The 57,671-nt window shown below is 50.5% G+C and carries 53 protein-coding genes, 1 pseudogene and 1 riboswitch (1 of these 55 cut by a window edge); of the genes and pseudogenes, 29 read left to right on the forward strand and 25 right to left on the reverse strand.

The window, feature by feature from the left end; translation table 11 throughout:
• Positions 1-232 precede the first annotated feature (232 nt).
• The gene (locus tag RGU75_RS06640) at positions 233-1,315 is read right to left on the reverse strand and encodes an ionic transporter y4hA (RefSeq protein ID WP_322234174.1); all 1,083 of its coding nucleotides are present in this window, start codon (positions 1,313-1,315) and stop codon (positions 233-235) included.
• A gap of 404 nt (positions 1,316-1,719) precedes the next feature.
• Between RGU75_RS06640 and RGU75_RS06645 the strand changes: the two genes are divergently transcribed.
• Both RGU75_RS06645 and RGU75_RS06650 read left to right on the forward strand, forming a co-directional pair.
• Positions 1,720-2,967, forward strand: coding sequence for an aminotransferase class I/II-fold pyridoxal phosphate-dependent enzyme (locus tag RGU75_RS06645; RefSeq protein ID WP_322234177.1), 1,248 nt, complete (start codon positions 1,720-1,722; stop codon positions 2,965-2,967).
• A 133-nt stretch (positions 2,968-3,100) separates the two neighbouring features.
• Entirely contained in the window at positions 3,101-4,552 is a 1,452-nt protein-coding gene (locus RGU75_RS06650) for a DHA2 family efflux MFS transporter permease subunit (RefSeq protein WP_322234180.1), read from the forward strand.
• Positions 4,553-4,620: 68 nt separating this feature from the next.
• Here RGU75_RS06650 and RGU75_RS06655 read toward each other — a convergent pair whose 3' ends face one another.
• Positions 4,621-6,183: an EAL domain-containing protein gene (locus RGU75_RS06655; RefSeq protein ID WP_322234182.1), complete on the reverse strand. Its 1,563-nt coding sequence runs from the start codon at positions 6,181-6,183 to the stop codon at positions 4,621-4,623.
• A 340-nt stretch (positions 6,184-6,523) separates the two neighbouring features.
• Between RGU75_RS06655 and RGU75_RS06660 the strand changes: the two genes are divergently transcribed.
• The 5 genes from RGU75_RS06660 to RGU75_RS06680 all read left to right on the forward strand — a co-directional run bounded on the left by RGU75_RS06660 (position 6,524) and on the right by RGU75_RS06680 (position 10,850).
• Positions 6,524-7,054, forward strand: a complete 531-nt coding sequence (locus tag RGU75_RS06660; protein ID WP_416186792.1) for a hypothetical protein — start codon at positions 6,524-6,526, stop codon at positions 7,052-7,054.
• A gap of 345 nt (positions 7,055-7,399) precedes the next feature.
• A complete protein-coding gene (locus RGU75_RS06665; RefSeq protein ID WP_322234184.1) occupies positions 7,400-7,678 on the forward strand; it encodes a DnaJ domain-containing protein in 279 nt (92 codons plus the stop codon).
• On the forward strand, positions 7,675-8,214 hold the full coding sequence (locus tag RGU75_RS06670) for a hypothetical protein (RefSeq protein WP_322234187.1): 540 nt from the start codon (positions 7,675-7,677) through the stop codon (positions 8,212-8,214). Before RGU75_RS06665 ends, RGU75_RS06670 begins: the two co-directional genes overlap by 4 nt.
• 387 nt (positions 8,215-8,601) lie before the next feature.
• The gene (locus RGU75_RS06675) at positions 8,602-9,318 is read left to right on the forward strand and encodes a hypothetical protein (RefSeq protein WP_322234189.1); all 717 of its coding nucleotides are present in this window, start codon (positions 8,602-8,604) and stop codon (positions 9,316-9,318) included.
• A gap of 290 nt (positions 9,319-9,608) precedes the next feature.
• On the forward strand, positions 9,609-10,850 hold the full coding sequence (locus RGU75_RS06680) for a hypothetical protein (protein WP_322234191.1): 1,242 nt from the start codon (positions 9,609-9,611) through the stop codon (positions 10,848-10,850).
• Positions 10,851-10,990: 140 nt separating this feature from the next.
• On the opposite strand, the gene RGU75_RS06685 is transcribed toward RGU75_RS06680, so the two are convergent.
• Entirely contained in the window at positions 10,991-11,341 is a 351-nt protein-coding gene (locus RGU75_RS06685) for a 2Fe-2S iron-sulfur cluster-binding protein (protein WP_322234193.1), read from the reverse strand.
• Between the two features lie 396 nt (positions 11,342-11,737).
• Here RGU75_RS06685 and RGU75_RS06690 point away from each other — a divergent pair, with 396 nt between their 5' ends.
• Complete coding sequence (locus tag RGU75_RS06690) at positions 11,738-12,151, forward strand: hypothetical protein (protein WP_322234196.1); 414 nt, start codon at positions 11,738-11,740, stop codon at positions 12,149-12,151.
• A gap of 61 nt (positions 12,152-12,212) precedes the next feature.
• On the opposite strand, the gene RGU75_RS06695 is transcribed toward RGU75_RS06690, so the two are convergent.
• The 3 genes from RGU75_RS06695 to RGU75_RS06705 form a co-directional block, all read right to left on the reverse strand.
• Positions 12,213-12,446 carry a SlyX family protein gene (locus RGU75_RS06695; RefSeq protein WP_322234199.1) on the reverse strand — a complete coding sequence of 78 codons (234 nt, stop codon included), beginning with the start codon at positions 12,444-12,446 and terminating at the stop codon, positions 12,213-12,215.
• A 169-nt stretch (positions 12,447-12,615) separates the two neighbouring features.
• Positions 12,616-13,155 carry an ankyrin repeat domain-containing protein gene (locus RGU75_RS06700; RefSeq protein ID WP_322234201.1) on the reverse strand — a complete coding sequence of 180 codons (540 nt, stop codon included), beginning with the start codon at positions 13,153-13,155 and terminating at the stop codon, positions 12,616-12,618.
• 120 nt (positions 13,156-13,275) lie between these two features.
• Positions 13,276-13,479, reverse strand: a complete 204-nt coding sequence (locus RGU75_RS06705; RefSeq protein ID WP_322234203.1) for a hypothetical protein — start codon at positions 13,477-13,479, stop codon at positions 13,276-13,278.
• A gap of 352 nt (positions 13,480-13,831) precedes the next feature.
• Between RGU75_RS06705 and RGU75_RS06710 the strand changes: the two genes are divergently transcribed.
• The 3 genes from RGU75_RS06710 (at position 13,832) to RGU75_RS06720 (ending at position 15,471) form a co-directional block, all read left to right on the forward strand.
• The gene (locus RGU75_RS06710; protein ID WP_322234205.1) at positions 13,832-14,707 is read left to right on the forward strand and encodes a pirin family protein; all 876 of its coding nucleotides are present in this window, start codon (positions 13,832-13,834) and stop codon (positions 14,705-14,707) included.
• Positions 14,708-14,826: 119 nt separating this feature from the next.
• Entirely contained in the window at positions 14,827-15,063 is a 237-nt protein-coding gene (locus tag RGU75_RS06715) for an oxidoreductase-like domain-containing protein (protein ID WP_322234208.1), read from the forward strand.
• 45 nt (positions 15,064-15,108) lie between these two features.
• Complete coding sequence (locus RGU75_RS06720; protein ID WP_322234210.1) at positions 15,109-15,471, forward strand: aminoacyl-tRNA synthetase; 363 nt, start codon at positions 15,109-15,111, stop codon at positions 15,469-15,471.
• 57 nt (positions 15,472-15,528) lie between these two features.
• Here RGU75_RS06720 and RGU75_RS06725 read toward each other — a convergent pair whose 3' ends face one another.
• Entirely contained in the window at positions 15,529-16,668 is a 1,140-nt protein-coding gene (locus RGU75_RS06725; protein WP_322234213.1) for a metallophosphoesterase, read from the reverse strand.
• Positions 16,669-17,044: 376 nt separating this feature from the next.
• Between RGU75_RS06725 and RGU75_RS06730 the strand changes: the two genes are divergently transcribed.
• From RGU75_RS06730 to RGU75_RS06740, 3 genes are all read left to right on the forward strand, one after another.
• Positions 17,045-17,329 (forward strand): hypothetical protein, encoded by a 285-nt coding sequence (locus RGU75_RS06730; RefSeq protein WP_322234216.1) that lies wholly within the window; start codon positions 17,045-17,047, stop codon positions 17,327-17,329.
• 517 nt (positions 17,330-17,846) lie between these two features.
• Positions 17,847-18,554 carry a GTP cyclohydrolase I gene (gene folE, locus RGU75_RS06735; RefSeq protein ID WP_322234218.1) on the forward strand — a complete coding sequence of 236 codons (708 nt, stop codon included), beginning with the start codon at positions 17,847-17,849 and terminating at the stop codon, positions 18,552-18,554.
• Between the two features lies 1 nt (position 18,555).
• Complete coding sequence (locus RGU75_RS06740) at positions 18,556-18,981, forward strand: BLUF domain-containing protein (protein WP_322234221.1); 426 nt, start codon at positions 18,556-18,558, stop codon at positions 18,979-18,981.
• A 140-nt stretch (positions 18,982-19,121) separates the two neighbouring features.
• Here RGU75_RS06740 and RGU75_RS06745 read toward each other — a convergent pair whose 3' ends face one another.
• From RGU75_RS06745 to RGU75_RS06755, 3 genes are all read right to left on the reverse strand, one after another.
• Positions 19,122-20,018 carry a TIGR01777 family oxidoreductase gene (locus RGU75_RS06745; protein WP_322234223.1) on the reverse strand — a complete coding sequence of 299 codons (897 nt, stop codon included), beginning with the start codon at positions 20,016-20,018 and terminating at the stop codon, positions 19,122-19,124.
• A 73-nt stretch (positions 20,019-20,091) separates the two neighbouring features.
• Positions 20,092-20,745, reverse strand: a complete 654-nt coding sequence (locus RGU75_RS06750; protein WP_322234226.1) for a 2OG-Fe(II) oxygenase — start codon at positions 20,743-20,745, stop codon at positions 20,092-20,094.
• A 180-nt stretch (positions 20,746-20,925) separates the two neighbouring features.
• Positions 20,926-21,777 carry a PA4780 family RIO1-like protein kinase gene (locus RGU75_RS06755; protein WP_322234229.1) on the reverse strand — a complete coding sequence of 284 codons (852 nt, stop codon included), beginning with the start codon at positions 21,775-21,777 and terminating at the stop codon, positions 20,926-20,928.
• A 374-nt stretch (positions 21,778-22,151) separates the two neighbouring features.
• On the opposite strand from RGU75_RS06755, the gene RGU75_RS06760 reads away from it, so the two are divergent.
• Complete coding sequence (locus RGU75_RS06760) at positions 22,152-23,417, forward strand: Hsp70 family protein (protein WP_322234231.1); 1,266 nt, start codon at positions 22,152-22,154, stop codon at positions 23,415-23,417.
• Between the two features lie 146 nt (positions 23,418-23,563).
• Here RGU75_RS06760 and RGU75_RS06765 read toward each other — a convergent pair whose 3' ends face one another.
• The 3 genes from RGU75_RS06765 to RGU75_RS06775 form a co-directional block, all read right to left on the reverse strand.
• Complete coding sequence (locus RGU75_RS06765; RefSeq protein WP_322234233.1) at positions 23,564-24,895, reverse strand: voltage-gated chloride channel family protein; 1,332 nt, start codon at positions 24,893-24,895, stop codon at positions 23,564-23,566.
• A gap of 107 nt (positions 24,896-25,002) precedes the next feature.
• Positions 25,003-25,169: riboswitch (Fluoride riboswitch) on the reverse strand.
• A gap of 196 nt (positions 25,170-25,365) precedes the next feature.
• A complete protein-coding gene (locus RGU75_RS06770) occupies positions 25,366-26,529 on the reverse strand; it encodes a porin (protein WP_322234236.1) in 1,164 nt (387 codons plus the stop codon).
• 354 nt (positions 26,530-26,883) lie between these two features.
• Positions 26,884-27,372: an Lrp/AsnC ligand binding domain-containing protein gene (locus RGU75_RS06775; protein WP_322234238.1), complete on the reverse strand. Its 489-nt coding sequence runs from the start codon at positions 27,370-27,372 to the stop codon at positions 26,884-26,886.
• A 381-nt stretch (positions 27,373-27,753) separates the two neighbouring features.
• Between RGU75_RS06775 and RGU75_RS06780 the strand changes: the two genes are divergently transcribed.
• Positions 27,754-29,040 (forward strand): D-amino acid dehydrogenase, encoded by a 1,287-nt coding sequence (locus RGU75_RS06780; RefSeq protein WP_322234241.1) that lies wholly within the window; start codon positions 27,754-27,756, stop codon positions 29,038-29,040.
• A gap of 131 nt (positions 29,041-29,171) precedes the next feature.
• Here RGU75_RS06780 and RGU75_RS06785 read toward each other — a convergent pair whose 3' ends face one another.
• Positions 29,172-29,315 carry a hypothetical protein gene (locus RGU75_RS06785; protein WP_322234244.1) on the reverse strand — a complete coding sequence of 48 codons (144 nt, stop codon included), beginning with the start codon at positions 29,313-29,315 and terminating at the stop codon, positions 29,172-29,174.
• A 106-nt stretch (positions 29,316-29,421) separates the two neighbouring features.
• On the opposite strand from RGU75_RS06785, the gene RGU75_RS06790 reads away from it, so the two are divergent.
• Entirely contained in the window at positions 29,422-30,660 is a 1,239-nt protein-coding gene (locus tag RGU75_RS06790; protein ID WP_322234246.1) for a M20/M25/M40 family metallo-hydrolase, read from the forward strand.
• Positions 30,661-30,703: 43 nt separating this feature from the next.
• Here the strand turns inward: RGU75_RS06790 and RGU75_RS06795 are convergent, their stop codons facing one another.
• A complete protein-coding gene (locus RGU75_RS06795; protein ID WP_322234249.1) occupies positions 30,704-32,770 on the reverse strand; it encodes a putative bifunctional diguanylate cyclase/phosphodiesterase in 2,067 nt (688 codons plus the stop codon).
• A gap of 484 nt (positions 32,771-33,254) precedes the next feature.
• Between RGU75_RS06795 and RGU75_RS06800 the strand changes: the two genes are divergently transcribed.
• From RGU75_RS06800 to ettA, 3 genes are all read left to right on the forward strand, one after another.
• Complete coding sequence (locus RGU75_RS06800; RefSeq protein ID WP_322234252.1) at positions 33,255-34,493, forward strand: Bcr/CflA family multidrug efflux MFS transporter; 1,239 nt, start codon at positions 33,255-33,257, stop codon at positions 34,491-34,493.
• Between the two features lie 148 nt (positions 34,494-34,641).
• Entirely contained in the window at positions 34,642-35,538 is an 897-nt protein-coding gene (rarD, locus tag RGU75_RS06805; RefSeq protein WP_322234255.1) for an EamA family transporter RarD, read from the forward strand.
• A 294-nt stretch (positions 35,539-35,832) separates the two neighbouring features.
• A complete protein-coding gene (ettA, locus tag RGU75_RS06810) occupies positions 35,833-37,500 on the forward strand; it encodes an energy-dependent translational throttle protein EttA (RefSeq protein ID WP_205322751.1) in 1,668 nt (555 codons plus the stop codon).
• Positions 37,501-37,664: 164 nt separating this feature from the next.
• Here ettA and RGU75_RS06815 read toward each other — a convergent pair whose 3' ends face one another.
• Positions 37,665-38,597 carry a LysR family transcriptional regulator ArgP gene (locus RGU75_RS06815; RefSeq protein ID WP_322234257.1) on the reverse strand — a complete coding sequence of 311 codons (933 nt, stop codon included), beginning with the start codon at positions 38,595-38,597 and terminating at the stop codon, positions 37,665-37,667.
• Positions 38,598-38,697: 100 nt separating this feature from the next.
• Between RGU75_RS06815 and RGU75_RS06820 the strand changes: the two genes are divergently transcribed.
• The gene (locus tag RGU75_RS06820; protein ID WP_322234259.1) at positions 38,698-39,306 is read left to right on the forward strand and encodes a LysE/ArgO family amino acid transporter; all 609 of its coding nucleotides are present in this window, start codon (positions 38,698-38,700) and stop codon (positions 39,304-39,306) included.
• Between the two features lie 354 nt (positions 39,307-39,660).
• The gene (locus tag RGU75_RS06825) at positions 39,661-40,779 is read left to right on the forward strand and encodes a type II asparaginase (RefSeq protein ID WP_322234262.1); all 1,119 of its coding nucleotides are present in this window, start codon (positions 39,661-39,663) and stop codon (positions 40,777-40,779) included.
• Positions 40,780-40,922: 143 nt separating this feature from the next.
• Here RGU75_RS06825 and RGU75_RS06830 read toward each other — a convergent pair whose 3' ends face one another.
• Complete coding sequence (locus RGU75_RS06830) at positions 40,923-41,837, reverse strand: mechanosensitive ion channel family protein (RefSeq protein WP_322234264.1); 915 nt, start codon at positions 41,835-41,837, stop codon at positions 40,923-40,925.
• A gap of 355 nt (positions 41,838-42,192) precedes the next feature.
• Here RGU75_RS06830 and hisC point away from each other — a divergent pair, with 355 nt between their 5' ends.
• The 3 genes from hisC (at position 42,193) to RGU75_RS06845 (ending at position 45,510) form a co-directional block, all read left to right on the forward strand.
• Positions 42,193-43,293: a histidinol-phosphate transaminase gene (gene hisC, locus RGU75_RS06835; protein WP_322234266.1), complete on the forward strand. Its 1,101-nt coding sequence runs from the start codon at positions 42,193-42,195 to the stop codon at positions 43,291-43,293.
• A gap of 182 nt (positions 43,294-43,475) precedes the next feature.
• Positions 43,476-44,627 carry an MFS transporter gene (locus RGU75_RS06840; RefSeq protein WP_322234267.1) on the forward strand — a complete coding sequence of 384 codons (1,152 nt, stop codon included), beginning with the start codon at positions 43,476-43,478 and terminating at the stop codon, positions 44,625-44,627.
• A gap of 133 nt (positions 44,628-44,760) precedes the next feature.
• Positions 44,761-45,510 (forward strand): META and DUF4377 domain-containing protein, encoded by a 750-nt coding sequence (locus RGU75_RS06845; protein ID WP_322234269.1) that lies wholly within the window; start codon positions 44,761-44,763, stop codon positions 45,508-45,510.
• Between the two features lie 121 nt (positions 45,511-45,631).
• On the opposite strand, the gene RGU75_RS06850 is transcribed toward RGU75_RS06845, so the two are convergent.
• The 4 genes and pseudogenes from RGU75_RS06850 to RGU75_RS06865 form a co-directional block, all read right to left on the reverse strand.
• Complete coding sequence (locus RGU75_RS06850) at positions 45,632-46,591, reverse strand: nitronate monooxygenase family protein (RefSeq protein WP_322234270.1); 960 nt, start codon at positions 46,589-46,591, stop codon at positions 45,632-45,634.
• Positions 46,592-46,910: 319 nt separating this feature from the next.
• Positions 46,911-48,323, reverse strand: a pseudogene (locus RGU75_RS06855) (alanine/glycine:cation symporter family protein); the annotation flags it as partial.
• A 356-nt stretch (positions 48,324-48,679) separates the two neighbouring features.
• Positions 48,680-49,606, reverse strand: coding sequence for an MBL fold metallo-hydrolase (locus RGU75_RS06860; protein ID WP_322234272.1), 927 nt, complete (start codon positions 49,604-49,606; stop codon positions 48,680-48,682).
• A 466-nt stretch (positions 49,607-50,072) separates the two neighbouring features.
• Entirely contained in the window at positions 50,073-51,455 is a 1,383-nt protein-coding gene (locus RGU75_RS06865; RefSeq protein WP_322234274.1) for an NAD(P)H-dependent oxidoreductase, read from the reverse strand.
• A gap of 141 nt (positions 51,456-51,596) precedes the next feature.
• Here RGU75_RS06865 and RGU75_RS06870 point away from each other — a divergent pair, with 141 nt between their 5' ends.
• The 4 genes from RGU75_RS06870 (at position 51,597) to RGU75_RS06885 (ending at position 53,423) form a co-directional block, all read left to right on the forward strand.
• Complete coding sequence (locus tag RGU75_RS06870; protein WP_322234277.1) at positions 51,597-52,499, forward strand: LysR family transcriptional regulator; 903 nt, start codon at positions 51,597-51,599, stop codon at positions 52,497-52,499.
• Positions 52,492-52,623, forward strand: coding sequence for a hypothetical protein (locus RGU75_RS06875; RefSeq protein WP_322234278.1), 132 nt, complete (start codon positions 52,492-52,494; stop codon positions 52,621-52,623). The genes RGU75_RS06870 and RGU75_RS06875 overlap by 8 nt, the downstream gene beginning before the upstream one ends.
• A gap of 123 nt (positions 52,624-52,746) precedes the next feature.
• Entirely contained in the window at positions 52,747-53,001 is a 255-nt protein-coding gene (locus RGU75_RS06880; RefSeq protein WP_322234280.1) for a type II toxin-antitoxin system Phd/YefM family antitoxin, read from the forward strand.
• Positions 52,998-53,423, forward strand: a complete 426-nt coding sequence (locus RGU75_RS06885; protein ID WP_322240304.1) for a type II toxin-antitoxin system VapC family toxin — start codon at positions 52,998-53,000, stop codon at positions 53,421-53,423. Before RGU75_RS06880 ends, RGU75_RS06885 begins: the two co-directional genes overlap by 4 nt.
• Before the next feature lie 98 nt (positions 53,424-53,521).
• On the opposite strand, the gene RGU75_RS06890 is transcribed toward RGU75_RS06885, so the two are convergent.
• From RGU75_RS06890 to RGU75_RS06905, 4 genes are all read right to left on the reverse strand, one after another.
• On the reverse strand, positions 53,522-53,791 hold the full coding sequence (locus RGU75_RS06890; RefSeq protein ID WP_322234282.1) for a hypothetical protein: 270 nt from the start codon (positions 53,789-53,791) through the stop codon (positions 53,522-53,524).
• A gap of 205 nt (positions 53,792-53,996) precedes the next feature.
• Positions 53,997-54,908, reverse strand: coding sequence for a hydroxymethylglutaryl-CoA lyase (locus tag RGU75_RS06895; RefSeq protein ID WP_322234283.1), 912 nt, complete (start codon positions 54,906-54,908; stop codon positions 53,997-53,999).
• Positions 54,909-54,950: 42 nt separating this feature from the next.
• A complete protein-coding gene (locus RGU75_RS06900) occupies positions 54,951-55,910 on the reverse strand; it encodes a glyoxylate/hydroxypyruvate reductase A (RefSeq protein ID WP_322234285.1) in 960 nt (319 codons plus the stop codon).
• Positions 55,911-56,041: 131 nt separating this feature from the next.
• On the reverse strand, positions 56,042-57,671 hold the 3' portion of the coding sequence (locus RGU75_RS06905) for an acetyl/propionyl/methylcrotonyl-CoA carboxylase subunit alpha (protein ID WP_322234287.1). It continues 401 nt past the right edge of the window; the window shows 1,630 of its 2,031 coding nt (coding positions 402-2,031); its start codon lies off the right edge, out of view; its stop codon occupies positions 56,042-56,044.

Consider the following 57,671-nt stretch of genomic DNA (forward strand, 5'->3'; position numbering starts at 1 on the left):
AATGCAGGCGTGATCAGTGCCGGGTGAAATCAAGTCAGTAAATTAAGTAATACCGACATTATCCCCCGACAGGATTTATTTCGAGCAGACTACTGAAAAATATTTTTGAAAAATATTTTTTTATCCCCGTATTTGTTGAATATGCGGATATAAAAGTGGCGCTTGCCACAATTTTGCGCTAAGTCTGGCGCGTAATCACTGCGCAACCGTGCGCTGAAATCATGGGCACACGCTACGGGACAATCGTTGTGAACAAATACACCGCAAAAATCACCAGATGAATCGTCCCTTGCATAACGGTTGTGCGACCCGTTCCTAACGATAAGGTAGCAACAATAAAAGACAACAACAGCAACACAGTCGACTTTACATCAAGCCCAAGAGACAGCGACCAACCGGTCGTCAGCGAGACAATTGCCACCGCTGGAATGGTCAATCCGATACTTGCCAGCGCCGATCCAAGCGCCAGGTTGAGACTGGTTTGCAGACGATTGGCACGTGCCGCGCGCACCGCAGCCAAACCTTCCGGCAGCAACACGACTGCTGCAATAATAATACCGACCAATGTTTTTGGCGCACCGACGCTGGCAACAGCCAGTTCCAGCGACGGTGCTAGCGATTTCGCCAACAAAACGACTGCTCCCAGACAAACCAGCAAGAGACCGCCGCTAATCCACGCCACCTTGTCGGATGGCGGCGCGGCGTGTACCTCTTCATCATTCGTCGATTCGTCGGGCAGGAAATAATCCCGATGCCGTACTGTCTGGACCAGCACGAAGGTGCCATAAAGGACTAATGAAATGATAGCGATAAATGCAAGCTGACTGGAACTGTAGAACGGGCCGACGGCGCTTAACGTGTAATTAGGCAATACCAGTGTCAAAACAGCAATGGCCGCCAAGGTAGCTAGCGATGCGCTGACGCCCAACAGCCCAAAAGTTTGCTCTTTGTGCCGACTAGCACCGGCTAATAAACAAATACCGACGATACCGTTGAGGATGATCATGATCGCGGCAAAAACCGTGTCACGCGCCAGTCCCATCGTCTCCTCGCCGCCAGCCAACATCAGCGATACGATCAGCGCCACCTCAATGAGGGTAACCGCGAGCGCCAGGACCAATGTTCCATAAGGTTCGCCGACCCGATGCGCGACGACTTCTGCATGATAAACGGCAGCAAGCACGCCTCCGAGCAGGCCCACCACGAGCAAGAATGTATAGACAAGACCGAGATCAAACCGGGTTCCGATAATTAACATCCACGCGGCAATCGGCGCAACGACAGTCCAGATGGGGAGCGAGGGAAATTTTTTCATGTTTCCGATTGGACACGAATCAAGGATTTTTGGCAAGCGACTGCTTGGCTTTTCCAGCAAGGGATTGCAATGCAGGCAATCAACCGAGCGATACGTAGGCGCAGCGCTTGTCAGCAACATATGTCACTTCACAAACATTAGCCATTTACTTAAATCGCATCGAACGAAGCACGTTTCGACCCAATTCAAGTGTACCGTTACTTATCAAAAAGAAAGCCTCTCAGCGTTCACGCGCTGAAATCCTGCATCGTGTGTTACTGCGTTTTCCGACAAAAAGGACTGACAACCTAACGACATAGTAAGTAAAGCATGCCTATTTTTACGTGCTCCGTAGCGTAATTCTCTCTCAATATTTATCCATTTTTCCCATTAAAAATGTCGTAATAACGAAAGGCACCTCATTCGTGAAACCTGATTTTGAGTCTATCAATGTAATTGGTAAAAACCTGTTCCGCAATAATGCAAAAATGGTGGCCGCTTCGGAGGTCGGCTACAGAATTGCACAAGAACAGAACATGATCGGTATCCGTGTCGACGCCAGCGCTGGGCAAAACAAGTTGCGTGATATCGCAACCGGCAAGGATTTTGTCAATTTATGCTCTTGCTCATATTTGGGGCTGAATAGTCATCCTGCGGTGTTGCAAGGTGGCATTGACGCTTTGCAAAGTCAGGGTATTACTGGCCTTGCGATGGCGGAATACCGCATCCGCTTGAGTGTGATGGAGGAGTTAGAGCAGGAATTGAGGGATCTTTTTAATGGACCGGTGTTACCCGCGATTTCTTGCAGTGCATTGACCGCAGGAATATTGCCGCTGCTGGCATCCGGACATTTAACCGATGGTGAGCCGATGGTGATGGTGTTTGATAAGTGCGCGCATTTTTCAATGGCTTTTATTAAACCGATTATCGCTGATGAGACACTGGTCCTGAACTGTCCTCACAACGACATGATGTATCTGGAGGAAATCTGCAAAAAATATCCCCGGGTGGCTTATATATGCGATGGCGTGTATTCGGTTGGCGGCGTCGCTGATCTTGCCGCTCTATTGTCGCTACAAGAGCGTTATGGCTTGTTTCTTTACTTTGATGACTCGCACTCTCTTTCGGTTGAGGGCAACAACGGTGAAGGTCACATCCGATCCCGGCTTGCCGCGTTAAACGACAGAACCATTATCGTTGCCTCAATCGCCAAGGCATTTGGGAGTACCGGCGGCATCGCCATGCTGGGTTCAGAAAAACATTTCGAATTTTTATACCGGGCTGGACCACTCGGATGGTCACAAAGCCTGCGCATAGCGGCAATCGGTACCACTTTAGGCAGCATCAAAGTACATAAGAGCGCTGAACTGCACACGCTTCAGCAACAGTTAACACACAATATTGCCTTATTTGATCGTCAGATCACCACGCTTCAGCGTGGCAACGGACTCAATATCAAGGTAGTCGAAGTCGGTGATCAGGGTAAAGCGGTCCATTTATCGAAAGCCCTTTATGAGAAAGGGTTTTACTGTTCGCCAGTATTTTTTCCTATCGTAGGTCGGGACAGAGCGGGTGTTCGGCTCATGTTACGCGGTGACTTGCCGGCAGAGATAGTGCAGTCTTTTGTCGATCAACTAAAAGACATACTGCGCAAAATGGATGTGCAACATTAATAGCCGACCATATCATCGCGAATGTCACATCGCACGTTGCTTACGCATGCGTTTTAGCGCGAACAGCGACGCGCTTCCACTTCGACCTCTATTTTTAATCGTCTAAATGGACACGCTTTCAAAAACCGGGGCGATGACATCTGACAAAAAGTCCACTCTGGCATGGATGGGCTTTATCGGTAGCATCATCGCTGTGCTGATGAGCATCATGGACATTCAGATTACGAATGCAGCCATTGGTACGATTCAAACGGCGCTGAAGTTCCCGCTGGAAAAAGGCTCATGGTTATCGTCGTCTTATTTGATGGCTGAGATCGTGACCTTGCCTCTGTCTGGGCTGCTGCTTAAGGCGTTGGGAACAAAACGTTACGCTTTTATTTTTTGCGTCATGTTTATGGTCAGTTCCATTCTGTGCGCCCAAGCGTGGAGTTTTTCAAGTCTGATTATTTTTCGCGCACTTCAGGGGGCGGCGGGCGGTGCGCTGATGGCGTTTGCCTATAATTTGATTATCATCAAATTGCCAGCGCACGAGCACTCCAAAGCGAACACGCTATTTGGTGCTACCGTGGCGTTGGCGCCCACACTTGGCCCCATGATTGCAGGCGTGATGACCGAGGCTTTTGGATGGCAGTCGCTGTTTTATATAAATCTTCCCATCGGCCTGCTTGCACTTTGTCTGATGATGGTCGGATTACGGCACGATATTCATCTGCCTTCCGTAAAGGGTCGGATCGATTTTATGGGGCTAATAACTATCGTGGTCGGGTTAGGTTGTCTTCAATACGTTCTCGAAGAAGGGCGCAGTCATAGCTGGTTTGCATCCACACCCATTTCTATGCTGTTCGTAACGGCAATGTCCGCATTAACCCTTTTCGTGGTGAATGAGTTGCGTACGAAAGATCCGTTGGTGAATCTCTTGCTTTTAAAAAATCGTCAGTTATTCATTAGTTGCATGGCGAATCTGCTGGCGGGAGCGGCGTTATTTGGTTGTTATTTTTTAATTCCTTACTTCCTCATCACGCTGAAATCTTATTCGCCTATCCAGATCAGTCATATTATTATATTCGGAGGAATCGCACAGCTGGCGGCACTGATGTGTATGCCCATTATTTTGAAGAAAATCAATATTTATGTGTTGATAGCTACAGGCAGTTTTCTCTTTGCACTCAGCTCCATCACCTGGAGTGTCGCATCCACCAATTTTCATTATGAGTGGATCATCGGAGCGCAAATATTACGAGGCTTGGGCGGGACACTCATGTTGACGCCTTTAGGAATATTGGCAACAACCTCGATAAAAAAGGCCGATGCTGCATCCGCATCGATTTTATTTAATGTATCGCGGACACTTGGCGGCGCGTTAGGAGTTGCCGTATTAACCACGCTAGTCAGTTATCTGCAAATACACTATTACGCTGTTTTGATCCGTACTTATGCAGACGTCCCGGGGGTTTCACTGTCCTCACTGGCCTATCAAAGTTATCAATCTGCGTTTCAAGATACATTTCAACTGATATGTATCGTACTTCTGATCACTTCTTGCATATTTGTCGCTCTACGCATCAAGGATCTCGTCAATCGATGAAAAAAAGATAATACGGAAACCATCATCCGCTTAGTCAGACTATGAGACCGCTTCATACTCTCTTCTGGTCATGTTTCCGCTCGCGCCGCAATGTTTTTCTGATAAAAATCCAGAAACGCAGGCGCGGGTAATGCCTTTGCAAATAGCCATCCCTGACCGTAATCAACCTCACGCATCACAAGGTAATCCGCCTGCGCTTGCGTTTCGATGCCTTCGGCGACAATTTTCAACTCTAAGGTTTTAGCCAAGTCAATAATATGGGGCGTTACACTGCTGGTCAGTGCATCGGTCCCAATCGTATCAATGAACGCCTTATCAATTTTTAGCGCATCCAGCGGGAGGCCCTGTAAGTACGCCAAACTGGAATAACCGGTACCGAAATCATCAATCGCCACCGTATATCCTAACTGCCGCGCTTTCGTAATCGTCCCTAGTGCAGCGCTGATATCCATAAACCCACGCTCTGTTGCCTCTAACCAGATCTGCTGCGGATGTATGCCGGTGTCATGCAAAGCTTTTCCTAATACCGTCAAAATACGCCCACTTTTGATGTCGCGCGCACTAAGATTAATGGCAATATGCAAGCGGCGGTTCATCACAAGTATATTTTTCATATCGCGAACAACTGCATCGACAACCTGATCGGTGATAGCAAAAATCAGACCACTATCCTCTGCCAACGGAATAAAAAGATCTGGTGCCATCATGTAGCCACTTGGTCGCTGCCATCGGACCAAGGCTTCGGCGCCCACGCACATGCCGGTTTTGAGTTCTATTATCGGCTGATAGTGAACGACAAACTCGCGTCGCTCAATCCCGATTTTCAATTCACCCAAGGGTGACAGCCTTCGGCGCGAAAGAACGACGATGGCTGCGACAATAAGTAATGCACTCAACAAGCCAAGCGGTAACAGCATCATTTGCTCGCGTCTCAATTGAGCGATTATTTTGCTACGCGGCTCAATGGCCACTGCCACTAATCCGGAGTCGCGAAGTACCGAAAAAAGGGTACCTTTCTTTTGGATTCCGGCACCCTTGCGCACAATCGCATTGACCGTTTCCATATCTGGATCGTGCAGGGTTCCAAGTAACTTACCTGCCGAGGTTAACACGGCCAATTGCACGTCGGGTTCGAGAATGACATCAGCAAATCGCCCGGAAGCAATCAGCACCATGTGCGACTTGTAATATAGGCTGGTCATGGTTTGGTCGCCGCCGAACTCAGGAGTCACGCCCACGCTTACCGCGACGCCATCAGGGAGCGTAAAGTCAACCGGATATTGTTTTATATGATTGGGAGCGGGACCACCGGCAGTACACTCCAGCAGACCGTTTGGTATGTATCCAATATCCTCAATGTTTTGCGTGGTGACCGTCACTAGGCGCATGTGCCTGATATGGTCTTCAGAACATGGTTTGACTGACAAATGCTCAAACTTATGCAATGCCTTCGCCGCACTGGTGAAAGTCATCGTTGATCGGTCAAGAGCGAGTTGAGAAAAAAGTTGAAGACGCTCTTCCTCCGCGCTCACCGCAAGATTCCAGGACACAAAAAAAGTCAATGCTAACGCGCCTGCTACACCGGCCAACGCCAGCAGCGTTGCAAAGATCATGACCTGCTTACGATTCAAATCGTGCTCCTACTTACGTTCTGGTGCGCCAGGATCTCGGCTACGCTCACTTCCATCGTACCGGGCCCCGCTGGTTATAATAATTAGAGGATACATGACAACCCATCCCTGCAATGCCGCATTGCAACTAATTATAAATATAGCATCGTACTTTCGAATGGAATCTAAGTCATTAACCTCACGCCTCAACCAGATCTCGCCTTTTGTCACCACCACTCGCCGCCGCTCTCTAGTATCTGTTGCCGTATCGGATGCCCTTTGAGCAGTCAGCCTAATGATGTGGTGTGCGGTGATTTCGACTAAGATACGTTCCCAACCTTTAGCAGCGAGCGATACCGTAATGACTGATTTGCCAATCCCCTCAGAAAGCATGCTTGATGAACCGGACCACGATGCCGAGGACAGCCTGGACACCATCACGCAGGAACCCCGTTTGTGGCGTGACGTCGGCTGGACAGCACGCGTTATAAAAAATGTGGACGACGAGGGCTGGGCGGTTGAGATGATCAAGGATGGCGAGCCCGAACCGGCGCTAGTTGGCCCATGGACCATGGGACGCGACAAAAAAAATCCCAAACCTCTGGACACAAACGCGTTTAATACACTGGTGAAGACCGCTTCAGAAGTTCTGCGTCGGCATGAGCAGCAACTGCACGCGATGCTGCATAAAGAAATTATTGTCACGACGCCATCTGCAACGGTCAACGTGACACTAGACATCGTTCCAGATGATGACTTTCCGTATGCGGTGCTGACAGCGCATAATGAGGATGGTACGCAACTGGCACAAGTCCAGGTCAGATCAAATTTCACGTTGAATAAAAATAGTGCCGCCGCTTGGGTGGAAGCCGACTTCCGCAAGCCAAATTAATAACAATTTAATAACAAATTATTTAGCTTGATAAGGGTAATCCGGCTCAAGACGACTCTTAAATAACCTTTGAATGGCGATTTGCGCGATGGTGAGTGGTCCAGCCAGAACAATCAACTTGTCATCGGGCTATCCATCACCATATAAGCGCTAGAGTTGTCGTCTTGATCATCGACACGATGTATAAGATTGATTTATACTGCTAGACGCTCCAAGGAAAAATAAATGCAATTTATGCAACTTATCCATCCGCAGGCAGCAGCAACACTCATCAAAACACCAACGACACTGGCAGGCTAGTGTGCGGATTCAAAACTAACCGCTCCAATACGGGTCTAAGGATGTATGAAAGACTATTACGCCGTTCTCGGCACCGAAAGTAATGCGTCGATTAGCGCGATAAAAAATGCTTACCGCAAAAAAGCCTCAGAATTCCATCCGGATAGAAACACGTCACCGGACGCACCAGCGCAATTTAGACAAGTACAAGAAGCCTACGATCTGTTGTCGGATGAAACCAAGCGCAGTGAATACGATGAAAATCGACGACGTAGTCTGTTAGAAAGTCCGCTCGAAACGGCGCAACAAATCTGGACCACCTACATAAACAAGGTTTTGCAATGATGCTCTCCTCCTATTTTGAAGACTTGACCAAAGCCTATCAGGCTGAATTGGAAGACTTGCGTAGCGACTCTGAGGGTAACGATATCCTCAAGTCCCGACTTAAAGCCAAGCGCGCCCAATTTGCCCTGATGATGCCAATGATCGACACCGCGCCGGAAATGGTATCGGTCGCCTTTCACGGTGGCGTCAGTTTTCCGAATCCGCATGCGATGGTTCTGCTGTCGACTAATGAGCTGGACGAATTTCCGTCCTGGGATGAGATTGCTGCCACGGTAGAGTTTGCGCCATGGGCGGATGAGTTAGTGGCGATTGCGCTGAAAGAAAGCGGTGGCGAGAGCTTTCTGATTACCACCGTTTGCCTTGAATACCTCTACGAAAAAAGCAACGGCAATTATCACGGTGATTATGCCAATCAATCCAGTATTGATGAGTCAGACGACAGCGTGGATGAAGTCGAACGTGATGAAGATCGCGATCAGGATCTTGAAACCGAAGGCGCCGACTGGCTCGCCGAGCAAGGTTTTGACCGTCACTAAAATGACACCGCATCAAAGCGCTGCATTTAATTCCGCGGCGCTGTGATGCCGGTCAACGACCGTCTCCAAGCAGTAAGCCAGGATGTAAGTCACGATGATGGGTTGCCTGAGTAATACATTTATCGATGCTGTTGTAGCAACGTTGACGTATTAAGGATGCCGTATTAAGGACGACTTATAAACGTGATTTATCAAGGTGGCAGAGGTCATCGCACCGGACCTTCTTAACATTTACTCGCTGATCACCCGCCATTGATCACCCGCTTACACGACATACAAATCGGGCACTTTGAGCGTTCGTATTCTTATGTGATTAGCGTCAGTTACCCGACAATGACACTTGTTTGCCTTTATCCCTATTTTTTGTATCCTTTTACAAAGTAAACCATGACAAACGCGCTCATAGTTAAAGCAGCCAATCTAATCCGTGAAGGCGATATTGCCGGTGCAGAATTTGCACTGGTTAATCTGGCAGAAACGGAAGGCGATTACGCCCTGGTCGCCGTGCTGGAAGAAATGCCACCGAAAGATTTGCTCGCCGTGATCCGCGAGTACGACACTTCCAAAGAATCAGTAGTTAATTTGCTGGTAACGCCGGAACAGTTTGCGCGCGCGGTTGTGATCGAGAAGCTGTACGCCGATCATACGCATGTGCGTCTGCGCGGCATGATGAACTCGGTACTTTTTCGCGACGACACAAAAACCAGTGATTTCATCGAAGCGATCGCCGAGTGCGAGGGCGGTTACGAAGCTTTTATCGACTATCTGTCGGACCGCGACGATGAAGTCACCCATTTTGCGGCGTTTGACACATTTAACGTGAATTTCACCGAAGATCGCGACGCCGTCGAAAAATCTGAAGTGGCGGACCGCGACTGGAAAGAACTCACCTGGTTGCTCAAGCATGAGCACGAAGACATTTTTGAGCAAGTCTGGCCAACGTTAAAAAAACGCAGTATCGAGCGCAAACGGCGCGAAGCTGAACTAGAACGCCTTGAACAACTTGAGGCCGCCCAGGAATACGAGGAAGACGCGCCAGCACCGGTTAAATCCCCAGCCAAACCGTCCATCGCCATTGATCCATCCGAAGAGTCGGCGCTGTAACGGACTGACGCAGAATTGAAATAAGGTCTTGGCTGAACGGATGCTTAAAGCAAGACAGCTGACGCGTGGATGCGCGCAGTACCGTTCACCATCATCGAATCTGCGGTCACCTTGAGACTTTATCCCTGACTAGCTTAGCTAGCTATCACTCTCAGGGATAACGGTGACTTGCTTTTTCGTGTCAGCCTGTTCGCCGGTCAGTTGCGTTTTCCGTACCGCGCTTTTGGGTTCCAAAATCTGGCGCTTCATATTGCCAGCACACCCGTTCCTTACCTCTTAAATGTCTCGCCATGACCGATAACAATCGTAATATTGCCACCGTCGATAAGCGCCCTTTTTTTGAAAAAGCGCTCAGTTACGGCGTACTAAACGACATCATTGACCATGCCAAACGTCAGGCAATCATTGGTGATGGCGCGAAAGGATCAGTGCAGATCGCAGATTTTTTCGGTTCCAGCCATCTCTATACCGACCTTGATAACGCCCGCAAGCGGATGATTAATCTGATCAGCCTGTTCCTTGAAGATGCTTATGCCAGCGACCTCGAAAAAGCGGCGATCTCGCTACGCGACAATACCTTTTTATCGCACTCCCGCGGCGGTAACGACATGTTAAAGGCCTTGCATGCATTACCCGATTGCGCGGTGTTCGGCGATGTAAAAAGCCAGGATTTAAAAAGCTTCCAGGACGAGCGGACGCTCATCAAACCTTATACCTTAAGCGCCTACCGCAAGGAACGCCAAACTCGCGAAGAAGATGCCAACACATTAGCAGCGGCAACCTGGTTTGCCAAAAGTATGGCGCTACCACGCTCCGCACTCGAATTTACCAGCGCAGAAACGGTTATCCGCAGCGCCATATTGGTACGCGCTGCGGGAGCCGACAGCTTCCCTAACCGGCATGCTTTTGCCACTTTGCTGAGTACGATCCGTGCACAGGCAACCGCAGTTGGCAAACTAAAAATAGCAAAAAAATTGCTCGACGATGTGCCGGAAGAATATCTAAAAATCAGCGATAAAATTCGCAAGGAAATTGAAAAGCACGATGCCCCGCTGATCGCCAACAACACCATTGCCCTCGACGAATTGCGCAATACAATCGAATTACGCTACTTCGTGCGCGAAAGTGGCATGGATGATGTCGAGGAATTTGACACATTAATGTCAGAGGAATGGCGACGGGTCACCGGTGGCAAAGAGGATCCGTTCTCACGCCTCACCGCCTTTTTATGTATCGCCGCTGACATCAAACCAAAAACAACGATTTCAGAAGCGGAAGCAAAAGCGATTACGCGGCAGGTGCGCCAACATGGATTCAATACCGACGCCGTAGCGGAATTTATCACCACGGCTGCACCATTTGAGATGAAAGAAAACCTGTTGTCGCTTTGGGAAGATGAGTTTTTGCCGGAAGCAACATCTTACTTACTTGATCAAGACGACATCAAGTACCTCAGCGCGATCAAATTTTTAAAAGAAAATTGCAATATAAAGCTAAAAACAGCGAACGTGGGCAAGAAAAAAGCGGCATAAAATTGTCGGACGAGTTGCTAAGCCCAATGTGAACTCAACAACCAGTTTCACTCGGGATCACGTCAATTTATGGCGTTGAACCCGTTTTCAGCGGTGCACTTTGCAGCCTTTGAATCGTTTAAACCTGATTTCAACTATTTTCAACCCGTTTTCACCCTCATTGCTAACGGAGCCTCAATCACCAGATTCGATTCTGCATGGGCCACACAAGGAAGAATATAGCCGTCGAATTTTTCGTCAGCGCTCAAGCCCGGCCATTCAATATCATATCGAACTCGCCCGCTCAACATACGGCAAAGGCAAGTGCGACACGTCCCGTTTCTGCATGAGCTTGGCAGGATAATCCCATTGTTTCTGGCCGCTGCTAGCAACGCCACATCTCTGGTCGACTCAAACGCAAAGCCTTTTGGCTCTACCTTTACCTGGAATGATTGACTCAACGGTAGTGGCGCGGACTTATTCAAAGGCCGACTCGGTGGCGCATTTATCATCTAAAACATTCATTAGCGTCAGTTAATTCGGACCGACGGAAGGCATCTGGTACCACATATCATTAAGGTTATTTTGTTGATAGTTGTCATACGACAAATAAGTGGAACCCACTATCATGACGGTGGCAATACATCTGATAAACGTGATTTTCACAATGACCACCTTTTCGTTAACAAGGTGTCACTACAATACACCTTTTTGCGCAGTATATTTTGCTGTTCATTCTGATACTTGGTCCATCTCGATCGAGCGATTCTGGAATGACGCCACTTTTGAGAGATCATCCCTGATTTTTTTGCCCTGACGTCGATTTATCCATTAAAGTAACGCTCTTCAATCTAGGTCAATTACTTAAGTATTGGGATTGGGATTTTGATTAACGGTAAGGTGCAAGCATGCAAGACACAGATATTCCAAATGTTGACCCAATTGATCTCCATGCTAAACGGCCCTGGATCGTGTTGAATACGACCTATGACATTGAAGCATGGATCGACAGCTACAATCGCGATCTGCAATACGCGATAAAAAAGTCTAATGCGACCGGTTATGGCATCTGCTTTTTTCTGGAACTGGGCGGTGAGATATTTTTGCACACCACGCAGGATGGTGACGTTGTACTAGACGTCACACCCGATGCCGAATGGGTCTCGCCGGTGATCACTGCGGCGACCAGCGTGCAATCGCCTGGATCGCAAATATGGGCATTACCGAGCGACACATTGACGCAGCTGATACTCGGCCTGAGTAACATGATTGCATCAACCCGCATCGTGCTGGATCACCCATTCAAAGTGCCTAAATATTAACGTCACGGCACACTCTCACATTTTGCCAGCGGCAGGCGTGATCATTGCATCGTCGCCAGCATCAATAGTGCGGCGGCCGTTCATGCGGTGTCTGACCTTGTTCACTGCTTTCCCGCGCATCTTTAATCAAGCGGGCTAACGCTGCGCAGAGGGTTTCCAGCTGATCAATCTTTTGCTGCTGGCGATAGACCAGCTTGTTTAACTCATCCAGCAGATCCTCCTGATGCGCGATCTTAATCTCGATGGCGACAAAGCGCTCTTCTGAATCGATTTCATGATTTGTCTTATGCGGCACGGTGAACTCCCTTAAACATTTTGGCAGCGCAGAGTGTAACGCACCGCACGATTTTATTAAGACTTACGCAAAATCGTCCCTTCGGCGTTGTGTCTTCATGCGGTTGGTTAAGGCGATGGAATGCAACTAAATCAAATTAGCCACCCAAGCTAACGTAAAAATCGCGCAATTACATATCCGAAGATTTTTCGAGTTGGGCCGAAGTATCCGGCGCGCCCATCATTTTTGCCGCAGCCAAAGGCGTAACGCCGTTGGCATCCACTGCATTACGTTTAGCACCGTTCGCCAGCAGAAAGTCGACGATCTCTGTGCGGTTAAACATGGCTGCCATCATCAACGCCGTCTTGCCATCCGGCGAAGCGCCTTCAACATCGGCGCCGTGCGCCAATAAAAGTTGGATCATTGGCAGGTCGCCTTTGAATGCCGCGCCGGCGATCGGCGTCTGACCGTTATTATTTCGCAGTTCCGGGTCAGCTTTGTGCGCAAGCAGCAGGCGGACAGCTTCGATATGACCGTGATAGCTGGCCAGCATCAATAAGCTATCGCCCTTGTGATTACGTAAATTGGGCGGCAAGCCTTGCGTCAATAACGTGCTGAGTTTGGCACTATCGCCGTTGCGGGCGAGTTCAAACATTTCGTGGGCAAAATTCAGCGTGGCGTCATCCAGGTTGGCATCTGCCGATGGTGCACTTGTAAATCGTTCATCCATTTGAATCTCCAGCTATTCCCCGTCATTGCGACGCGGTTCAATTCACGGTTACTTGGTTATTCAGCTATGTGTGCGCGATTGGGTGCAGCGACGATGTGCCGCCGTTACACCCGTTCGAATTTAATCGCTCAACGCTGCCTTGGCAGCTTCTTCCGGAGTTAGCCCATCATAAAATTGGTCGGTAAACCACTCGACGTCCTCTTCGATGTGGTCCTGCGCCTGCGCGATCGTTGCACCGCCCGCCACTAAAAATCCTTCTACTTCAATACACCAGTTAATCAACGCCAGCGTCTCTGGATCCAGTTCGTTCTTTTTTGCCATCATGGCTCCTTTTATTAACATCGCCTGCGATGCATTCAGTAATGTTGAATATGCCACTCAAGCAGCATAAGCCAAGATTCACACCCTTGCGCTGACAAATGCGCAAGACCCCTCAATCTTTTCCGGCATAGTGAATGATACAGGTCAATGCACAAGTCCCAATCTTCGCTGCGGGGTGTGAGTCAGTATTAACGAAATGATCAACATGGCAACTACAAAGAGCTGTTGGACGATGTGTTTTAATCGTTCTCTATATGGAACAGTGAGTATAAATTATCCCATCTACCCACTTCTGTTGAGTCCTTGTATCATCATCAAATAGAAGAACTTGACGGTGTAACGAAAGGAAAATGCAATGAAAACAATTCTCGGTGTCTTGAGCGCTCCACGGCAGCATTGGGTTGGTGACGGCTTCCCTGTCCGGTCACTATTTTCGTTCGACACGCTCGATGGCCACTTAAATCCGTTCCTGCTTCTCGACTACGCTGGTCCTGCAGAGTTTGCACCAACTGAACACCAGCGCGGTGTCGGCCAGCATCCGCATCGTGGATTCGAGACGGTGACAATTGTCTATGAGGGCGAAGTTGCACATCGCGACTCCACCGGCAACGGCGGCGTTATCGGTCCCGGCGACGTGCAATGGATGACGGCGGCTTCGGGGATTCTGCATGAGGAATTCCACGCGCCTGAATTCAGCAAAAAGGGTGGCGCGTTCGAGATGGTGCAACTCTGGATCAACCTGCCCGCCAAGGACAAAATGGCACCGCCGGGATATCAGGGAATCATCAATAAAGATATTCCTGTCGTCAGCTTGGCGGACGATGCCGGCACGATGCGCGTCATTGCGGGAGAATTCAACGGTGCACAAGGTCCGGCGCATACCTTCACACCGATTAACGTGTGGGATGTGCGTCTGCGTCAGAACAGTAGCACGACACTCCCGATCCCGACTGGTCACGTCGCGGCGGTCGTCGTATTGCACGGGACGATACTGGTCAACGGCGCTGAAGTCGCGCGTGAGGCACAAGTGGTATTGCTTGATCGTGACGGTGACTCAGTGCTGCTGGAGGCGAATAGTGATGCGACATTGCTGTTGTTGAGCGGCGCACCGCTGGATGAGCCCGTATTCGCTCACGGCCCCTTCGTTATGAATACGCGCGAAGAAATTGTCACGGCGATGCAAGATTTTAACAGTGGACGGTTTGGCGAAATCGCACCAGCAACTTCATGAGAAGCTAACTTAACTGACTAACGCAAGCGGCTAACTCACAGGACTCTCAATGAGCAATATCGGTTTGGTAATACGGCATCCTTAAACCGTATTACCGAATGCGATAAAATTCATCAGCCATGCCCATCAAACCGATTATTAACGACGCGGCACCAACCCCGCCAGTCCAACCAAATTTGGATGATTGCTGCGCGAGCGGATGCAACCCGTGTATATTTGATCTCTATGAAGAGGAGATGGAACGCTATCGCGCCCGCTTGCAGCTTTGGGAAGCGAAAAATGTGGTGATCGCAATTAAAAAAATCGTTAAAAAATCCAATGTTAAAAAAATCGTAAAATCGTCTAAAGCCCGTTAAGAAATAACTAATCATTACTGCCAACTCCACTGAGAGGAATGTGCCATGCGGATGAGCGACGAGGAGTATTTTCGGAGTTGCGTTGCCAAAGAGCGACGTTTGGCGCAATTGCTGGGTTTCGAGAACATCGAGGAATGCTACGAACGGGCCGGTACTTTGTTGGTCAATACCGACGCGCTACCACAATGGACGCGTGACTGGAAAGCCTGCGGACCATTGATTGCCGCCTATTGTATTCCCATCCAATACGGCAAAGATCCGGCGCACGAGCATGGTGATGCGGTCATCAGCGGTGCCATCAACGTCCCACTTTCCGACCATCCAACCAAAGATCGCGCCATCATGTTTGCTGTAGTGAAAGCAGTCATTGCATTGCTGGAGCATGCGAAATGCCACCAAGCCAAATAGAATTTTTCTTCACCCTATTTACCCGTTTATCTATTCACGACAAGTAGTGAATAAAGCTTATTTAGTCGATACCAATCGCAAAAGCGTAATTTCGGAGGGTGCCCAGATCCGTTTCGGTGGGCCCCAATAGCCGGTTCCGCGACTGGTATATACCCAGAGATTGCGCAACTTGTTCAAGCCGGCGGTGAACGGCTGCTGCAAAGGTACAAACAAATTCCAGGGAAAAAACTGTCCGCCATGCGTATGGCCGGACAACTGCAAATCAAAACCGGCATCAGCGGCGGCTTCTGCCGAGCGTGGCTGATGCGCGAGAAGTAGCCTCATACCCACATTACCCTTAACGCCGCGCATGGCCAGATGCGGATCGCTGCGATGCGATTCGTCAAAATGATGCGCGCCAAAATCGGTCACACCGGCCAAAAGAATCGATTCGCCCTGATGATCAAGCACCACATGCTCATTCATCAACACTGTTAATCCAAGCCGCCGTACTTCTGCGATCCACGCATTCGCGTTTGAGTAATATTCGTGATTTCCTGTCACAAAATAAACGCCATGCTGCGCTTTTAGATCCGCTAATGGCGCTGTATGCGATGCCAGTCGACTGACGCTGCCATCCACCAGATCACCGGTTACCGCAATCACATCTGCGCCCAAAGTATTGACGCGTGTGACAATCGCGTTCAGATAACCGCGCTTGATCGTCGGGCCCACGTGAATATCGCTAATCTGGGCAATCGTAAATCCATGCAAACCACGTGGAAGTTGGCTAATCGGTATATCTACTCGTACCACTTTGGCTAACCTTCTCGCATTAAAAAAGCCCAGCAAGGTACTAACAATAGCCAGTACTGGCACAGCGCAAGCAGTGATTACGGATAAATGGATAGCGGGAACATCAAACCATCCCGACACTATCAGGATGACTGTGCGCAACAACGTCAGCATCAGTAGCGACGAAAACATGCCCATTGCCAACATGCCGATCCAGGCCAGCCGGTCCGATAATGGTTGTCGTTTAATAAACGACGCCAATAACCCGGCAGGAATCAGCAAAAATGATGACAGGAGCCAGCCGCCACCGAGCCATTTCATCGGCGTTGATACGGGCAACGCTGGCAATATCTGCCAGCCGATGAGAATATGCAGCGCCGCAAGTAGGCAAAAAACAATCGCAACGGTCACACGTGATCGCATACACATTCCTATGATTAAGCGTCGTGAAACCCCGGCGCTGGTCGCTAACTGATGGCTGATGGCTGCCTAGATCCAACTGTTAAGCTAATTTTTAGTCCAAATTTTGTCTAAGGTATACAGGCGTTGAGTTTGCCCTTATTGATTATTATATTGGTGCGGGCAAGACAGTTTCAATAGGCTCGATTTTGCAACGACGATGCCATTTATTATCTTTTTAGCAGTAATTATTTTCAATTCCATCAACCTTTGTCGTCGAAAAAAGCTAGTCTGCGCCCCCAACTACAACGAACACCATGATTGCGATAACATTGGCTATTGATAAAAAGCGCCATCAATAGTATGGTCCGCGCCATTACACCTTATTTGGAGCGACATAATGAACGAACAACCGGCAACAAATTTTTTCTGGGATGACTGGAAACAAGAAGCGTTAGCAGCAGGTGTAGCAGCGCCACTAGCAGCGTTAGGCAGCGATGTTTTACGCTTGCACCGTTTGAACCGGTGGGGTGACGAATTTTTGGGTACGTTTGACGATGCACCAAACATGTTAACGATGTGCCTGGAAGAGCCAGCCGAGACAGAATTAATGTTTATCGAAAACCTCAATCCTTACGATACCGACTTGATCGCGGCAACCAAGATTCGTCTTGGCTTGAAATAACATACCGTCCGGGTCGCCCACGCGGCGACGCGGAAGGAGTATCTGCGTCACAATATAGGCGAGCCATCCTGCCACTACGGCCTTTGGAACATCACATTCCGCGCCAGCGCTTAACCGTTTTCGCGACTATCTTTCGTCGAACACTTTGTCTGGCGTTTTAAGCGCAATCATTACATTCGTGTTTGCTGAGTATTTTAAATTTCGCCCTAAGGTTGAAACCGATAGAACGCTCCTCGAAGATATCTAGTCGGTTTTCGCTACTTTCTGTCGAACGCCGGGCGACAAATCGATTTAGCGGCCAGAAACTCCCAACACTCTTTTTTAAGATTCCAGCGCAAACCTTTATTATCAGCACTTTCCTCGTCAACTAGAAATCGACGGCACCAATCTCCCACATTATTCAACAGCGATACTGATGATGCGAAGAGTCACCCAATGGCCGTCAAATCTGATCCTTGGATTTGAGGTAGACTAAGTGCCTGCTTACTACTACGCTAAGAATAACGTCCAAAAAACAATGCCAACTGACCACTCTTCAGAAACAAGCGGCGAGCCGATTTCAGCGCGTATCCGTGCGCGTATCGAGAAAGCCGGCGTCCGCTTTCATGCTAACGATAATATTGCCTCGTTCATCAAGGATGGCGAACTAGAGGCATTACAAGCCGAAGTGCAGAGCAAGCTTTCCGGGGTTCTGCAAAGCTTGGTGATTGACATCGAAAGTGACCACAATACGCAAGATACCGCGCGTCGCGTTGCCAAAATGTACATTCAAGAAGTGTTTAAGGGGCGCTATCAAGCGCCGCCGCCAGTGACTGAGTTTCCCAACGTTGAACAACTCAATGAGCTCATGATCGTTGGCCCGATTACCGTGCGCAGCGCCTGTTCGCATCATTTTTGTCCGATTATGGGCAAAGTCTGGATCGGCGTGATGCCCAATGAGCATTCCAACCTGATTGGCCTGTCCAAATATGCGCGGTTAATCGAATGGGTCATGGGCCGACCACAAATTCAGGAAGAAGCCGTATCGCAAGTTGCGCAACTGCTGATGGAAAAACTGAAACCGGATGGACTCGCCATCGTGATGGAAGCCGATCATTTCTGTATGAGTTGGCGCGGCGTCAAAGATACCGATGCAAAGATGATCAATAGCGTTATGCGTGGCTCGTTCTTGAGCGACGCTAATTTACGGCGCGAATTTCTAGCTCTGATAACCAAGCGAGGATGACATGCTAGTCCGTTTGATTTACGCCAGTACGGCCAGCGAATTGGTCAATCACGAGATGATTGAAAAAATTCTTGAGGTGTCCCGTAAGAACAATCCTGCCAATGGTGTGACAGGCGTGCTTTGCTATGGTGACAATATATTTGTACAGGCGCTGGAAGGCGGTCGCGAGCAAATCAATAACTTATACGCACGTTTGCAACAAGACCCGCGCCATACCAAACTAATCTTGCTCGACTATTCAGAAATTGAAGCGCGTCAGTATTCAGGCTGGACCATGAGCAAAATCCGCCTGGATCGCATCAATCTATCGTTATTGCTAAAATATTCAGCAACGCCAACACTCAATCCTTATGTTGTGTCGGGCTGCACGACAGTTGCATTACTTGAAGAATTGGCCGCTACGGGATGCTTTTCTTCCCGCGACTAGCAATTTTAGTGGCTGGCATTAAAGAAATTTCATGTCAGCCACAACAACCAGCTTATTGACCTGCCCACGAAAACAGCATGCCAATACGGCTACAGATCACAACGCAGCGGAGACGGTTTGCGTAAGTCCGCTAAGTTTTGTTAACCCAGCAGGTCTTGCAAAGCGTCTTCTAGCTTTGCATGTAAAAAGCGATAGCCTAATCCTGTTATCTGCGTCGGTATCACTTTTTGTCCGCCTAATAACAAATAGGCCCGCTCTGCCAGCGCCAGCCGCATGACGAATGCGGGTGCGACAAAAATGGCGGGGCGGTGCAATGCTCTGGCGAGTTTTTCGGTAAAAACGCGGTTGGTGACTGGTTCCGGTGCCGTCATGTTAAATGGGCCGGATGCATGCGTGTGATGCAACAATACGAGCACCATCGCCACATAATCGTCAATATGGACCCAACTCATCCATTGATGTCCATCACCCAAACGCGCACCCAAACCCAACTTGAACGGCAGCAACATTTTCCCCAGAATACCGCCCGAGCGATCCAGCACCAAACCGGTTCGTAACAGACAAACCCGCACGCCCATGGCAGTGGCTTTTTGCGCAGTTTCCTCCCATGATGCGCATAACGTCGCACCAAAGTCGGTAGACGTCGGGCTGGACTCATCGAACGTATTGTCACCACCGTCGCCATAGAAACCGACCGCCGATCCACTCAACATAACAGATGGTTTTTGATGGCTGGCGTCTATCCGCTTGACCAAATCTTCAGTCAGTCGGATACGACTGCGCCAAAGCAATTCTTTGCGCTCCTCGGTCCAGCGCGCATCGACAATCGGCTCGCCTGCCAAGTTGATGATTGCGTCAAAAGTTTCTTCACTTTTCCATTCATCGAGCGATCCAAAGGCGCGAACCGCTGCGCCACATTTGTCCTTTACCGTGTCAGGTTGACGGCTTAGGACGGTAATGTCGTGATCGGCCTGAAGCAATGCCTGGCATAAACGCCTTCCAATCAGACCGGTTCCTCCGGTTATCAAAATCCGCATGCTGAGATGCTCCTATCCTAATGAAGCAATGGATGATAAAAAAAGTCAGGACTACATGCTCGCCAGTTTTCGACTAGCGACGCTTAAACCATCCCGTCAGTGATAAACGTTCACGGGTTGCCGGCAAAACTTCATGCGCCATGTCACCAGACATAAACAATGCCAGACTGCCAGCCAGCGGCAAAATGTCTTGCGGCGGCTCACCCTCCGGATAAAGACGTAAAGCCCCGCCATGTTCCGGCAACCAGTCTTGATTGAGATACAGCACGACCGAAACAGTGCGGCGGTCGTCATCGCGAAAACGGTCTACATGCTTCTGATAAAACGCCCCCGGTGGATACAAGGCAAAGTGCGTTTCATACGCGTCCAACCCAAGATACAGTGCCAGATTCAACTCTTGCCGGAGCGTGTCCATGACGCGCAAGTAATGATCACAATCCACCGATTGACCAGCTTCCAGCCATTGAATATGATCACCACGCACGCCATCGCGTATAGCCTGACCTGCGCCACGCCCAACACCGGCAGCCGTTAGCTTACCGTTATCGGCGCGTGTACGGCATTCGGCCGCAAGCGCCAAAACCACACTCGGAGGCAAAAAATCACATTGCTGTGACCAGCCACGGGCGACCAAATCGTCGACGATCTGACCAATTGAACTGATCGAAGCAATCTGATTGTTAATGGCAGTCGGCAAAGACGTTTGATCGGAGATGGAAGTTAGCATTGGCGAAGGCATCGACGGTGGCACAGGATTCACCGATTTTATCAGCAACTCGATTACTTAATGACAACGTTAAAAAAGTTACTTTTAAGCACAAATTGATAGGCTGCAGAAATAAACAATAGGGAAATCAGGCCGTAACCAACGCCAACATCGGTATTAGTGTTGGTTCGCGTTGTCGTCTTAGTGCTCCGCTTCATACTGAGCGCGACGGCGCTCTTCTTCTTCCTCACGAGCCAGCGCAATTTCACGCACCACGGCGCCTACATCGACGACCTTATTATTCACCGCGATTTTGCCGGTGAGTTTCACATCGGGAGTTAACAGACCAGCGACGTACAATGCCCAGATTTCCTTGCCGTACTGCGTGCTCTGGAGTTGTGGGGCGAAGCGACCAAAATAGGTCGCTAAGTTATCAACATCACGCTCCAACATCTCAGCCGCACCAGTATTCCCCGCGGCATCAACTGCCTGCGGCAAATCGATAATTACGGGACCGTGCGCATCCACGAGAATGTTGTACTCCGACAAATCGCCATGGATCACACCGGCGCAAAGCATCAGCACAACCTCACGCAGCAACATCGCGTGGAATTGCAGCGCCTGTTCCTCGCTCATTTCGATATCGTTCAGACGTGCTGCGGCGTTACCAGCTGCGTCCGTGACCAATTCCATCAACAGAACGCCTTCAAAGCAAATAAAAGGCTGTGGCACCCGCACACCGGCGGCGGCTAAACGGTATAAAGCATCAACTTCGGCGTTTTGCCATACTTCTTCCTGCATCTTACGGCCATAACGACTACCTTTTTCCATCGCGCGCGCCTGACGGCTATTCTTGACCTTGCGGCCTTCCTGATAGGATGCATTCTGGCGGAAGCTGCGCTGATTCGCGTCTTTATAAACCTTGGCACAACGGATTTCTTCGCCGCAGCGGACGACGTATACGGTTGCTTCTTTGCCACTCATTAGTTGGCGAATTACCTCGTCTACCAGGCCCTCTTCTACTAACGGTTCAATTCTTTTTGGGGTTTTCATAGATAAATAGGTGACGATCTGAACCTTGCATACTAAGGCATAAAGGCAAAGTATGGCGCAAATTGGCTAATAGTTCTTTAAAGAAACGTATGTCACCGTCATTCGGCGCACGTCGAAATCTTCCTATGACGCCGAGGGATGCCATTAGCCAGCATCCGCAGCATTTTTGAAGATGTTGCCAAGGGGGGAATTTAGGCCGCATGCAGGGCTACCCAAGCGCTGGCTCAACACCGCCATCTTCTACCATCGCTTAGCACTTAAAAAACAACACTCCGGCATTGATCGCACCAACTGATTAAAAAAGGTGCGCTGCCTCGCACGTCAAACCGTGCTTTGCGCTATGATTACGCCCGTTTTTATATTTTAGGAAGACCATGTCGAATGCTTGCGGTGTAGATTTCGGCACGTCCAATTCCACCGTAGGCTGGAGTCGGCCCGACCAAGCGTGGCCCGGAAAATCACCTTTGCTCCAACTGGAAGATGACAAGGTCACCATACCTTCCGTTGTCTTCTACAACGCCGAAGATGAATTATTCAGTTATGGACGCGCTGCCTTGGCCGGTTATCTGACGGGCTATGAAGGTCGCCTGATGCGGTCGCTAAAAAGCTTGCTGGGATCGGCACTGATTGATGGCCAGACTGAAGTGGGCGGACGGGCGTTGCCTTTTCGCACCCTGCTGGAACAGTTCATCAACGAACTCAAAATCCGCTCGGAGCGGTCTGCGGGGCAGGAATTCGATAGCGTCGTATTAGGTCGGCCTGTATTTTTCGTCGACGATAATCGCGCTGCCGATCAGCGCGCACAAGCCACGCTGGAAGAAGTCGCCCGCGCCGCCGGCTTTAAACATATCGCATTCCAATACGAGCCAATCGCCGCAGCGTTTGACTATGAATCGACAATTGACCGTGAAGAACTGGTATTAATTGCCGACATTGGCGGTGGAACCTCCGACTTCTCGCTGGTGCGACTATCGCCAACACATGCCAAAAAGCAGGACCGGCGCGACGATATACTCGCCACCGGCGGTGTGCATATCGGTGGCACCGACTTTGACAAATACCTGAGTTTGTCGAGCGTGATGCCGATGTTGGGTTTGGGTAGCCGACTAATGAACAACAGTGAAGTACCGTCGAGTTACTATTTCAATTTGGCAACCTGGCACACCATCAATCTGATCTACACGCGCAGAATGGCGGAGCAACTGAAAGATGTCGCGCGCGAGGTCCGTGAACGCGACAAGTTTGATCGACTGTTAGATTTGGTCGAACAGCGCGCTGGCCATTGGCTGGCGATGAAGGTAGAAGAAGGCAAAATAGCGTTGTCGGATGCCGAAACGGTAGAACTGACGTTGGAAAAATTATCCGCTAACGAGCCAATCCTTCTCAGTCGCGGTGCCTTTAATACCAGCATCTCACACCTTGTGTCATCGGTAGAAGAAACCGTGACCAAACTGCTGCGTGATGCCGGTGTCAAAGCAAATGCCATCGATACGGTGTTTTTTACCGGTGGATCAAGCGGCGTGGGCTTGTTACGGCAGCAGATTGCCGCTGTGGTGCCGACTGCAAAGGCGGTCGAAGGGGATTTGTTCGGCAGCATTGGCGCGGGACTAGCGTTGGATGCGGTGCGTAAGTTCTCGTAACTAGTCTCTATGATCGCCAAAAAAGCATCAATTTAATCAAATCATCCAAGAGCCCTTATCTCCCGATGACTTTTATCGTGAAGATACAACGGCATGCAATGCCGGGATTAAGAGCATAACAATGCTACACAATCCCGGCGCCCCTTCTAGTCATCCCTTTCTTCAGCGACCACCTCTTTTTTGTCTGATGACCTTTTCGCTGCACTCCTGCGAAACCCAGAAATTCCTGAGCGCGGCGATCCATCCGGCAGCCGTAAAAATTTTCCGTCACCGATCAGCTGCGCACGATAAATACCTGCGTGGCCCGAGAATAAATAACTCACAATGCATGCGATCGCAGCCAAGACGCCAATCTCTGGCCCAAACAACTCGATAGCCATGATCGTCGAGGCAATGGGAGTATTGGCGGCACCCGCAAACACTGCCACAAAACCCAGTCCGGCCAAAACTGGCAACGGCAAAGCCAGCACATAACTGAGCGCATTACCCAACGTCGCCCCGATAAAAAACAGCGGCGTCACCTCGCCACCCTTAAAGCCGGATGCCAATGTCACTATCGTGAAGATGAATTTTCCGAAAAAATCGAATGCTGGCAACGGTTGCGAAAACGATGCGACGATGGTCGGAATACCCAAACCCAAATACTTATCAGTCGCCAACAGCATCGCCGCAAGCGCCACGATCGCGCCACCAACAAAAGGCCGCATCGGCGCATAACCGATCCAACGCTTAAATAAGCGCGACAAACCATGTGTTGCCGTGGCAAAAAACATTCCCACCAACCCAAACACAATGCCAGCAACAATCGTCGCCCCGAGCACAATCAAACTAATTTGAGGCACGAACGGAATCGCATAATGCGTGTGATGCACGCCCAACAAGCCGGGCAATTGGTCTGCAATAATAGCGGCAAAAAAACACGGCAGAATCGCGTCATAACGCAAGCGCCCAATCGCAAGCACCTCTAATCCAAAGATAGCACCGGCTAATGGCGTACCAAAAACCGACGCGAATCCGGCACTGATACCCGCCATCAGCAGAATCCGCCGATCTTCCTTGTCCAGTTTGCACACCCGCGTCACCATATCGGCCAGCACGCCACCCATTTGCACCGCGGTCCCTTCTCGACCAGCTGATCCGCCAAATAAATGCGTCACCACAGTACCAATCAAAATCAACGGCCCCATGCGCCTTGGTACGATTCGCTGCGGATCGTGAATTTCATCAATCAGCAGGTTGTTTCCACCTTCGACCGATTTGCCGAAGTGATGATAAAGCAATCCGACCGCCAGCCCGGCAAGCGGCAACAGCCATACCAACCAGGGATGCCCCACGCGCGTGGCGGTGGCCCAATCGAGCGAGACTAAAAGAGCAGAAGAAGCGACACCGGCTAACGCGCCGACGACAGAAGACAGTACAAGCCAACGGCCAAGATAGAGCAGCATCAGGCATTGCTCAGGGATTTTGGATGGTTTCATTATGATCAGATTTGGGGGCGACAAACCTGAATCGCGGGAAGCTGCATTGTTGGCAAACGATGTAAACACATTAACCGCTCACGCACGCCTACAACTTCCCGATTCAGGAACTTGTAGGCATCATCAGTTACAGCGTGAGTTCTTACTGCAAACCATCGGCAACGGATCAGTGACTTTACTTAATCATCCGATGAGTATGCAGGCGGTTTCAACGCGGTCATCACTTGTAGCGGTTAGGAATAAACCCAGGAGGCATGCCATCTCCTATCAATCGCCCATTCTGCCGTAAAGTGCTTGTTGCTGCAACAATACGGTTATTTCACGTGTATCCCATCTTGATGACCCGCTTAGATAGTGTGACACCCATCGCGCCGCATCAAACAAAAACGGGGCCGGAATAAAGTCTCCGGCCCCGCCTTAATTTGATCCGCAATTGGCCGGATCAGGTTATATCAACATCCAACCAGTTATCAGAACTTGTGACGGATTGCAGCACGAATAACGGCTTGCTTGTCATTACCCGAACTTCCGGCGGCGCCGGGAATGTAGGCTTGATCAAGTGACGATCCAGTCAGGTCGCCACCGACTTTTTGATACGCGCCTTGCAAATAAACGTCGGTGCGCTTGGAGAAGTTGTAATCAGCCATCAAACCGACTTCGTTCCATTTTGGCTTGGAGTTACCTGCACTCGTGTTGTATTTGGCTTGTGTGTAGGTGTACATCGCACCGACATAAAATGCAGGAGTGAATTGGTATTTAAAATTAAGTTCGTAGTTGGTAAATTTGAGCGAATTCAGCGTGCTGCCATTCATTGGCGCAAATGAGGCGATGTACGCATTGCCACCGTTTGGATTGCTTAAATTCGTTCCTGTGTAGACGAACCCTAGAGTCGCCGCACCGATGGTGTAATTGACACCCGCGCCGAATATTTTTTGCTTGCTGTTGGGGCCGGTAAAGTTAGCGTCGGTTGCAGTGACCGCGCCACCGCCCGCACCGGTCGAACCCGGCGAACTTAAATTCATATACGCGATACCCGCCGCCCATGGACCGTTGGCGTAACTCGCTCCTAAACTGTAGGTACGATTTTTAGCGGTCTGACCAGCGGTTTCGCCGAAGCCATACAAGCCACCGAACGTGACCCCAGCAAAAGTCGGGCTGGTGTACTTCAGCGAATTATTGATGCGGAATGAGTTATCCGTGTTGTCATTATCCAGTGGATGAGACAACAGATAACCAGCCCAATTACCGTTCGCAGTCATCGGTGCAAGAAAATCAACTACCGAGTCGTATTGACGTCCCAGTGTGACGGTACCGGCAGTCTTGCTCGACAAACCGACCAATGCCTGACGACCAAACATCAAACCGCCTTGTCCCAGTTTGCCGGTGTCTGCGGCGAACCCGTTTTCTAACTGAAACAACGCACTCAAACCGCCACCTAAATCTTCGTTACCCTTGAAACCCAACCGACTGCCCTGGGCATAGCCACTTTCCATTTGCACGTCGTTTTTACCACCGACATTGTTGGTGTAGTTCAACCCTAAATCAATGACACCATAAATGGTGACGTTTGTCTGCGCTTGCGCCATGCATGCAACACCACTCAACAAACCAGCAGCCAGAATAATTTTCTTCATGTATTACGCTCCTAAAGGATGTAACGATCTACTTTTCGGGATATTGACTACCGCCGCGCACCGATTTTTGGCTACTTGCAAAGCCATCAATGATGCATCCGGTCCGCACCGGTTAATCAAGGACAAGGTAAGAATGGCATAAAGAGTAATGCATGAATAGTTGCCAAAACCAACTCCGAAAAATCTGTCGCAATGAGAAACACATCCGTCGTAAAACATCACATCGACCAAAATGCATGCCACAAAAAAACAACAGCAAGCACGCACGTCTTGCCTGCTGGATTTATTGATGACCGGTAAATTATCCGGAGAAGATAGCGAAGCGACGTCATTCAGAGCCATTAATAGGCTTTATCAAGGTTCCAGCGAAAGCGCCAGCGTTTCTTTGATTTCCTCCATGACGACATAACTTTTGGACTGCACCGCGCCCGGCAATTTCAGCAGCATATCGCCCAGCAAGGTACGATATTGCGACATCTCACGGATACGCGCTTTGATCAGATAATCGAAATCGCCTGAGACCAGATGACATTCCAGCACCTCTGGAATGCGCAACACTTCGCGCCGAAATTGCTCAAAGGTCGACGCAGATTTGTGGTTAAGCGTAATCTCTACAAATACGAGCAGTTTTGCGCCTACCGCCGCGGGATTAATGCGTGCGTAATATCCATCAATTACACCATCGCGCTCCATCCGTTTAACCCGCTCAATACAGGGGGTAATTGAAAGGCCGACGTGCTCACCTAACTCTTTCATCGACATCCGTCCGTCTTGTTGCAGGAGACGGAGAATGTGTCGATCCAGTTTATCAAGAGAGCGAACGGATTCTTTTTGGGTTCTCATAGTTATTCTATAGGCGCAGTGTTAGTCACAAATTAAACAACGAATTTGTGGCGGTCAATTCGTTGGCAAATAATTTTCAAAAAGCATGATGGGTAAACTTTACACATTCGTATAACCCTGCGACTCTGCCTGAGGCGTTTAGCTACATAGCCAGACAAAACCATTAGCTTCTTTTACAATTTCTAAAAAATCTGGGAAAAGGAATATTTTTTCAGGATTATTTCTTAAATATTGTCATTTTTACAGTAACAAAAACTGGTAGATTTTAAATAGCATAGCGTTAATTACTATAAATCGATACCGATTCATGTAATTGATCTGGACACGCCCCTTGTTGCCCCAAAACGAAGGCGTGTTTTTTGCGTATTTAGGAGAAATAACATGCGGGTGCTTATTCTGGGCAGTGGCGTGGTCGGTGTGACGACTGCGTATTATTTGGCGAAGGCTGGGCATGAGGTGACGGTAGTTGATCGTTTGCCAGGACCTGCCGAGGAAACCAGTTTCGCAAATGCCGGTCAGATCTCGCCGGGTTATGCATCACCATGGGCCGCGCCCGGTATTCCACTCAAAGCGTTAAAGTGGATGTTGCAAAAACATGCGCCGCTATCAATTACGCCGGACGGATCATTGTTTCAATTGCGCTGGATGTGGCAAATGCTTCGCAATTGCAACGCGGCCAGCTACGCGGTCAATAAAGAACGTATGGTGCGCCTCGCGGAATATAGCCGTGACTGCTTTAAGGAATTGCGCGCCGATACCGGGATCGCCTACGAAGGTCGTCAATTGGGCACGATGCAAGTGTTCCGCACCGAACAACAATTGTCAGAAGCTGCCAAAGATACGCAAGTGTTGAGGGACAGCGGGGTACCGTTTGAACTGCTGTCCGTGGAAGAAATGGCCCGCGTCGAGCCAGCATTGGCCGCGGTCAAGCATAAACTACATGGCGGCCTGCGCTTGCCAAACGATGAAACCGGCGATTGCCAGTTATTCACCACGCGTCTGGCAAAAATGGCAGAACAACTTGGCGTGCAATTTCGCTATAACCTGCAAATCGACTCACTGACATTTTCCAATGGTGCAATCGCGGGTGTGCAATGCGGTCACGACTATTTGCAAGCTGACAGTTACGTCGTGGCGTTGGGCACTTATTCGACCAACTTTTTGCGTTCTATCGTCGATATTCCTGTTTATCCGCTCAAGGGTTATTCGATTACCGTTCCGATCACCGACGCCGATGCTGCACCGGTCTCGACGATTCTGGATGAAACTTACAAAATCGCGATCACGCGTTTTGACAATCGCATCCGCGTCGGCGGCATGGCCGAAATTGTCGGTTACAACAAATCATTAAATCCAAAACGCCGCGCCACGCTGGAAATGGTCGTCAACGATTTATTTCCGGGCGCAGGTGATACAGCGCAAGCCAGTTTCTGGGCCGGATTGCGCCCGATGACGCCGGATGGCACGCCGATCGTCGGCAAAACACGCATTCGCAACCTGTTCCTCAATACTGGTCACGGGACCTTAGGATGGACCATGTCGTGCGGATCGGCGGCACTATTGGCCGATGTTATCTCCGGCCGACGTCCAGCGATTGCAGCGGATGACTTGAATGTTAGTCGTTATAGTCGACATGGAAACCAAACAGAAGAGGGCGTTTATGCTTGATTGGGATGCGAGATAATCAGCGTTTGATGTAGCAACGCGTGTGTTTGGTCGTCGTGTTTCTAATGCAAAGTAGCAACGCATTGACTGGCGACGACTTCACCACGCACAAGGAAATTGAAATGTTGAAGTAATCACGTCATTGCCCACGAAGCATGACCAACAACTAAAAAATGTCGCTCCACACCAGCGGAATCGACTGTGAAAGCGGTGAGTGTTTCAAAAGTAGTTTGCCACAAACCAGTAAAAAAATCTGCATACGGCGCAAATCGCTTCATTCACGAAGACTGCTAAGAATCGCTGCATTTCCCACAAACAGCGCCCAAACCGTCATAAAGACGTAAAATCACTCCCATTCCTTCCCCACTATTCGCCCTAACAACCATGGTCAAACCACAAAACGCCACGCAACTCTCCACCTGGATTGACGACCATTTCGACGAAGAAGTCGCCTTTCTTCAAACAATCGTTCGCATTCCCACTGACACGCCCCCCGGCAACAATGCGCCGCACGCGGACGTGGTAGCCGAGTTGATGACCTCCATGGGTTGGGAAGTTGAGAAGCATGTTGTGCCGGCTGACACGGTGCAGGCGTATGGCATGGAAAGTATTACCAATCTGATCGTTCGCCGTCATTATGACGCGCCGGGACCGACCATTGCCCTCAACGCCCACGGCGATGTGGTGCCACCCGGTGACGGTTGGAGCAAACTGCCGTACGGTGGCGAAATTGCGGATGGCCGTATATTCGGACGGGCAACGGCGGTGTCGAAGGGTGATTTTGCGACGTATATTTTTGCCGTACGTGCGTTGGAAGCTTTAGGCGTGCCGCTAAAAGGTACGCTGGAATTGCACTTTACTTACGATGAAGAATTTGGTGGTTTGCTTGGTCCGGGTTGGTTGCTGGAGAATAACCTGACCAAACCGGATTACGTCATTGCGCCCGGATTCAGCTATAACATTGTTACCGCGCACAATGCCTGTTTGCAGTTTGAAGTGACCGTACACGGCAAAGCAACGCATGGCTCGGCACCGGAAACCGGCCATGATGCGCTGCAAGCGGCGACCGCCGTTCTGCAAGCGATCTACGCCAAGCTACCTGAACTGAAAGCGATCAGCTCGGCCATTCCTGGCATTACCCATCCGACGATGATTGTTGGACGCATCGATGGCGGCACCAACACCAACGTGGTTCCTGGGAAAGTGGTTCTGAAAATGGACCGCCGCATGATTCCGGAAGAAGATCCGACGCAAGTTGAAAGCGATGTGCGCGCTATGATCGAAGCGGCGGTCGCGGATTTGCCGGGCATACGGGTGGACATTAAACGCCTGTTGCTGGCCCGCGCGTTACGCCCACTTCCTGGTCACGAATTATTACGCAATAGCTTGCAAAAAAATGCCGAGGCCATATTCGGCGAACCAATATCAACCGATGGCTCGGCGCTATACACCGATGCCCGACTGTATGGCGAGCAAGGTATTCCGGTGGTGTTATACGGCGCTGGCCCACGCACTTTGAGCGAGTCAAACGCCAAACAGGCCGATGAAAATCTTTCGCTCGATGATTTGCGCAAGGCCACCAAAGTGGTGTCGATGACGTTGCTGGATTTCTTGCAGGCTTAATGTCTGTGTCGATGCGGCGCTTCTATGTCTTTGCTGGCGAGAATCACTGACTCGCCAGCATCTCTGAAATAGTCTCCGCAGGAACCGGCTCACTAAACAAAAAACCCTGATATTGATCACAGCCAATCTGTCTGAAAAACCGTAACTGCTCAACGTTAGCGACGCCTTCAGCGACCACGGTCAATTGCAAACTATGTGCCAACGTCACAATCGCGCGCACAATCGCGCGATCTTCGAGATTACTCTCCAGGGATTGCACAAAAGAGCGGTCAATCTTAATTTCGCTCAATGGAAAGCGACGTAAATAACTCAAGCTGGAATAACCGGTCCCAAAATCATCGATTGAAACCCGCACGCCTAATCGATTCAATTCGCGCAGCACGTCAATGGCATTCTCTGGATTACCCATCAGCGATCCTTCCGTCAGCTCCAATATGAGACTTGCTGCCGGTATCGCATGCCGCTTTAAAACAGTCATCGTACTATCCACCAGGTCGCGCTGTAAAAATTGATGCGCTGATAGATTCACCGAGATGGGAATGATCTCCGGCATCAAACCCTGATTTTGCCATTGTCGGCTTTGCTTACATGCAGCCTCCATCACCCAATCTCCGATCGCCACTATCAAACCACTTTCCTCGGCCAGAGGAATAAATCTGGTCGGCGACACGAGGCCGTATTCGGGGTGCTTCCAGCGTAAAAGTCCTTCAACACCGACAATTTTTCCAGATTTGATATCCACTTTGGGTTGGTAATACATCCGAAATTCATTTTCCCGTAATGCGGGACGCAATCCACTTTCCAGGTCAATCCGGTCACGATTGCGCGCATGCATTTCTGACGTGAAAAATTGATAATTGTTGCGCCCATGTTGCTTCACATGCGACATCGCTATGTCTGCGGTAGCCAGTAACGATTCAGCCGTGTTGCCATTATGGGGAAACAGGCTGATGCCAATGGACGCTGTCACATGAATCTCATGCGAAGGAACATGCAAAGGACGCCCTAATAGCTCGATCAGATTTTCTGCCATCCGGGCGGCGTCCTTGGTCTGACGCACTTCTGCCAATACAACAAAATCATCGCCGCTCAACCGCGCCAACATGTCGCCCAGGCGCAGCGTCTGGCGGATGCGCAACACAAACGCATTGAGCAGTTGATCGCCGGCAGCGCGTCCGAGCGATTCATTCACAGTTTTCAGACGATCAATATTGATGTGCAGGATGGTAAATAGGATTGGTTTACCCTCTGCGCTGGCGATGGTCTCCGCAATTTTTTTATTGAGTAAGGAGCGGTTAGGTAAACTGGTCAACGCATCGTGCGTGCCGAGATAAGCCAGTTTCGAATGGACCGTTTTAAGAGAGGCGCGCAGTGCTTCGGCATAGCGTCGACTCCGAATATCGATAAACGACCACAACAATATAAACGCCAATATCATCAATATCATTCCTGACACTGAAAACGCCAGCCAATTGTGGTCCAGCCCGTCGTTTAACCCATACAGTGAGGCCGAAGAAAAACGTGAAGCAGCCATATTGGTGAAATGCATTCCGATAATCGCCAGCCCCATAATGATCGAGGCCGAAAATCGCGTCAATTTTGTATGCCAACTGTCGCCCCCACGCAAACGAAACCCGAGCCATAAAGCGACAATGGCACCGACGATCGCCACGCCAACCGAAGCCACGAACAGTGCCGGATCGTAACGCAATCCAGAGCCAAATTTGATCGCAGCCATTCCCACGTAATTCATAGCCGAAAGACCGACGCCGATGACGATGCCACCGAATACCAGATTGTGCCGGTTTCTACGCGTGCCCTTGACCATGAACAAAGCAAAGCAAGACACGACCACCGCAATCAACCATGAAAGCAAAGTTACCCTTGCACTATACGAGACCTTTATTGGCAAATAAAACGCCAGTATCCCAATGAAATGCATCGCCCAAATTCCGGTACCTATTGTGATACCGCCTCCGATCAACCAAGCTAACGCTTGCCCGCGCCGCGCACGACTAACACGCCCAGCTAACATCAATCCAAAATAGGAAGCCATGACAGCAACAACGAAGGCGAGTATGTAAAGCGAAGGAATAGAGGCGTCATTCATCAAAATAGGTTTACAGTAATAGTGCGTTAAGTCATTCAACAAACGACACAATCTATAAGCGGGTCATAGCAATCTGAATATATTTTTTTGTTAACTTTCGTTCTTCATTGGCAGCCCGCTTGTCTAGCCAATCCGTTCGCTTTGACAGCGCAAATGCAAACCATCATTGCCGCGTATTCTGTCAGGGCGCTCAGGCAATAAGGCTGACCCTATTCCCCAGCGGCAATTATTTGGCGAATGCTATAAAATGCTACCGCTAACGTTATTCCTCGAACATGCCAACTGTTCTCGGATTTCATTTTTAAAAAACAATGATGCAGTATTGGATTATTGGCTGCACCGGTCTCTTTTTGTCACTCTTGCTTTTTACCTACACTATGTCGACGTTTCGTCGCGCCACCACTCAGCGTAAAATCTTGTGCTATCCAATGCGATTGTTTAGGCAATGCAAGACAGGCATCATTCGCACACTTCAAAGTTCTTAATGACAAACAACATCGACACTGTAACGCCAGAAAAAATGCTGCCCGGCTGGCTCATCTTGCTCGGTGCACTAACAGCGATTGGCTCCCTTTCGATTGATATGTACCTGCCAAGTTTCCCAACTATTGCAAAAGATTTTGCGGTCGGCAGCAATCTGGTCCAACTCACGTTAGCTAGCTTCCTGGTGGGCCTGGCGGTCGGTCAAATGTTTTACGGACCGCTAAGTGATCACTTTGGCCGTAAACCGCCGCTCTATTTTGGCCTCGGGCTGTATACGCTTGCGTCCATTGCCTGCCTGTTTGCGCCAGATGTGACAACGCTGATCTTTGCGCGGTTTATGCAAGGGCTTGGCGGTTGCGCCGGGATGGTCGTCGGGCGTGCCGTCATTCGGGATCGCATGGGCGCAGCTGGATCGGCCAAGGCATTTTCACTATTAATGCTGGTCATGGGAATCGCCCCGATTCTGGCGCCGTTGATCGGCGGAGAAGTGCTTAAACTGTGGGGTTGGCGCGTCATTTTTGGCGGTCTGACGTGTTTTGGCTTGTTTTGTCTGGTTGCTATTCATACCACGATGCAAGAAACCCTGAAACGCCAGGACACTGCACCGCTACATTTGGGACGGGTATTAAAACAATACGGCTCCTTACTTATGGACCGTCAATTCCTGGCCTACGCTTTGTGCGGCGGTTTATTGCAGGCGGGTATGTTTGCTTATATCACCGGTTCACCTTTTGTGCTGATCGAACTACACGGTATCAAGCCAGAAAATTTCGGCTGGGTTTTTGGCGCCAATGCCATCGGCCTGATTGGCGCTTCGCAGCTCAATGCCCGACTCGTCGGAAAGCTAACTCCCGACGCCATTCTGGGGCGGGCTTTATGGCTTCCCGCCGGTTTAACCTTAGTCATCACGATTCTGGTCGTAGCTGGCGTAAATAATCTGCCGCTATTGCTCGTCGGCTTCTTTGGATTTATGGCCTCTTATGGTTTTATTAGTCCGAATGCATCAGCAATCGCCTTGTCCCAGCAAGGCCATCAAGCCGGTACTGCGTCAGCGTTAATGGGGACGGTACAATTCTCTCTCGGCATCATCGCCGGTGTCAGCATGAGTCTGTGGCACGACGGCACTGCGCGACCATTGATGATGGTGATGAGCGTGTGCGGCGTCGGCGCATTGCTTCTACATCGCACTATCGCCCGACCGGAACATGATCGAATGCTGTCACTAGGGACAAAAATGTGAAGCAGTCGGCGAAACCATCGTTAGCACGAATGCTATATGCGTGAATGACGGTATACCGATATTGATCGCTAAGCGTTTATTTCCCGGGAACAAAACGCTCTAAAATTTTTTGCGTAGAATACCCTAACTCTTTTTCATCCTTACAGCTATGCAAGCAGGTATGTTTTACGCGTTCTCCTCTTACGTCCTATGGGGCATTTTCCCGCTGTACTTCAAAGCGTTACGTGACATTCCGCCGGTCGATATCGTCATGCACCGGATGCTATGGTCATTTCTGTTCTTGGTGATCGTGCTGGCTTTTCGCAAGCAATGGGCCTGGATTGTGCCGGTACTGCGCCAACCCCGCGTTCTTGCTGGCTTTACTGCCAGTGCGTTTTTGTTGGCGGCTAACTGGACTACCTATGTCTGGGCCTGCAACAACGATCACATCGTCGATGCCAGTCTGGGGTATTTCGTTAGCCCTCTTGTCAGCGTCGGTCTCGGCTTTGTGTTTTTGGGTGAGCGCCCTCGCTTTATGCAATGGTTAGCGATCATACTCGCCGCTAGCGCGGTCATCTGGCTAACCTGGCAAACTGGTCATCCTCCGTGGATTTCATTAGCTCTTGCCGTGAGTTTTGGTGGCTACGGTTTGTTGCGCAAGACGGCCAGTCTTGGTGCGCTACCCGGGCTTGCATTGGAAACCGCGCTGGTATTGCCGCTGACGCTAGCCTATCTGGCTTTCACCACTTACCATGGTCAAAATAGTTTTATGACAGCATCACACTCGTCGCAATGGTTGTTGGCGGCGGCGGGTCCAATCACCTCCATTCCGCTCTTGCTGTTCGCCGCTGGTGCACGTCGCATTCCTCTTTCGCTGCTTGGACTGTTGCAATACATCACGCCGACCATCCAGTTGCTGTTAGGCGTATTACTCTATAACGAACAACTCGATGGCACTAAACTGATTGGATTTACCGTCATTTGGAGTGCACTTGTGTTGTACTCGGCAGAAGGCTTGTGGCGCGCATGGCCGAGCATTGGGCGGCAATCCGGTTCCGCAAGTTAGATTAGTACCGCCATCGCGACATAATGACATGGCGCTATATAACCTGATAACCCATAGCCATACATAGTCAGGCTTAGCCAGTTCGGTTATCCTAGTCATCCTGCGCTAGTACGCTGCGTCATTTTTTGAATACCGTAGGACTTAGACCGCAATCCAAACAGTGCGATTTCCCGTTAGCCGAAATAGTTGGCTGTTCGATACGCCCGACCGCTTCCGGGAGGAAGTCGGCGTTTAACGGTAACGATTTGCGTCGGTCCGACCTCCTTTTTCTGACACTTCACCGAGAAGACCATCATGGCCCAATACGTATATACAATGAACAAGGTCGGCAAGATCGTGCCGCCAAAACGACAGATTCTGAAAGACATCTCGCTGTCGTTTTTCCCAGGTGCCAAGATTGGCGTGCTGGGTCTGAACGGCTCCGGCAAATCCACTTTACTCAAAATTATGGCCGGTATCGACACCGACATTCAGGGTGAAGCCACGCCGATGCCGGGTTTGAATATTGGCTATCTGCCACAAGAGCCACAACTGGATCCAGAACAAACCGTGCGGCAGGCTGTTGAAGGCGGTCTCGGCGAAGCCTTCGAAGCACGTGCCAAACTGGACGCCGTCTATGCAGCCTATGCAGAACCGGACGCCGATTTTGATGCGCTGGCGACTGAGCAAGGCCGGCTTGAGGCGATTATCTCCACCTCCGACGGTGGCAATCTGGAGCTGCAACTGGAAATGGCCGCAGACGCACTGCGCTTGCCACCATGGGATGCCATTATTGGCGTGTTATCTGGTGGTGAAAAACGCCGTGTTGCGCTATGCCGATTGCTGCTGTCAAAACCCGACATGTTGCTGCTTGATGAGCCAACCAACCATTTGGATGCTGAATCAGTCGATTGGCTAGAACAATTTCTGCAACGCTTTCCCGGGACTGTGGTCGGCATTACCCATGATCGCTACTTTCTCGACAATGCCGCCGAATGGATTTTGGAACTGGATCGCGGCCACGGTATCCCGTGGAAGGGCAATTACAGTTCGTGGCTGGAACAAAAAGGCGACCGCCTGAAACAAGAAGAAGCCACCGAATCGTCGCGCCAGAAAACCATTGCAAAAGAACTTGAATGGGTTCGCCAGAATCCAAAAGGGCGTCAGGCTAAAAGTAAAGCACGTCTTGCACGCTTCAATGAGTTAAGCGAGCATGAATACCAAAAGCGTAACGAAACCTCGGAAATTTTCATTCCGGTAGCCGAGCGTCTGGGGAATGAAGTCATCGAATTCAAGAACGTTTCCAAATCTTTCGGCGACCGTTTATTGATTGATGACCTGAGTTTTACTGTCCCGGCAGGCGCGATTGTCGGGATTATCGGCCCCAACGGCGCAGGTAAATCAACGCTGTTTAAAATGATCACAGGCAAAGAACAACCGGATAGCGGCGAAGTTGTCATCGGTCAAACGGCACGCGTCTCCATCGTCGATCAGCATCGCGATGCGCTGTCTGACAGCAAAACCGTGTTCGAAGACGTCTCTGGCGGGGCAGATATCCTGACCGTTGGTCGGTTTGAAATGGCATCCCGCGCCTATTTAGGGCGCTTCAACTTTAAGGGTGGCGACCAGCAAAAAATCGTCGGCAACTTGTCCGGCGGTGAGCGTGGTCGTTTGCATCTGGCCAAAACGCTGCTGCAAGGCGGCAACGTGTTACTACTCGATGAACCGTCCAACGATCTTGACGTAGAAACGTTGCGCGCGCTGGAAGATGCCTTGCTGGAATTTGCCGGTAGTGTCATGGTGATCTCCCATGATCGCTGGTTTCTGGATCGGATTGCAACGCATATTCTGGCGTTCGAAAGTAATTCGCAAGTCACGTTTTTTGATGGCAATTATCAGGAATATGAAGCCGATAAGCGTAAACGTCTGGGCGAAGAGGGCGCTAAACCTAAGCGCATTCGCTACAAGCCGGTAACGCGTTAATTATTATTTTTTAATTATTACCGGTTACTGGTTACCGGTTACTGGTTACTGGTTAATTGTTACGCCGGGCGAATACGCAAATCAGAGCGTTATTCGCCCGTTGATCCTGACTCATGACGTAGTCGCCATGTCAAATTGTTACCCTGTATGCCAGATAACAATCATCATCGATTATTCAAACGCGTATTTGCAGTATCCAATGTGAGCGGGTCGTAACTCAGACTACGTCGCGCGGTCTGAATAATGTGTTGTGATAACGCTTCCGTGAGCGGTGTCTGAATATTCCAGGCATGCCACACCAGCGGTACATCGATCCCATCCCCGGGCGTTAAATCGACCAAATCCCCACACGCCAGCGCGCGTTCAATTTGTAGCGTCGGCAACATGCCATAACCAAAGCCACTGTGTACAAATTTTTCAAAGGCGTCGACCGAGGCAATCGAATGATGCGGATAAGGTGTGCCCCATCCTAAGCGCCAATTCAAAAACCGTGCATGTAATGCATCTTTCTGATTAAACACAACAGCCGGTGCTTGCGCCACTGCGGCGGAGGTAAAGCCGTCACTAAACCAGCGTGCCGCGAACGCTGGTGACGCGGCGCAGATATACCGCTCCACCCCAAGCGGTGACGCTGTTGTGCCGGCCACAGGCGCCATCGAACTGGTAACACACGCGAAAACTGTGCCTTCACGCAACAATTGCAGTGTATGGTCCTGATCGTCTATTAGTACCGTCAACTGGCATTGCGGTGGATTGAGTACGGGCGCCAAAGCGTCCAGCAACCATGTTGCGAGCGTGTCGGCATTCACCGCAATCGCGATTTCCGGCAAAGTATCGGGTTCATCGGTATCAATTGCGAGCGCAGCTTCCATCAGCTTGACCTGGCTATAATGCGCAATCAGGCGCTGACCCAGCGTCGTCGCAAATGGCGGCTGTGCACGCACGATCAATAATTGACCCGCCAATTCTTCCAAAGTCCGAATACGTTGCGACACCGCCGATTGGCTGATATGCAACGACGTCGCCGCCTTCTCAAAGCTGCCTAAGGCGACGACTGCATTGAGCGCTGCCAAGCCGCGATAGTCCAGATTTTTCATATTCCCCCATCATAAGAATTTCTTATCTATCAGTAGATTCATTCATTGTACTTATATTTCTTGCGGCATTAAGCTTCTTCCATTGAATGAAGGAGCATGCATGGAAACCGCAGCATTTATCAAAGGTATGGGATTAGGTGGCGGATTGATTATCGCTATTGGCGCACAAAACGCATTTATTTTACGTCAGGGCTTGCAGCGTCAGTATGTACTTACATCAGTGCTGATTTGTGGTTTGTGCGACTCGTTGCTCATCGCGCTTGGCGTTGCTGGTGTTGGTGCATTGATTGCCGATAATCCCGCTTTATTTGCGTTCTCAAAATGGGGTGGCGCGGCATTTTTGTGCTGGTGTGGAATCCGCTCTGCTTTGGCCGCGTGGAAGCCGACCGCATTGATAACAACCACGGCACCGCTCGCCCCTCCGCGTTATGCCGCCGTGATCACCAGCGCGCTGGCCTTTAGCCTGCTCAATCCGCACGCTTATCTCGATACGGTAGTCTTGCTAGGATCAGTCGGCGGACAAGAGATTGGCATGGGCCGGGTGTTGTTTGCTGCGGGTGCCATGCTGGCTTCGCTTCTCTGGTTTTTGAGCCTGGGATTCGGCGCACGCTTTGCCGCACCGATTTTTGCCAAGCCAATTGCATGGCGTATTCTGGATGGTGTCATTGCAGTAGTCATGTGGTCGATTGCGGCTTCACTGCTACTGTAAAGACCATGTAGAAGCATTTTTTACTTAGCGGATTGCGGACCTGTGCCCGCAATCACTCTTAGCCGGACAAGCTTCGACAGACTAATTTCAACTAATGCATTTCTCCTAAGCACATTTTTGAATGTGTGTTGATACAAGTTATGCATAAACCTATGCATAACTTGCATTAGATTTTTTTCGCCAGTCTCCATAAAGTGCGGGTGCGATACCGTATTTATTCGCATTATGAGCAAGGCTAGGGCGATTAACCGTTTATACGATCAGCAACCTTTCCTATAATCATTACGATCATTCTTTCAGTGCGATGCCACGGTATCAACCTCGAGAAAAACAACGATTAAAATTAGGAGATGTATGGTTTTGCATAAAATCCACACCCGTTTTCAGCCCTATTTTCGATTCATATTCGGCGCTTTATTATTGTCGAGCGGATTAGGAAATGCCATTGCGCAGACGCAAGAGTCTCAGGAAGCGTCGCAAAAACTACCAAACGTGATAATTCTTGCCACTGGCGGCACGATTGCCGGTACCGGCGCGACGAGCACGACCACCGTCGGTTATACGTCTGCCACGGTCGGTGTTGAGAAATTGATCGCAGCCGTGCCGGAACTGAAAAAAGTCGCCAACGTGAAGGGTGAACAAGTATTTCAGATCGCCAGCGAAAGCATGACGAATGACCATTGGCTGAAACTTGCCAAGCGGGTCAATATATTATTGGCGCGCCCGGATGTCGATGGCATCGTCATCACTCACGGCACTGACACCATCGAAGAAACCGCCTACTTTCTTGACTTGACTGTTAAGAGTCGCAAGCCAGTTGTGATCGTCGGCGCAATGCGTCCGTCGACCGCGCTGTCTGCGGATGGACCAATCAATTTATACAATGCCGTGCTGTTGGCCGGTAGCAAAGAGGCAATCGGCAAGGGCGTTTTAGTGACATTAAACGACCAGATTAACGCCGCGCGCGAAGTCACCAAAACCAATACATCAACCACCGATACCTTTAAATCACCCGAACTCGGGATGCTGGGATACATTCAAGGCAGTAAGCCGTATTTTTATCGCCAGTCAACCCGCAAAAACACACTCGACACAGAATTCGATATCAGTAACCTGGATGTCTTGCCGAAAGTTGATATCGTGTACGGCTATGCCGATATGAACAGCATTGCGCTAGATGCGCAAGTCGCCGCTGGTGCCAAGGGCATTATCCACGCTGGTGTCGGTGATGGCAGTATTGCAGCGCAAATGAAAGAACCACTGATTGCGGCACGTAAAAAAGGGGTGATTATCGTGCGTGCCAGCCGAATCGGGCAAGGCATTGTGGCGCGCAACGGCGAGGCCAGCGACGATACTCTCGACTTCGTTGTAGCTGATACGCTGAATGCGCAGAAAGCACGAATCTTGCTGATGCTAGCGCTGACCAAAACGAATAATACGAAAGACATTCAGCGGATGTTTTACACCTATTAATTCTTTGACAGTTTCCTTTTACTCGTCTGATTAGCGTCACAACACCGCAAATCTGACATAAAAAAATGGTGGGTCAGGTGCTTCCTGATCCACCATTTTTTACATCATTACCTTGCACCGAATGATGTGGTGCGCTCAGACGTCTATAACGTGGTTGGAGTGGATGATATCGCCGTCTCTGGCGCGCCATTTGACGCGATTGGTGCCGACGACTGTAAGGCGGCTTGACTCGGTTTTTCACGACGTAGTTCCTGCACCGGAAACGGAATCGAAAATCCAATCGCATCCAGTGTTGGCTTAATCTGCTGACTAATATCCCAGCGAACGGCCCAAAAATCCGACGTCATTGTCCAAAACCGTATTTTGAGCATCACAGCGCTATCCGCGTAATCGCTCACAACCACCAGCGGTTCTGGCAACTTCAGAATCCGCGGATCGGCATCCAATAACGCGGTTAAGGCCCGAATCGCAATGGCGGGATCATTTTTATAATCGATCCCGATCGGCAGATCCATACGCCGCTTGTCATGCCGACTATAGTTGGTAATCGCGCTGTTCCATAACTGGTTGTTTGGGACAAATAGACAAACGCCATCGGCCTTAGTTAATTTTGTTGCGAAAAGACCAATTTCATCGACAGTTCCTTCGACGCTGCTATTCGCAACATATTCGCCGACCTGAAATGGTCGCAAAAACAACAACATCATACCGGCCGCAATATTTTGTAGCGTACCTTGCAATGCCAGACCTATCGCCAGACTGGCTGCACCCAACACTGCGATGATACTGGCGGTCTGCACACCAAACTGTCCCAATACAGCAATCACCGTAATCAGACGAATGAGCCACAACAACACACTCCGCAATACCGGTCGCAAGGTGGCATCGACGTTAGAGCGAATCAACACACGCTGGAACATATTCGATAATTTGGAAGAAAACCACCAACCAAGCATCAATATAACGATCGCCAGCACGGCATTCACCGCGTAATGCAGCGAGGACGTAGCCAGAAAAGTCCAGAGTGCATTTAACTGGTCAACGGCAAAAGTATTCAAAGGTAAACTCCTATTTTTATGACGAACATTCGCCTGTAGGCTGACGCGTCAATGACTTGCTCGCCGACGGTGATGAGACTAGACGTTCCAATAATGCTTAAAAAAACGCTTAATTAGCACTTAAGTAACGTTTAAACAACGTCATTAGGCTTGGATTATTGCATTTAGTTGCAACAGTAGGCTGAAAGGGGCGTCATTCAAGCCTTATGTACTGACATGCAGCTCTGTTTGAGCTCCGAATGCGCAATCAGGGATGGTCCATCACCATCAATCAGATCGAGATGCCGCGCGCTAACTCCCGCGGGTTTGCTACACTATCGACTTACGCACCAGCCAACCCACTTGATCGATCCCCATGAGCAAATATTGGAGTCCCATCGTCAGCCGCCTGACGCCTTACACGCCCGGCGAGCAACCAAAGATTAACAATCTGATCAAACTCAATACCAACGAGAATCCTTACGGTCCGTCGCCGTTGGCCATTGCAGCGATCCAGCGCGAAGCTGCCGACACGCTGCGTCTGTATCCTAATCCGGACTCCGAACCGCTCAAGCTTGCCATTGCGGAACAAAATGCGCAATACGGCATCACTCCGGAACATATATTTGTCGGTAATGGTTCCGATGAAGTGCTGGCGCATGTGTTTCAGGCGCTATTGCAACACGATGATCCGATTCTGTATCCGGACATTACGTACAGTTTTTACCCGACTTATTCCAACCTGTATCAAGTCGCCTACAAGACAATCCCGCTCGCGGACGACTTTACGATTCAGGTCGATGACTATCTGAATGCAGGCAAAAACGGGGGGATTATTTTTCCTAACCCGAATGCGCCGACTGGTTGTCTGCTGCCATTGTCTGAAGTTGAACGCCTGGTCGCGGCGCAACCTGATAGCGTGGTCATCGTTGATGAGGCGTACATCGACTTTGGCGGCGACAGCGCGATCCCGCTGGTTTCGCGTTTTCCCAATCTGCTTGTGGTGCAAACACTGTCCAAATCCCGCTCTTTAGCTGGCCTGCGGGTTGGCTTTGCTATTGGTCATCCTGATTTGATTGCTGCTTTGGAGCGGGTCAAAAATAGTTTCAATTCCTATCCACTGGATCGGATGGCGATTGCGGGAGCCGCGGCCGCGATTCAGGATAAGTCGCATTTCGATCAAACCCGGCTTGCGGTTATGGATACCCGCAAGACGCTGGTTGCCGGACTGAATGCGCTGGGCTTTAACGTATTGCCGTCGGCTGCCAACTTCGTTTTCGCGCGTCATCCACAACACGACGCGGCAACCATTTCCGCAGGATTACGCGCCGATGGGGTCATCGTTCGACACTTTACCAGCCCGCGAATTGCACAATTTTTGCGCATTACGGTCGGCTCAAATGCGGATTGTCAGGCGTTACTGGATGCGCTACCCAATCATCTGAAAGATAAGACAAATGCGGTTAAATTGGCTTAGTCGTATCTCTATCTTATAGATTCGAATATTGAAGTGCACACTAGCGCACGACGGTGACGTAAATACCCCGTTGATAATCGCAATCACTATCGACGGGGCTGATTAGTGTGCTATTGCACTATTACACCAACACACCCACGCGCTACACGATCTCGTCCACTTCTTCACCATTTTTGTGATCAATGTCTCTTCCACTAGCCATTCCCGTTCCTACTATTAACCGCATGCGTCAGGCAGCGCTTCCGCTCCTGTTTGTCTTGCTCGGCGTTGTATATGCAACCTGGGCCTCGCGCATACCGGCGGTGCGCGATGCCTTGCAACTTGATCCGGCAGAATTAAGTCTGGTATTACTATGCGCAGGGATCGGTGCCGTGGGTTCTTTTCCGCTGGCAGCGTGGCTGACCGGTCATTACGGCGCGCGCCACAGCGCCTGGTACGCCGGCGTTGGATTATTGGTGACTATGCCGTGTTTGGCGCTGGCTCCCAATATGGCGTGGTTAATGCTTACCATGACCAGTCTTGGACTTTGCTCTGGTTGCTTTGATGTGGCGATCAACGCACTCGGTGCCGCAGCCGAAAAAGTAGCTGCGCGTTCGATCATGTCGCTATTACACGCCTGGTTTTGCGTCGGCACTTTATCCGGCGCGCTCATCGGCAGCGGCTTTGCTGGCATCGGCTTGTCGCCGCTCTCACACTTCGGCTTATTGGCACTGCTATTCGCCCTGCCGCTAAGACTTTGCTACAACGCATTGCCAAATGATCGCCCCGAACCGAGCATCGGTAAAAAGTATTTTTCACTCCCGCACGGCCACCTGATCGTCCTCGGTATCATCGGATTTTGCGGCGCGATTGTTGAAGGGTCTGTGGCAGACTGGAGTGGTGTTTACATGACGGACTGGTTGCGTGCCAGCGACGGCACTGCACCGTTAGCGTTTGCCGCCTTCGCGGCGATGATGCTGGTTACAAGACTTATAGGAGATCGACTAAAGGAGCGCTTCAATGCACGCAAAGTCGTCACCACCGGTGCGCTTATCGCGGCAGTTGGTATGTTTGTGGCACTCATCGCACCTAACGTTTCGCTCTCCATTTTCGGCTTTGCATTGACCGGTGTTGGCGTTGCGACCGTTTTCCCTTTTGTATTCAGTGCGGCGGGGCGCCATGGTTCTACCGCGCTGGCGGGTGTCGCCACCCTCAGTTACGGCGGTGGTTTGATTGGACCGCCGGTGATCGGGTTTCTGGCACATGGCTTCGGCCTGCACGCCGCGCTGTCTCTGGTCGGTGTGTTATGTCTGGCGGTCGCACTATCAGCGAGTCGCGCGAAGTGGCTTGAGTGAGCGATCGCGGAGCGCGATAAAACCAACGAAGGGTTAAGAATCTCCGTCCACGTATAAAATGCCTTGAGTACGATAAAATGGTGTCCTCGAGAAATACCCTGCATTTGCTAAATTCGCTTTGGAGCCTGCCATCATGCCTAATTTGTCTGCTCATACTTTCGCTCGCACCTTGACCCTCGCTCTCACTGCCAGTGCGACGCTGGCAGCTTGCGCCATGCCCGGACAGGAAAGCAAAATCACCGACGATCCACGATTGTTATCGTCCCGTTGGGAACTCACCGATTGGCCGAACCATGTTATTCCAACCGGCGATAACGGTGATCCGGTGATTCTGACTTTTAGCAATGAAAAAGGCCAGGGACGGGTGAATGGTCGCGCCTGGTGCAATCAGTTTACGGCACCGTTTTCGATTCGTAGCCCGGGTCGACTGACGATTGTTGAAGCGGTGACAACACGTATGGCGTGCCCGGAACCCGCCATGCGTTTCGAAGCTGACTTTTTAGAAAAACTACAGGCAGTGAACGACTACAAAATTACCGGAAAAACCCTTGAGTTCAACACCGTTGACGGTAAAGTAATGACTTTCCACGCACGGGACAAAGTCGGTGCCACGGCTAAAATAAAATTCATCTACGTCGCCGCGGAAAAAGCACCTTGCTCTACCGGCGTGATGCAGACAACTTGTTATCAAATCCGTGAAGATAAAAAAGCCCCATGGCAACTCTGGTACGGCGACATTGCCGGTTTCAAACCTGAACCCGGTGTGCAATATCGCCTGCGCATTTTAGAAGAGCGCGTTCCACATCCACCCGCCGATGCCAGCGCGGTCAAGTGGACGCTGGATATCATCGTTGAGCAGGAATTGGCTGAATATCAGAAGTGAGTTTTGCAGCCAATAATTCTAGCTTTGCGCGACGCCGCTGGCGCGGATTAGCGTAAATTTTCAATACCTAAAATGATAGGGTTGACGCAGAGCCAAACCAGCCGGGCCGGGCCAGCCTGCACTAAAGCGCCAGCCGCCGACGTGCAGCCTGATATTCGGTTTGCAAGCGATCTACCATTGCGGCCACCGTTGGCACGTCACTCATTAGTCCGACCCCTTGACCCGCGCCCCATATATCACGCCAGGCTTTGGCGCCGCTTCCACCGGAACCAAAATTCATTTTGGTCTTGTCCGCCTCGGGAAGATTGTCTGGGTCAAGACCAGCATTAATAATGGATTTTTTCAAATAGTTGCCGTGAATACCTGTGAACAGATTGGTATACACAATATCGTTAGCGCTTGATTCGACAATGGCCTGACGATAGGCATCGTCGACATTGGCTTCCTGAGTGGCGAGCCAGCGCGAGCCAATATAGGCAAGGTCTGCGCCCATTGCTTGCGCCGCCAGAATCGCGTCACCGGTGGCAATCGCGCCAGACAGTGCAATCGTCCCGTCGAAGAATTTTCGTACTTCGCCCACTAACGCAAACGGTGACAACGGACCGGCATGACCGCCAGCGCCGGTGGCGACCAAAATCAAGCCGTCAACTCCGGCTTCCAATGCTTTTTCAGCATGGCGAATCGAAATAACATCGTGCAATACGATGCCGCCATAGCTATGAATAGCGTCCATCATCTCTTTGGGTGGCGCACGCAGACTGGAAATGATAATCGGAACACGATGTTTGACACACATTTCCACATCATGGGCCAGACGATCATTGGATTGATGCACAATCTGATTGACTGCAATCGGACCTACTTTAGCATCCGGGTGTTCTGCCTGATATGTTGCCAGTTCAATTTGCAATTGTGTCAGCCACACATCGAGCTCGGCTGCCGGACGCGCATTGAGCGCCGGAAACGAACCGACGATCCCCGCTTTACATTGCGCCGCGACCAACGCCGGTCCACTGGCGATAAACATCGGCGAACCGATAACGGGAAGGCTTAAGTTTTGCAACACTGCGGGCAATGCCATAACGACCTCTTTTAGTGGGATCAAAGAAATGATTATAAGGGAAACGTCATACAAAAAAGTACGATCGTGCTAGATTTTATCTTCTAACTGGATTGATTCTAATTACTTTTTTTTATTAAAAATATAATAAACAGCAAGCGCATAAGTGAGTGAAAACTTTTGGATTGGTTATCATAAACCAAATGAGGCTTTCATTAAGTGAGTGACAAGCATCTGGATGCGGAGGATATGTTCGCGAAATACAAAAAAATAGCTCGCATTTTAGCGAGCTATTTTTAACGATATAGCAACGGCATGCGCCTATCGCTACGTTAAATTACCAGACATCTTTAGGCAACACATCGCGCAATGCAGGAATGCTATGTCGGGTAAATTTAGGCACGTCGATACCGCGTTTTTTCTGTTCCAGATAATCACGCCATGCCGCATAGGCGTATTTACTCAACAACACAATTGCCACCAGATTAATCAACGCCATCAATCCCATGCTGGTATCCGCCATATCCCATACCAACGGCAAACTGCCCGTGGCACCAAACATCACCATTCCAAGTACACAAAGACGGAATAAGAACAGCAACAATGGATGCTTGCTAACAAACTGAACATTGCCTTCAGCGTAAGCGTAATTGCCTAACACTGATGAATACGCAAAGAAGAAAATCGCCACGGTTAAAAATAGTCCGCCCCAACTTCCCAAATGCGCTGTGATCGCCGCGTGCGTCAAACTTGCTCCTTGGGTTGCGCCACCTGGAACGTATTCACCAGACAATAAAATAATCAATGCAGTCGCCGTGCAGATAATCATTGTGTCCACCACCACGCCCATCATCTGTAATAATCCTTGAGAAACAGGATGAGAAGTGACTGCCGCCGCAGCGGCATTGGGCGCTGATCCCATCCCCGCTTCGTTAGAAAATAGTCCGCGCTTAATACCAGTCATCATGGCCACAGTGATCGCGTAACCGACGGTTCCGCCGACAGCTTGCTCAAGACCAAACGCACTTTTGATAATCAAACTGAAGACCGCAGGCAATTCAGTCAGATGCGTCACCAACACAAATGCCGCCACGCCGAGATAGCCAACCGCCATAATCGGCACGATCACAGCGGCAAACTTTGCGACGCGTCGGATGCCACCGAAAATAACCGGCGCGGTCAACAGCACCAATGCGATACCAACCCAATGCCGCGGAATATGGAAAGAAATATCCATCGTTTCAGCGATGGATTGGGCCTGAACTGCATTGAAAACAAACCCAAAAGCCAAGATCAGCGACAACGCAAACACCATCCCAAAGGCGCGTGAACGCAATCCAATCTGGATGTAATAACTCGGTCCGCCCCGAAAACTACCGTCTTCATTACGGACTTTAAAAATTTGCGCCAGCGTTGCCTCGACAAATGCTGATGACATGCCAAGCAGTGCGACCACCCACATCCAGAAAATCGCGCCAGGACCACCAACGGTCAACGCCACCGCAACGCCAACAATATTACCGGTTCCGACACGGCTTGCGATACCTGTAGCAAAAGCTTGAAAGCCGGTAATTCCCTCAACGGATTGTCCGGGTTCGCGTTTGAATAAATTTGACCGAAAAATGCGCGACTGGATAAAACCAAAACGAATCGTAAAAAAAGCGCCGACGCTTAACAACAAATAAATGAGGACATATCCCCACAAAATACCATTAAGCCAGTTGACGATAGGGTGAAGAAGGGTTTCAAACATGAGTGGATTGTCTCTGGTAAAAAGGGAATGCCATTACAGACTACGACTGTGTATTATCGACAACGTATAACGACAACATATAACGACACCTGACCATCCAATCGCATGTCATTGGCATATGATCTGCATGGCAGTATCGATTTCTACGCGTCAGCTTCTACGCACATTTACATATTGATTATTTTGCTTAGCGCCACATCGAAATGATTGGCCGCTAGATATTAGCCGTTAAAGCGGGCGCGGGCGGCGGGTTTTATACCCATGGCGTGACTGAAGACGCATTATTAGAAAAGTCTGACTTATTTTGAGAAAAATCTTACATATATTACGTATTTTTCTTACGCAGAATCAAATATTTAATCCGAATTTAACAACACTTCACCATCCAACTGCGCTGCGCCAGCGCGTAACAATTGCGCAATAAGCCAAGCAGTCAGTTGATCATTCGGAAGATGTAAATGACGCGCATTTGTGGATACCATCAAAGGCATTGTCGCAACTATCTGCGACACATCTTCCAGAGATATTTTTTGACGTTCCAGTAGCAGAAATTTCAGCAATACTTTCAGTCCATTTTGCGCGTTTCGGATAGGCTCGGCCGAGAGATAATCCAGCCGTGAAAAAGCACTGGAAAGCGCACTGGCAACGTCTGTAAATGGTCGACCATGACCAGGAATAACGATCGCAACGTCCAGAGCGGCAATCATTTCCAGCGTCTCCCGCGCTTCAGCAAATCCCGATTGGCCGTCGAGTTCTGGAAAAATGACACCGAACCCGTTTTCCCACAATGCATCAGCAGAAATCAAAATCCGATGTTGAGGACAATACAGGATCAGCGAATGCGGATCATGCCCTGGCGCAGCCAGCACTTGCCAGGTCATGTCTCCGAGGATTATTTCGTCGCCGCCTTGCAAGGTGGCGTCAACATGAAATCGCGCACATTGCTGACCCGTGGCGACGTAACTTAACGCGCCCTGATCCCAGTCGCGTACCTTTGACGCTTCCGCAGCAGGAATAAAAGTACGACAGCCGTACGCTTGTTGGAGCGCGGCGTTGCCACCACAATGGTCCGAGTGAATATGTGTATTAACCAGCCAGTCGAGCGGGCGACCATGCAACACTTGCGCTACCAGCGCAACCGTCTGCGTTGCGTGCGTCGCATAGCCGCTATCGACCAGAGCGGTTTGTTCCTGTCCCAGAAACAGGATGTTATTTGATGACAACCAGCCACGTTGAAGCACATGCATGGTCGCTGGTAATAGGACACGCAAGGAATCGTTCATCGTTGCACTACCAACCGCCAGGAGATGGCACACGCAACGATCAGCATCCGATCAACAGGGGAACGCGCCAAGGCAGCGTTTACATCCAACATGCGGGCACAACCTTCACATCAACAAGTAACGTTCGCCGTGCAGCGGACCGATTTAACAATATGACTAGTAATTAATCAGTCACATCAGTCAAATAGATCCAACTGCGTTTAACCTCCATGTTCGCCGATGGCGATGGAATCAGCAAGAAAATTATATCTAGCGCTAAAAGCGGCATCCAACCAAGACGTATCCGATGAACCATATATCGGACGCCCTTTAATAATCTGCCAGATGTGAATGTACAGTCGGCACCCGCAACGCACCGACGATCAGGAATGCCGCCACGGACTATATCCCAGCGGTTCGACCCCTCTCGCTCTACAGGCGATTCGGGATCGACGTTCTTAGTTGGTCCTTTTATTGGTAGGATGTTTTAGGCCGCAATATCATCACGCGGGGCTTGCAGACCCATTTCCTTGCGGAACATGGCTTCCATTTCACGCCGTACCTGAATTGACTCTTTGCTGCTGTCGATAACGACATCGCTCCAACGCACGGATTGCCCCGCGCTGATGGGGCGTTGCAACACAATATTGTGCGCAAGTCCGATCGGTAGCGCGTCGCTGTTTAATGAATCGGCGGCCGACATCAATTTGCCATACACCATGTGGCCACCTTCACCGTCCAGACGTTCGCCAGCGCGCAAATCGCGTTTAGCGGTTGCCACGACATCACCATGGAATTCTGTAGTACTGCCGGTTGGCTCACCGCGAACGGCGATATTAGCGATGGAAATCCCCAATTCGAGACCGATCAGATGGTACGGCTTATACATCGTGGCAAAGCGACCGCTGGAATCGGTTTTTAAACCGTATTGCGAAAAGCATTCGCGGACATAATCGGTTGGTGCTTCAAAGGTTACATACACGCCCCATCGCAAGTCGCGAAAGACCGGACGCCCATCACGCTCAAGCGAAGACACCACTTCGACTGTGCCAGAATGCGGCAAGATCCCGCCAGCCGATGCCGGACGTAAAATATTCGGCAAATCATCCACACCGCAAGGAGGAAAAGCGAGTCCGTCTGAACCTGGTCGTAACCCTGTCGCGTTGGCCACTGCCGCCATTTCGAGCGCCGATTTGGTGCCGTCCAGGAACGAGTTAAACATCTGCGCATTGAAGTCACCACCGGCGACTTGCTCATCGCTAAAACCGTAATGTCCCCATACCGTGTCGGGAGTGGATTGATGATATATCGGTAGATATTTGGTCCCTTTGCCCGCGCAGACAACATCGAAACCGGCAGTACGCGCCCAATCCACCATCTCGGCTATCAACGCAGGCTGATCGCCATATGCCATTGAATAAATGATCCCAGCTTCCGCAGCGCGCCGTGCCAGCAACGGTCCGGCCAGCGCGTCGGCCTCGACATTGACCATCACGATATGTTTGCGATGTTTGCAACAAAGCAATGCATGGCGGATACCCGCAGCTGGATTGCCGGTGGCATCAATAATGATATCGATTTCGCCTTGCGAAATCAGCGCTTCCGCATCATCTTGTACGAAGGTGCTGCCGTTACGTAGCGCTTCATTCCAGGATTTTGCGGCATACATCGGCTCCGGCCAGCCGACTCGTTTTAAGGATTGGCACGCACGTGCCGGGGACAAATCAGCAATCCCCAACAGATGCACGCCCGGTGTACGCGGCACTTGCGACAGATACATTGAGCCGAATTTCCCTGCCCCGATCAAGCCGACGCGCACGGGTTTTCCCGCGTCAGCGAGTCCTTTTAATTGCTGAAACAAAGTTGACATGTCTACTCCTGTAATAATATTTGTACACCGCCATGTTTGACGGGAGGCGATACCGTATTTTCGGATTCACATAAAAAGAGTAGCATTCGCATTTCCCCCCGTAAATATTGAATATCACACAATGGATGTGCAAAAAATCGCATGCAAAAATTTGACTGGAACGACCTACAAGGATTTTTAGCCGTGGTGCGGGCCGGACGACTTACCACCGCAGCCTTGCAGTTGGGTATTGATCATTCGACACTCAGCAGACGCATAGTTGGCCTGGAGAAGGCGCTTGGGGTGGCTTTGTTTGACCGTCGCTCGGCCGGGTACGTCCTCACAGTAGAAGGTGAGCGCCTGATTCCCGATGCGGAGGCAGTCGAAAGCCTGGCGATCCGCATTCGATCCCGCTCCGATGATGGAGCGCTAGGGTTAATGGGTTCGGTGCGGATCGGCGCACCGGAAGGATTCGGAACTTATTTTTTGGCACCCGAACTGACCGGCCTGGCGACCCGCCATCCACAGTTGGAAATTGAACTCATCGCCAATCCACGCATGTTTAGTCTTTCCAGGCGCGAGGCTGATATTGCGATCAGCATGACGCGCCCCGAAACGGGTCGGCTGCATGCACGCAAGCTGAACGACTATGAGCTTGGCATTTATGCGGCACGTTCTTTTCTGGCGCAGCACGGACCAATTGACACCCAACTTTCATTGGCGGCCCATACTTGGGTGGGCTATGTGGAGGACTTGATGTGGACCAAGGAGCTTGATTATTTGTCACACATTCCTACCGCGCCAGCGCCACGTGTCAGAATTTCGAATGTGATCAGCCAGATGGCGGCAGTGAAAGGCGGAGTCGGACTGGGCGCACTGCCATGCTTCATGGCCCGCAATGAGCCGGAATTGGTGCGACTATTGCCAGACCAGATCAAACTATTCCGCGGCTATTGGCTAATCACCCATGCCGAAGCGCGCGATTCCGTGCGCGTCAAAGTGGTGGCAGATTATATTGCTGAACGCATCGAGGCCGCAGGTAACGCTTTTTGGACGGATGGCTAACGAGGATGGCTATGTGTTGGAGGCAGAAAAGCAAGAGACCAGCGCAACTCAATTCGGTGGCGGCGTAACGACGGCAAAAGCCGAGAACGAAGGCCGCATCTTCCCCGGACACGCCGCGCGCTAAGGACCGACCCGCCAGCGATTAAACTAGTACGACAGAATCCATGCAGAGTACAGCGTTTGCACCCGCATTTATGTTGTAGTAACATATCTACTTAAATCAAGTATTCGAGGTGTCGCTATGGTCATGACCATCACAACCCTATCAAGCCGCGAGTTCAATCAAGGGGCGAGCGAGGCAAAACGGGCCGCAAACAATGGGCCAGTATTCATCACGGATAGGGGACGACCGGCCCATGTTCTTATGAGCATCGCGCTTTATCAGCAGATTACCGGAAGTCACCAGAAGATTGCCGATTTGCTGGCAATGCCGAGCATCGCTGATATCGACTTTGAGACTCCACGCTCACGTGAGATTCCGCGCCCTGTGGACTTTTCCTGATGTTTCTTCTGGATACTAATGTGGTTTCTGAATTGCGAAAAATCCGCCTTGGCCGAGCCGATAAAAATGTGGCGCAGTGGGCCGACAGTGTGGATGCCACAGACCTCTATTTGTCGGCCATCACCGTGCAGGAGCTGGAACTGGGCGTATTGTTAATTGAGCGCCGCGACCCACCACAAGGCGCTATTTTTCGGACCTGGTTCGAGAGCCATGTTTTACCTGCATTTGCCGGCCGCATTCTACCGGTTGATACCGCGGTTGCGCAACGTTGCGCGGCGCTTCATGTGCCCGACCCGCGCCCGGCCATGGATAGCCTGATTGCAGCCACTGCGCTGGTTCATGGCATGACCTTGGTAACGCGAAATGTGGCTGACTTTCAGCCATCCGGCGTGACGATTCTTAACCCATGGGAGGCCCAATGATCGGCAAAGCGCCGCGCACTGGCCCTTGTGGATCATGTGCGTAAACGCGACGCTGGCGATTGGGCTAAGGCGACAGAACCCCTAACTTTGCTTGGCTATTACGCTTCCAGCGCCTTGCTCAACAATTCTGCTACCAATTCATTCACGCCGCAGTCACGTTCTTGTGCCAGTGTTTTTATTTGCTGCACCAGATCACTATTCAGTTTGACCGCAAACGGTACCAAACCCAGCGACTGATCCAGATTGCGCTGCTCACGCCGATCCAGCGCTACGGGCGCAGTTTGACCGAATACAGCGGCGGAACCCGGTTGCTTCATCTTGCCGGAAAGTTTCATTGCTTGCATCTTTGCCATGCCGGATTTTTTCATTATTTCAATTCCTGATTAAATATAGTTCGCCATTCTACGCAGTCCCGCGCCTGAAAACAGTTCTATTAGGCTAGATGGGCAAAGAGAGGCCGAAACCGACGCAGACTAACGCAAAATAAGACACTTAATAGACAGTTAGCCCCGTGACTTGCGCTGCATCGACGACCTAATCCAGAATTGCCAGAAATGTGTTGGCGATTTGCTACTAGGCAAAAGCGCGCTTGGCAGCGATGGCGTTTCCGGCTCGGCTGGCGGCCTTGCGTCCGAGATGCTGAGAGATGAATTGTCCTGCCTCAACCACCGCATCGAGATTGATACCCGTTTCAATCCCTAACCCTTGCATCATATACAACACATCTTCCGTCGCCACGTTACCGGTGGCGCCCTTAGCGTACGGGCAACCGCCCAAACCGGCCACTGACGCGTGATAGATTGAAATGCCGACATCCAGACTGGCGTAGATATTCGCTAGCGCCTGACCGTAAGTGTCATGAAAATGGCCCGACAAACGATCCACCGGGAATTCCTGCACCAATCGTTGCATGACCGCCTTCACCTTGTTGGGAGTTGCCACACCGATCGTATCGGCAATGTCAATCTCGTCGCAACCAAGATCGCGCATGCGGTGCAACACATCCACCACCGCATCAATACTGACTTCGCCCTGATACGGACAACCAAAAACGCAACTAATACTGCCGCGCAAACGTTTTCCCGCTTGTTTAGCGGTCAGGGCGACGTCACGAAACCGTTCGATTGATTCGGCAATTGAGCAATTGATATTTTTTTGCGAGAACGCTTCCGATGCCGATCCGAAAATCACCATTTCATCAGCACCCGCCGTCAAGGCAGCTTCGAGGCCCTTCATATTCGGAACCAAGGCTGAATAAATTACGCCCGGTTGCCGGATGATGCCCGCCATCACTTCGGTGGATGTCGCCATTTGCGGCACCCATTTAGGCGATACAAAGGAGGCCGCTTCAATGTTGACAAAACCTGCCGCGGTCAGTTGATTGACCAGTGCAATCTTGATTTCTGCAGGAATGGTCTCTTTTTCGTTTTGCAAACCGTCACGTGGGCCGACTTCAACGATTTTAACTTTGCTTGGGAATGTCATTTTACGATCCTCGCTATTCTTATGATTTTAATATCCGATGATTTAATAGCCGTTGATACGGTCTACAACCCCGGTGACCGCCTCACCGCGTTGCAGCGCACGGATTTTTTCGCTGATTTGTTGAATCGTGTCTAGTTCCACCGATGCTGCTGCGAAATGCGGCGTAATGGTAATGCGCGGTTCCTGCCAGTAAGGATGCTCGGACGGTAATGGTTCTTGCTGAAATACATCCAGTGTTGCACCGGCGATATGACCGGTTTTGACCAGCGCCAGCAAATCGTCTTCCACCAGATGACCGCCACGGGCAACGTTAATCACATACGCACCTCTGGAACCCCCGGTGTGTTCAGTGCCACTCTGTAATTTTTGCAGATTTTCACGATTGATGATGCCGGTGGTTTCTGGCGTCAGCGGCAGGATGCAGACCAACACCCGCGAGGCCCGCAAAAACGCATCAAGACCGTCTTCGCCCGCATAACAACGCATGCCGGGCAAGTCTTTCTGAGTGCGACTCCAACCATTCAACGGAAACTCAAAATGCCTGACCGCGTCGGCAATCCGTACACCCAACACGCCAAGACCCAAAATACCGACGCTAAAATCCTGCTTGTTATTGCGCGACAAGCGTCGCCATTCACCCTGACTGGCCTGTTGCTGATAAAGCGCAAAGCGGCGGTAGTAGCCAAGCAAAGCGTGCGTCACATACTCAGCCATCTGAATCGCCATACCGGCATCGTCAACCCGAATCAGCGGCACACCGTCAGGAAACGCATTCCCTAGTTGGAAAATGGCATCGACACCCGCACCAAGATTAAAAATGCCTTTCAAATCGTGTCGGCCACGCAGCATGGCCGCCGGTGGTGCGAACACCAGCGCATAATCTGCATGGTCCGTATCGCCCTCGGACCATAACCGACATTCAGCTTCAGGCATCGCTTTGGCGACCATTTCCAGCCAGTCGTCCAGCCCGCTCCCAGGCGGCGCATAGTATATTATTTTCATTGAACTCCTTCTGGCAGCGCTTTTTTTAATTTCTGACTAGCCTTCGGTCAAGCATCGAAACCAAGTGCGGAATCAGGTCCGCTATCAGGTTTGTTACACCCACCGCTTTGCCACAAAACCGCATTATCAAACTATTGCGTTACATCAAGTTTAAACGCTAGCAATTGCGCCGCTTCGGCCACCTGATCGCCAACCGCATACAGCAACTCTTCCACCAGACCATCGGCTGGCGCGGCAATCGTGTGCTCCATTTTCATCGCTTCCATAATCAGCAATGGCGCACCCTTTTTAACCTGATCGCCCTGCGCGACCAATACGGCAACGATTTTCCCTGGCATGGGCGCAGTCAGGCGACCACCTTCGGTTTCGACTTCACCGGCGTGCGCCAATGGATCGACATAGTCCAGCGTATACTGGTGGCCGCCGGTAAATACCTGAAAGTGGGTACCATCAGAAACCACCGTACCCCGCACCTCGCGATCACCAAGACTGATGACGTAATCACAATCACTCTGCTGCAACAATGCCATCCGCGTGAAGTGTTGACCATGTTGCAACAACCAACTGCCGGATTGATACAGCACAGCGATCGGGCTTGCCTTGCCATTGTCGACAAAGGTCAGCTGGCGTTGCAAGTTACTGTTCAGACGCCAGCCATTGGTATCGGTCCAGGGATTAACATGCGTGTCGGTTGCGCGACGTTCAGCCGCCAATAATGCGGCGGTTGCCAGCGCAAGCACTGCCACTTCAACCGGCTGAGCGATTGGAAACAGCGCGTCCTGATTCCGTTCAATCAACCCTGTATCCAGATCAGCGGTGGAAAAAGGCTGACTGGCAATCAGGCGCTGCAAGAAACTGATATTGCTGGCCAGACCCACAATTTGATACTGCGCTAAAGCATTAGACATACTCGCCAAAGCCTGTTGCCGATCCGGTGCCCAGACAATCAATTTGGCGATCATCGGATCATAAAACGGCGAGATGGCATCACCCGCACGCACCCCTGAATCAATCCGTACAATCGCGTCGGGTGTTGCCGCAGCGGTCACTTCAAATTCGCGTGCGGCTGGCGTACGCAAATGGCGCAGCGTGCCGATTGACGGCAAAAATCCCTTGTCCGGATTTTCAGCATAAATCCGCGCTTCAATCGCATGACCGCGTATTGTTAGTTGCGCTTGCTTAAGTGGCAGCGGCTCGCCAGAAGCAACTCGCAATTGCCACTCAACCAGATCAAGCCCAGTGATCATTTCGGTCACCGGATGTTCGACTTGCAGGCGGGTATTCATTTCCATGAAATAAAACGCGCCGCCTTCGCCATTTTCGTAGTCAGCAATAAATTCCACCGTACCCGCGCCGACATAGCCAACTGCCTTAGCTGCCGCGACCGCCGCATCGCCCATGGCTTTGCGCCGCTCTTCAGTCATTCCTGGCGCTGGCGCCTCTTCCAGTACTTTTTGATGACGCCGTTGCACTGAGCAATCACGTTCAAACAAGTAAACGCAATCACCCTGACTGTCGGCAAAGACCTGAATTTCTATGTGTCGCGGACGGGTCAAATACTTCTCGACCAATACTTTATCATCACCAAAACTGCTGATCGCCTCGCGCTTGCAGGATGCCAATGCAGCCTTGAAATCTGCGCTATTCTCGACGATTCGCATGCCCTTACCGCCGCCGCCAGCGCTTGCCTTCAGCAATACCGGATAGCCGATTTTGTCGGCCTGTTGCTGCAACAGATCGGCATCCTGATCATCGCCGTGA

It is taken from the genome of Glaciimonas sp. CA11.2 (assembly GCF_034314045.1).
GTDB lineage: Bacteria > Pseudomonadota > Gammaproteobacteria > Burkholderiales > Burkholderiaceae_D > Glaciimonas.

Bases quoted from the DNA above. Each gene is read 5' to 3' on its own strand.
- RGU75_RS06640 (WP_322234174.1), bottom strand. From the start codon at position 1,315: ATGAAAAAATTTCCCTCGCTCCCCATCTGGACTGTCGTTGCGCCGATT.
- RGU75_RS06650 (WP_322234180.1), top strand. From the start codon at position 3,101: ATGACATCTGACAAAAAGTCCACTCTGGCATGGATGGGCTTTATCGGT.
- RGU75_RS06660 (WP_416186792.1), top strand. From the start codon at position 6,524: ATGACTGATTTGCCAATCCCCTCAGAAAGCATGCTTGATGAACCGGAC.
- RGU75_RS06665 (WP_322234184.1), top strand. From the start codon at position 7,400: ATGAAAGACTATTACGCCGTTCTCGGCACCGAAAGTAATGCGTCGATT.
- RGU75_RS06670 (WP_322234187.1), top strand. From the start codon at position 7,675: ATGATGCTCTCCTCCTATTTTGAAGACTTGACCAAAGCCTATCAGGCT.
- RGU75_RS06675 (WP_322234189.1), top strand. From the start codon at position 8,602: ATGACAAACGCGCTCATAGTTAAAGCAGCCAATCTAATCCGTGAAGGC.
- RGU75_RS06680 (WP_322234191.1), top strand. From the start codon at position 9,609: ATGACCGATAACAATCGTAATATTGCCACCGTCGATAAGCGCCCTTTT.
- RGU75_RS06685 (WP_322234193.1), bottom strand. From the start codon at position 11,341: ATGATAAATGCGCCACCGAGTCGGCCTTTGAATAAGTCCGCGCCACTA.
- RGU75_RS06690 (WP_322234196.1), top strand. From the start codon at position 11,738: ATGCAAGACACAGATATTCCAAATGTTGACCCAATTGATCTCCATGCT.
- RGU75_RS06700 (WP_322234201.1), bottom strand. From the start codon at position 13,155: ATGGATGAACGATTTACAAGTGCACCATCGGCAGATGCCAACCTGGAT.
- RGU75_RS06705 (WP_322234203.1), bottom strand. From the start codon at position 13,479: ATGATGGCAAAAAAGAACGAACTGGATCCAGAGACGCTGGCGTTGATT.
- RGU75_RS06710 (WP_322234205.1), top strand. From the start codon at position 13,832: ATGAAAACAATTCTCGGTGTCTTGAGCGCTCCACGGCAGCATTGGGTT.
- RGU75_RS06715 (WP_322234208.1), top strand. From the start codon at position 14,827: ATGCCCATCAAACCGATTATTAACGACGCGGCACCAACCCCGCCAGTC.
- RGU75_RS06720 (WP_322234210.1), top strand. From the start codon at position 15,109: ATGCGGATGAGCGACGAGGAGTATTTTCGGAGTTGCGTTGCCAAAGAG.
- RGU75_RS06725 (WP_322234213.1), bottom strand. From the start codon at position 16,668: ATGCGATCACGTGTGACCGTTGCGATTGTTTTTTGCCTACTTGCGGCG.
- RGU75_RS06730 (WP_322234216.1), top strand. From the start codon at position 17,045: ATGAACGAACAACCGGCAACAAATTTTTTCTGGGATGACTGGAAACAA.
- folE (WP_322234218.1), top strand. From the start codon at position 17,847: ATGCCAACTGACCACTCTTCAGAAACAAGCGGCGAGCCGATTTCAGCG.
- RGU75_RS06740 (WP_322234221.1), top strand. From the start codon at position 18,556: ATGCTAGTCCGTTTGATTTACGCCAGTACGGCCAGCGAATTGGTCAAT.
- RGU75_RS06745 (WP_322234223.1), bottom strand. From the start codon at position 20,018: ATGCGGATTTTGATAACCGGAGGAACCGGTCTGATTGGAAGGCGTTTA.
- RGU75_RS06750 (WP_322234226.1), bottom strand. From the start codon at position 20,745: ATGCTAACTTCCATCTCCGATCAAACGTCTTTGCCGACTGCCATTAAC.
- RGU75_RS06755 (WP_322234229.1), bottom strand. From the start codon at position 21,777: ATGAAAACCCCAAAAAGAATTGAACCGTTAGTAGAAGAGGGCCTGGTA.
- RGU75_RS06760 (WP_322234231.1), top strand. From the start codon at position 22,152: ATGTCGAATGCTTGCGGTGTAGATTTCGGCACGTCCAATTCCACCGTA.
- RGU75_RS06765 (WP_322234233.1), bottom strand. From the start codon at position 24,895: ATGAAACCATCCAAAATCCCTGAGCAATGCCTGATGCTGCTCTATCTT.
- RGU75_RS06770 (WP_322234236.1), bottom strand. From the start codon at position 26,529: ATGAAGAAAATTATTCTGGCTGCTGGTTTGTTGAGTGGTGTTGCATGC.
- RGU75_RS06775 (WP_322234238.1), bottom strand. From the start codon at position 27,372: ATGAGAACCCAAAAAGAATCCGTTCGCTCTCTTGATAAACTGGATCGA.
- RGU75_RS06780 (WP_322234241.1), top strand. From the start codon at position 27,754: ATGCGGGTGCTTATTCTGGGCAGTGGCGTGGTCGGTGTGACGACTGCG.
- RGU75_RS06785 (WP_322234244.1), bottom strand. From the start codon at position 29,315: ATGAAGCGATTTGCGCCGTATGCAGATTTTTTTACTGGTTTGTGGCAA.
- RGU75_RS06790 (WP_322234246.1), top strand. From the start codon at position 29,422: ATGGTCAAACCACAAAACGCCACGCAACTCTCCACCTGGATTGACGAC.
- RGU75_RS06795 (WP_322234249.1), bottom strand. From the start codon at position 32,770: ATGAATGACGCCTCTATTCCTTCGCTTTACATACTCGCCTTCGTTGTT.
- RGU75_RS06800 (WP_322234252.1), top strand. From the start codon at position 33,255: ATGACAAACAACATCGACACTGTAACGCCAGAAAAAATGCTGCCCGGC.
- rarD (WP_322234255.1), top strand. From the start codon at position 34,642: ATGCAAGCAGGTATGTTTTACGCGTTCTCCTCTTACGTCCTATGGGGC.
- ettA (WP_205322751.1), top strand. From the start codon at position 35,833: ATGGCCCAATACGTATATACAATGAACAAGGTCGGCAAGATCGTGCCG.
- RGU75_RS06815 (WP_322234257.1), bottom strand. From the start codon at position 38,597: ATGAAAAATCTGGACTATCGCGGCTTGGCAGCGCTCAATGCAGTCGTC.
- RGU75_RS06820 (WP_322234259.1), top strand. From the start codon at position 38,698: ATGGAAACCGCAGCATTTATCAAAGGTATGGGATTAGGTGGCGGATTG.
- RGU75_RS06825 (WP_322234262.1), top strand. From the start codon at position 39,661: ATGGTTTTGCATAAAATCCACACCCGTTTTCAGCCCTATTTTCGATTC.
- hisC (WP_322234266.1), top strand. From the start codon at position 42,193: ATGAGCAAATATTGGAGTCCCATCGTCAGCCGCCTGACGCCTTACACG.
- RGU75_RS06840 (WP_322234267.1), top strand. From the start codon at position 43,476: ATGTCTCTTCCACTAGCCATTCCCGTTCCTACTATTAACCGCATGCGT.
- RGU75_RS06845 (WP_322234269.1), top strand. From the start codon at position 44,761: ATGCCTAATTTGTCTGCTCATACTTTCGCTCGCACCTTGACCCTCGCT.
- RGU75_RS06850 (WP_322234270.1), bottom strand. From the start codon at position 46,591: ATGGCATTGCCCGCAGTGTTGCAAAACTTAAGCCTTCCCGTTATCGGT.
- RGU75_RS06860 (WP_322234272.1), bottom strand. From the start codon at position 49,606: ATGAACGATTCCTTGCGTGTCCTATTACCAGCGACCATGCATGTGCTT.
- RGU75_RS06865 (WP_322234274.1), bottom strand. From the start codon at position 51,455: ATGTCAACTTTGTTTCAGCAATTAAAAGGACTCGCTGACGCGGGAAAA.
- RGU75_RS06870 (WP_322234277.1), top strand. From the start codon at position 51,597: ATGCAAAAATTTGACTGGAACGACCTACAAGGATTTTTAGCCGTGGTG.
- RGU75_RS06875 (WP_322234278.1), top strand. From the start codon at position 52,492: ATGGCTAACGAGGATGGCTATGTGTTGGAGGCAGAAAAGCAAGAGACC.
- RGU75_RS06880 (WP_322234280.1), top strand. From the start codon at position 52,747: ATGACCATCACAACCCTATCAAGCCGCGAGTTCAATCAAGGGGCGAGC.
- RGU75_RS06890 (WP_322234282.1), bottom strand. From the start codon at position 53,791: ATGAAAAAATCCGGCATGGCAAAGATGCAAGCAATGAAACTTTCCGGC.
- RGU75_RS06895 (WP_322234283.1), bottom strand. From the start codon at position 54,908: ATGACATTCCCAAGCAAAGTTAAAATCGTTGAAGTCGGCCCACGTGAC.
- RGU75_RS06900 (WP_322234285.1), bottom strand. From the start codon at position 55,910: ATGAAAATAATATACTATGCGCCGCCTGGGAGCGGGCTGGACGACTGG.